The 56,356-nt window shown below is 54.2% G+C and carries 60 protein-coding genes, 1 pseudogene and 1 other annotated feature (1 of these 62 only partly in view); of the genes and pseudogenes, 29 read left to right on the top strand and 32 right to left on the bottom strand.

The window, feature by feature from the left end:
* The first annotated feature begins 108 nt into the window (after positions 1–108).
* The 6 genes and pseudogenes from oppA (at position 109) to INF86_RS15050 (ending at position 6,573) form a co-directional block, all read left to right on the top strand.
* Complete coding sequence (gene oppA / locus INF86_RS15075; protein WP_023300277.1) at positions 109–1,740, top strand: oligopeptide ABC transporter substrate-binding protein OppA; 1,632 nt, start codon at positions 109–111, stop codon at positions 1,738–1,740.
* 82 nt (positions 1,741–1,822) lie between these two features.
* A complete protein-coding gene (gene oppB, locus INF86_RS15070; protein WP_003856738.1) occupies positions 1,823–2,743 on the top strand; it encodes an oligopeptide ABC transporter permease OppB in 921 nt (306 codons plus the stop codon).
* A gap of 12 nt (positions 2,744–2,755) precedes the next feature.
* Positions 2,756–3,664, top strand: a complete 909-nt coding sequence (gene oppC / locus INF86_RS15065) for an oligopeptide ABC transporter permease OppC (RefSeq protein ID WP_015570372.1) — start codon at positions 2,756–2,758, stop codon at positions 3,662–3,664.
* 11 nt (positions 3,665–3,675) lie between these two features.
* Positions 3,676–4,689 (top strand): ABC transporter ATP-binding protein, encoded by a 1,014-nt coding sequence (locus INF86_RS15060; RefSeq protein WP_017384234.1) that lies wholly within the window; start codon positions 3,676–3,678, stop codon positions 4,687–4,689.
* Positions 4,686–5,690, top strand: a complete 1,005-nt coding sequence (gene oppF, locus INF86_RS15055; protein ID WP_022648351.1) for a murein tripeptide/oligopeptide ABC transporter ATP-binding protein OppF — start codon at positions 4,686–4,688, stop codon at positions 5,688–5,690. Before INF86_RS15060 ends, oppF begins: the two co-directional genes overlap by 4 nt.
* A 14-nt stretch (positions 5,691–5,704) precedes the next feature.
* Positions 5,705–6,573: pseudogene (locus INF86_RS15050) on the top strand (ion transporter).
* A gap of 31 nt (positions 6,574–6,604) precedes the next feature.
* Here INF86_RS15050 and INF86_RS15045 read toward each other — a convergent pair.
* Together INF86_RS15045 and cls are read right to left on the bottom strand one after the other, a co-directional pair.
* Positions 6,605–6,934: an HI1450 family dsDNA-mimic protein gene (locus INF86_RS15045; RefSeq protein ID WP_006810881.1), complete on the bottom strand. Its 330-nt coding sequence runs from the start codon at positions 6,932–6,934 to the stop codon at positions 6,605–6,607.
* A 33-nt stretch (positions 6,935–6,967) separates the two neighbouring features.
* Positions 6,968–8,428: a cardiolipin synthase gene (gene cls, locus INF86_RS15040; protein ID WP_022648349.1), complete on the bottom strand. Its 1,461-nt coding sequence runs from the start codon at positions 8,426–8,428 to the stop codon at positions 6,968–6,970.
* A gap of 143 nt (positions 8,429–8,571) precedes the next feature.
* Here cls and INF86_RS15035 point away from each other — a divergent pair, with 143 nt between their 5' ends.
* From INF86_RS15035 to leuE, 4 genes are all read left to right on the top strand, one after another.
* The gene (locus tag INF86_RS15035) at positions 8,572–8,745 is read left to right on the top strand and encodes a YciY family protein (protein ID WP_017384232.1); all 174 of its coding nucleotides are present in this window, start codon (positions 8,572–8,574) and stop codon (positions 8,743–8,745) included.
* A 118-nt stretch (positions 8,746–8,863) separates the two neighbouring features.
* The gene (locus INF86_RS22645; protein ID WP_209662595.1) at positions 8,864–8,992 is read left to right on the top strand and encodes a KPN_01571 family protein; all 129 of its coding nucleotides are present in this window, start codon (positions 8,864–8,866) and stop codon (positions 8,990–8,992) included.
* Positions 8,993–9,003: 11 nt separating this feature from the next.
* Complete coding sequence (locus INF86_RS15030) at positions 9,004–9,414, top strand: Exc2 family lipoprotein (RefSeq protein WP_023300275.1); 411 nt, start codon at positions 9,004–9,006, stop codon at positions 9,412–9,414.
* A 67-nt stretch (positions 9,415–9,481) separates the two neighbouring features.
* Positions 9,482–10,117 carry a leucine efflux protein LeuE gene (gene leuE / locus INF86_RS15025; protein WP_006810877.1) on the top strand — a complete coding sequence of 212 codons (636 nt, stop codon included), beginning with the start codon at positions 9,482–9,484 and terminating at the stop codon, positions 10,115–10,117.
* Between the two features lie 33 nt (positions 10,118–10,150).
* On the opposite strand, the gene INF86_RS15020 is transcribed toward leuE, so the two are convergent.
* On the bottom strand, positions 10,151–10,447 hold the full coding sequence (locus tag INF86_RS15020) for a YciI family protein (protein WP_003856755.1): 297 nt from the start codon (positions 10,445–10,447) through the stop codon (positions 10,151–10,153).
* 221 nt (positions 10,448–10,668) lie between these two features.
* Here INF86_RS15020 and tonB point away from each other — a divergent pair, with 221 nt between their 5' ends.
* Positions 10,669–11,391 (top strand): TonB system transport protein TonB, encoded by a 723-nt coding sequence (gene tonB, locus INF86_RS15015; RefSeq protein WP_032622462.1) that lies wholly within the window; start codon positions 10,669–10,671, stop codon positions 11,389–11,391.
* Positions 11,392–11,429: 38 nt separating this feature from the next.
* Here tonB and yciA read toward each other — a convergent pair whose 3' ends face one another.
* The 5 genes from yciA to INF86_RS14990 form a co-directional block, all read right to left on the bottom strand.
* Positions 11,430–11,825 (bottom strand): acyl-CoA thioester hydrolase YciA, encoded by a 396-nt coding sequence (yciA, locus tag INF86_RS15010; RefSeq protein ID WP_022648341.1) that lies wholly within the window; start codon positions 11,823–11,825, stop codon positions 11,430–11,432.
* Positions 11,826–11,923: 98 nt separating this feature from the next.
* On the bottom strand, positions 11,924–14,110 hold the full coding sequence (locus INF86_RS15005; RefSeq protein WP_155024837.1) for a TonB-dependent siderophore receptor: 2,187 nt from the start codon (positions 14,108–14,110) through the stop codon (positions 11,924–11,926).
* 180 nt (positions 14,111–14,290) lie between these two features.
* The gene (locus INF86_RS15000) at positions 14,291–14,830 is read right to left on the bottom strand and encodes a septation protein A (protein WP_193543673.1); all 540 of its coding nucleotides are present in this window, start codon (positions 14,828–14,830) and stop codon (positions 14,291–14,293) included.
* A gap of 13 nt (positions 14,831–14,843) precedes the next feature.
* Positions 14,844–15,587: a YciC family protein gene (locus tag INF86_RS14995; protein ID WP_023300270.1), complete on the bottom strand. Its 744-nt coding sequence runs from the start codon at positions 15,585–15,587 to the stop codon at positions 14,844–14,846.
* A 25-nt stretch (positions 15,588–15,612) separates the two neighbouring features.
* Positions 15,613–16,017, bottom strand: coding sequence for a YkgJ family cysteine cluster protein (locus INF86_RS14990; RefSeq protein ID WP_045621607.1), 405 nt, complete (start codon positions 16,015–16,017; stop codon positions 15,613–15,615).
* Between the two features lie 282 nt (positions 16,018–16,299).
* On the opposite strand from INF86_RS14990, the gene ompW reads away from it, so the two are divergent.
* Entirely contained in the window at positions 16,300–16,932 is a 633-nt protein-coding gene (gene ompW, locus INF86_RS14985; RefSeq protein WP_063147220.1) for an outer membrane protein OmpW, read from the top strand.
* Between the two features lie 286 nt (positions 16,933–17,218).
* Here ompW and yedF read toward each other — a convergent pair whose 3' ends face one another.
* From yedF to trpL, 8 genes are all read right to left on the bottom strand, one after another.
* A complete protein-coding gene (gene yedF, locus INF86_RS14980) occupies positions 17,219–17,452 on the bottom strand; it encodes a sulfurtransferase-like selenium metabolism protein YedF (protein ID WP_003856774.1) in 234 nt (77 codons plus the stop codon).
* Complete coding sequence (yedE, locus tag INF86_RS14975) at positions 17,449–18,660, bottom strand: selenium metabolism membrane protein YedE/FdhT (RefSeq protein ID WP_063147221.1); 1,212 nt, start codon at positions 18,658–18,660, stop codon at positions 17,449–17,451. The genes yedF and yedE overlap by 4 nt, the downstream gene beginning before the upstream one ends.
* Positions 18,661–18,834: 174 nt before the next feature.
* Positions 18,835–19,644 carry a tryptophan synthase subunit alpha gene (gene trpA / locus INF86_RS14970; RefSeq protein WP_022648335.1) on the bottom strand — a complete coding sequence of 270 codons (810 nt, stop codon included), beginning with the start codon at positions 19,642–19,644 and terminating at the stop codon, positions 18,835–18,837.
* Positions 19,644–20,837: a tryptophan synthase subunit beta gene (trpB, locus tag INF86_RS14965; RefSeq protein ID WP_022648334.1), complete on the bottom strand. Its 1,194-nt coding sequence runs from the start codon at positions 20,835–20,837 to the stop codon at positions 19,644–19,646. Before trpB ends, trpA begins: the two co-directional genes overlap by 1 nt.
* Positions 20,838–20,847: 10 nt before the next feature.
* A complete protein-coding gene (gene trpCF, locus INF86_RS14960) occupies positions 20,848–22,206 on the bottom strand; it encodes a bifunctional indole-3-glycerol-phosphate synthase TrpC/phosphoribosylanthranilate isomerase TrpF (protein ID WP_193543672.1) in 1,359 nt (452 codons plus the stop codon).
* Positions 22,207–22,209: 3 nt separating this feature from the next.
* Positions 22,210–23,805, bottom strand: coding sequence for a bifunctional anthranilate synthase glutamate amidotransferase component TrpG/anthranilate phosphoribosyltransferase TrpD (trpD, locus tag INF86_RS14955; RefSeq protein WP_022648332.1), 1,596 nt, complete (start codon positions 23,803–23,805; stop codon positions 22,210–22,212).
* On the bottom strand, positions 23,805–25,367 hold the full coding sequence (locus INF86_RS14950) for an anthranilate synthase component 1 (protein ID WP_063853504.1): 1,563 nt from the start codon (positions 25,365–25,367) through the stop codon (positions 23,805–23,807). Before INF86_RS14950 ends, trpD begins: the two co-directional genes overlap by 1 nt.
* A 23-nt stretch (positions 25,368–25,390) precedes the next feature.
* Positions 25,391–25,485, bottom strand: a sequence feature (Trp leader region).
* A complete protein-coding gene (gene trpL / locus INF86_RS14945; protein WP_071524153.1) occupies positions 25,462–25,506 on the bottom strand; it encodes a trp operon leader peptide in 45 nt (14 codons plus the stop codon). Its footprint overlaps the feature before it by 24 nt.
* A 139-nt stretch (positions 25,507–25,645) precedes the next feature.
* Here trpL and rnm point away from each other — a divergent pair, with 139 nt between their 5' ends.
* The 3 genes from rnm to rluB all read left to right on the top strand — a co-directional run bounded on the left by rnm (position 25,646) and on the right by rluB (position 28,117).
* Positions 25,646–26,527: an RNase AM gene (gene rnm / locus INF86_RS14940; protein ID WP_032622438.1), complete on the top strand. Its 882-nt coding sequence runs from the start codon at positions 25,646–25,648 to the stop codon at positions 26,525–26,527.
* Entirely contained in the window at positions 26,524–27,144 is a 621-nt protein-coding gene (locus INF86_RS14935) for an L-threonylcarbamoyladenylate synthase (protein WP_003856793.1), read from the top strand. Before rnm ends, INF86_RS14935 begins: the two co-directional genes overlap by 4 nt.
* A 97-nt stretch (positions 27,145–27,241) precedes the next feature.
* Complete coding sequence (gene rluB, locus INF86_RS14930) at positions 27,242–28,117, top strand: 23S rRNA pseudouridine(2605) synthase RluB (RefSeq protein WP_003856794.1); 876 nt, start codon at positions 27,242–27,244, stop codon at positions 28,115–28,117.
* Positions 28,118–28,152: 35 nt separating this feature from the next.
* Here the strand turns inward: rluB and cobO are convergent, their stop codons facing one another.
* Both cobO and INF86_RS14920 read right to left on the bottom strand, forming a co-directional pair.
* Complete coding sequence (gene cobO, locus INF86_RS14925) at positions 28,153–28,743, bottom strand: cob(I)yrinic acid a,c-diamide adenosyltransferase (protein WP_046619712.1); 591 nt, start codon at positions 28,741–28,743, stop codon at positions 28,153–28,155.
* Positions 28,740–29,501 (bottom strand): YciK family oxidoreductase, encoded by a 762-nt coding sequence (locus INF86_RS14920; RefSeq protein WP_193543671.1) that lies wholly within the window; start codon positions 29,499–29,501, stop codon positions 28,740–28,742. Before INF86_RS14920 ends, cobO begins: the two co-directional genes overlap by 4 nt.
* A gap of 252 nt (positions 29,502–29,753) precedes the next feature.
* Here INF86_RS14920 and sohB point away from each other — a divergent pair, with 252 nt between their 5' ends.
* Entirely contained in the window at positions 29,754–30,800 is a 1,047-nt protein-coding gene (sohB, locus tag INF86_RS14915; RefSeq protein WP_193543670.1) for a protease SohB, read from the top strand.
* Positions 30,801–30,835: 35 nt separating this feature from the next.
* Here sohB and INF86_RS14910 read toward each other — a convergent pair whose 3' ends face one another.
* Positions 30,836–31,087, bottom strand: a complete 252-nt coding sequence (locus tag INF86_RS14910) for a YciN family protein (RefSeq protein ID WP_003856804.1) — start codon at positions 31,085–31,087, stop codon at positions 30,836–30,838.
* A gap of 398 nt (positions 31,088–31,485) precedes the next feature.
* Here INF86_RS14910 and topA point away from each other — a divergent pair, with 398 nt between their 5' ends.
* The 6 genes from topA (at position 31,486) to acnA (ending at position 38,972) form a co-directional block, all read left to right on the top strand.
* The gene (topA, locus tag INF86_RS14905) at positions 31,486–34,083 is read left to right on the top strand and encodes a type I DNA topoisomerase (RefSeq protein ID WP_193543669.1); all 2,598 of its coding nucleotides are present in this window, start codon (positions 31,486–31,488) and stop codon (positions 34,081–34,083) included.
* A gap of 186 nt (positions 34,084–34,269) precedes the next feature.
* Positions 34,270–35,244, top strand: coding sequence for an HTH-type transcriptional regulator CysB (gene cysB / locus INF86_RS14900; RefSeq protein WP_006810844.1), 975 nt, complete (start codon positions 34,270–34,272; stop codon positions 35,242–35,244).
* Positions 35,245–35,580: 336 nt separating this feature from the next.
* Positions 35,581–35,721 (top strand): YmiA family putative membrane protein, encoded by a 141-nt coding sequence (locus tag INF86_RS14895; protein ID WP_227414790.1) that lies wholly within the window; start codon positions 35,581–35,583, stop codon positions 35,719–35,721.
* 8 nt (positions 35,722–35,729) lie between these two features.
* The gene (locus INF86_RS14890) at positions 35,730–35,894 is read left to right on the top strand and encodes a hypothetical protein (protein ID WP_162200559.1); all 165 of its coding nucleotides are present in this window, start codon (positions 35,730–35,732) and stop codon (positions 35,892–35,894) included.
* 138 nt (positions 35,895–36,032) lie between these two features.
* Positions 36,033–36,131, top strand: a complete 99-nt coding sequence (ymiC, locus tag INF86_RS22485) for a small membrane protein YmiC (RefSeq protein WP_032103392.1) — start codon at positions 36,033–36,035, stop codon at positions 36,129–36,131.
* Positions 36,132–36,296: 165 nt separating this feature from the next.
* On the top strand, positions 36,297–38,972 hold the full coding sequence (gene acnA / locus INF86_RS14885; RefSeq protein WP_023306390.1) for an aconitate hydratase AcnA: 2,676 nt from the start codon (positions 36,297–36,299) through the stop codon (positions 38,970–38,972).
* 37 nt (positions 38,973–39,009) lie between these two features.
* On the opposite strand, the gene ribA is transcribed toward acnA, so the two are convergent.
* The gene (ribA, locus tag INF86_RS14880) at positions 39,010–39,600 is read right to left on the bottom strand and encodes a GTP cyclohydrolase II (RefSeq protein ID WP_013096372.1); all 591 of its coding nucleotides are present in this window, start codon (positions 39,598–39,600) and stop codon (positions 39,010–39,012) included.
* Positions 39,601–39,797: 197 nt separating this feature from the next.
* Between ribA and pgpB the strand changes: the two genes are divergently transcribed.
* The 5 genes from pgpB (at position 39,798) to yciH (ending at position 43,446) form a co-directional block, all read left to right on the top strand.
* Complete coding sequence (pgpB, locus tag INF86_RS14875) at positions 39,798–40,565, top strand: phosphatidylglycerophosphatase B (protein WP_032624128.1); 768 nt, start codon at positions 39,798–39,800, stop codon at positions 40,563–40,565.
* Between the two features lie 148 nt (positions 40,566–40,713).
* The gene (locus INF86_RS14870) at positions 40,714–41,022 is read left to right on the top strand and encodes a LapA family protein (RefSeq protein WP_006810839.1); all 309 of its coding nucleotides are present in this window, start codon (positions 40,714–40,716) and stop codon (positions 41,020–41,022) included.
* Positions 41,023–41,028: 6 nt separating this feature from the next.
* Positions 41,029–42,198, top strand: a complete 1,170-nt coding sequence (gene lapB, locus INF86_RS14865) for a lipopolysaccharide assembly protein LapB (RefSeq protein WP_003856819.1) — start codon at positions 41,029–41,031, stop codon at positions 42,196–42,198.
* 184 nt (positions 42,199–42,382) lie between these two features.
* Positions 42,383–43,120 (top strand): orotidine-5'-phosphate decarboxylase, encoded by a 738-nt coding sequence (gene pyrF / locus INF86_RS14860; RefSeq protein ID WP_193543667.1) that lies wholly within the window; start codon positions 42,383–42,385, stop codon positions 43,118–43,120.
* Positions 43,120–43,446, top strand: coding sequence for a stress response translation initiation inhibitor YciH (gene yciH / locus INF86_RS14855; protein WP_193543666.1), 327 nt, complete (start codon positions 43,120–43,122; stop codon positions 43,444–43,446). The genes pyrF and yciH overlap by 1 nt, the downstream gene beginning before the upstream one ends.
* Before the next feature lie 105 nt (positions 43,447–43,551).
* Here the strand turns inward: yciH and osmB are convergent, their stop codons facing one another.
* From osmB to INF86_RS14840, 3 genes are all read right to left on the bottom strand, one after another.
* A complete protein-coding gene (gene osmB, locus INF86_RS14850) occupies positions 43,552–43,770 on the bottom strand; it encodes an osmotically-inducible lipoprotein OsmB (RefSeq protein ID WP_003856823.1) in 219 nt (72 codons plus the stop codon).
* Between the two features lie 262 nt (positions 43,771–44,032).
* Positions 44,033–44,785, bottom strand: a complete 753-nt coding sequence (locus INF86_RS14845; RefSeq protein WP_022648316.1) for a DNA-binding transcriptional regulator YciT — start codon at positions 44,783–44,785, stop codon at positions 44,033–44,035.
* Positions 44,786–44,822: 37 nt separating this feature from the next.
* Positions 44,823–45,005, bottom strand: coding sequence for a hypothetical protein (locus INF86_RS14840; RefSeq protein WP_022648315.1), 183 nt, complete (start codon positions 45,003–45,005; stop codon positions 44,823–44,825).
* Between the two features lie 191 nt (positions 45,006–45,196).
* Between INF86_RS14840 and INF86_RS14835 the strand changes: the two genes are divergently transcribed.
* On the top strand, positions 45,197–46,066 hold the full coding sequence (locus tag INF86_RS14835; RefSeq protein ID WP_193543665.1) for a crotonase/enoyl-CoA hydratase family protein: 870 nt from the start codon (positions 45,197–45,199) through the stop codon (positions 46,064–46,066).
* Here the strand turns inward: INF86_RS14835 and pdeR are convergent.
* The 5 genes from pdeR to INF86_RS14810 form a co-directional block, all read right to left on the bottom strand.
* Positions 46,063–48,051: a cyclic di-GMP phosphodiesterase gene (pdeR, locus tag INF86_RS14830; RefSeq protein ID WP_193543685.1), complete on the bottom strand. Its 1,989-nt coding sequence runs from the start codon at positions 48,049–48,051 to the stop codon at positions 46,063–46,065. The genes INF86_RS14835 and pdeR overlap by 4 nt on opposite strands.
* 206 nt (positions 48,052–48,257) lie before the next feature.
* The gene (locus INF86_RS14825; RefSeq protein WP_023300251.1) at positions 48,258–50,192 is read right to left on the bottom strand and encodes an exoribonuclease II; all 1,935 of its coding nucleotides are present in this window, start codon (positions 50,190–50,192) and stop codon (positions 48,258–48,260) included.
* 88 nt (positions 50,193–50,280) lie between these two features.
* On the bottom strand, positions 50,281–51,267 hold the full coding sequence (locus INF86_RS14820; RefSeq protein ID WP_023300250.1) for an oxidoreductase: 987 nt from the start codon (positions 51,265–51,267) through the stop codon (positions 50,281–50,283).
* A gap of 153 nt (positions 51,268–51,420) precedes the next feature.
* On the bottom strand, positions 51,421–52,209 hold the full coding sequence (gene fabI / locus INF86_RS14815) for an enoyl-ACP reductase FabI (RefSeq protein WP_003856831.1): 789 nt from the start codon (positions 52,207–52,209) through the stop codon (positions 51,421–51,423).
* A gap of 281 nt (positions 52,210–52,490) precedes the next feature.
* Positions 52,491–52,892, bottom strand: coding sequence for a RidA family protein (locus INF86_RS14810; RefSeq protein ID WP_045308900.1), 402 nt, complete (start codon positions 52,890–52,892; stop codon positions 52,491–52,493).
* A gap of 132 nt (positions 52,893–53,024) precedes the next feature.
* On the opposite strand from INF86_RS14810, the gene INF86_RS14805 reads away from it, so the two are divergent.
* Entirely contained in the window at positions 53,025–53,615 is a 591-nt protein-coding gene (locus INF86_RS14805; RefSeq protein WP_022648309.1) for a TetR/AcrR family transcriptional regulator, read from the top strand.
* Here INF86_RS14805 and sapF read toward each other — a convergent pair.
* The 4 genes in view from sapF to sapB are tightly spaced (at most 1 nt apart) and all read right to left on the bottom strand, a layout consistent with a single transcriptional unit that may run on beyond the window.
* Positions 53,612–54,418 carry a putrescine export ABC transporter ATP-binding protein SapF gene (gene sapF / locus INF86_RS14800; RefSeq protein ID WP_003856838.1) on the bottom strand — a complete coding sequence of 269 codons (807 nt, stop codon included), beginning with the start codon at positions 54,416–54,418 and terminating at the stop codon, positions 53,612–53,614. The genes INF86_RS14805 and sapF overlap by 4 nt on opposite strands.
* A 1-nt stretch (position 54,419) precedes the next feature.
* On the bottom strand, positions 54,420–55,412 hold the full coding sequence (gene sapD / locus INF86_RS14795; RefSeq protein WP_003856840.1) for a putrescine export ABC transporter ATP-binding protein SapD: 993 nt from the start codon (positions 55,410–55,412) through the stop codon (positions 54,420–54,422).
* Positions 55,412–56,302 (bottom strand): putrescine export ABC transporter permease SapC, encoded by an 891-nt coding sequence (gene sapC, locus INF86_RS14790; RefSeq protein ID WP_193543664.1) that lies wholly within the window; start codon positions 56,300–56,302, stop codon positions 55,412–55,414. The genes sapD and sapC overlap by 1 nt, the downstream gene beginning before the upstream one ends.
* Positions 56,289–56,356: the end of a putrescine export ABC transporter permease SapB gene (sapB, locus tag INF86_RS14785; RefSeq protein WP_022648308.1), read on the bottom strand. Its footprint extends 898 nt past the window's final position; only the last 68 of its 966 coding nucleotides appear in the window; its start codon lies beyond the right edge, outside the window; its stop codon occupies positions 56,289–56,291. The genes sapC and sapB overlap by 14 nt, the downstream gene beginning before the upstream one ends.

Raw genomic sequence — 56,356 nt, 5'->3', positions numbered from 1 at the left:
AAAAAGAACCTGACAGCAGCAAAAAAAACTCCTGCGCTGTACAGGCCCCAACAGGGGATTACACAACTGGCGAAGGCCAGTCATAATAATGAGTGGAGTATCAACACAATGTCCATCATCACAAAAAAAAGTCTGGTAGCGGCGGGGATTTTAACTGCGCTAATCGCGGGCAACGCTGCAATGGCTGCGGACGTTCCTGCTGGTGTTCAGCTGGCTGAGAAGCAAACGCTGGTACGTAATAACGGTGCGGAAGTGCAGTCTCTTGATCCGCACAAAATTGAAGGTGTTCCAGAGTCTAACGTTAACCGCGATCTGTTTGAAGGTCTGCTGGTGACTGACGTAGACGGCCACCCGGCTCCGGGCGTGGCGGAAAAATGGGACAACAAAGATTTTAAAGTCTGGACCTTCCATCTGCGTAAAGATGCCAAATGGTCTGACGGTACGCCGGTTACCGCCGAAGATTTCGTCTATAGCTGGCAGCGTCTGGCGGATCCGAATACCGCCTCCCCGTACGCGAGTTACCTCCAGTATGGCCATATCGCCAATATTGATGACATCATCACGGGTAAAAAGCCAGTAACCGACCTGGGCGTAAAAGCCATCGATGCCAACACTTTTGAAGTGACGTTGAGCGAACCTGTTCCGTACTTCTATAAGTTGCTGGTTCACCCGTCCGTTTCTCCGGTACCAAAATCCGCGGTAGAAAAATTTGGTGAAAAATGGACGCAGCCTGCGAATATCGTGACCAACGGTGCATATAAGCTGAAGGACTGGGTCGTTAACGAGCGTATGGTGCTGGAGCGCAACCCGCAGTATTGGGATAATGCTAAGACGGTTATCAATCAGGTCACCTACCTGCCAATCTCTTCTGAGGTAACGGACGTAAACCGCTACCGCAGCGGCGAAATCGACATGACCTATAACAACATGCCGATTGAACTGTTCCAGAAGCTGAAAAAAGAGATCCCGAAAGAAGTTCACGTCGATCCGTATCTGTGCACCTACTATTATGAAATTAACAACCAGAAAGCACCGTTCACCGACGTACGTGTTCGTACCGCACTGAAGCTGGCTCTGGATCGCGACATTATCGTGAATAAAGTGAAGAATCAGGGCGACCTGCCGGCTTACAGCTACACCCCGCCTTACACCGACGGTATGAAGCTTGTTGAACCTGAATGGTTCAAATGGTCCCAGGAAAAACGTAACGAAGAAGCGAAAAAGCTGCTGGCTGAAGCGGGCTATACCGCCGACAAGCCGCTGACGTTTAGTCTGCTGTACAACACCTCCGATCTGCATAAAAAACTGGCTATTGCCGTCGCGTCAATCTGGAAGAAAAATCTCGGCGTGAACGTGAAGCTGGAAAATCAGGAATGGAAAACCTTCCTCGATACGCGCCATCAGGGAACCTTTGACGTGGCACGTGCAGGATGGTGTGCGGACTATAACGAACCGACCTCATTCCTGAACACCATGCTCAGCGACAGTTCGAACAATACCGCACACTATAAGAGCCCGGCGTTTGATAAGCTGATTGGCGATACCCTGAAAGTGGCAGATGACGCCCAGCGCGCCGATCTGTACGCGAAATCAGAACAACAGCTCGATAAAGACTCTGCGATCGTTCCGGTTTACTACTACGTTAACGCCCGCCTGGTGAAACCATGGGTAGGGGGTTATACCGGTAAAGACCCGTTGGATAATATTTCCGTTAAGAATCTTTATATTATCAAGCATTAATGGCAATACGTGGGGCGAGCGAGCTTGCCCCACTGTGTCTATTTTGTAACATTCATCAGGCACACGCCAGAAGGTACGGGCAATGTTGAAATTTATCCTGCGTCGCTGTCTTGAAGCGATTCCAACGTTATTTATTCTAATTACAATTTCCTTCTTCATGATGCGTCTTGCGCCGGGCAGTCCTTTTACCGGTGAACGCACGCTTCCGCCAGAAGTTATGGCCAACATCGAAGCGAAATACCATTTAAACGATCCTATCACCACGCAGTACTTCAACTATCTGAAGCAACTTGCACACGGTGATTTTGGTCCGTCATTCAAATATAAAGACTATTCCGTTAACGACCTGGTGGCGTCCAGCTTCCCGGTATCGGCTAAATTAGGGGCTGCTGCATTTATCCTGGCCGTTGTTCTCGGTGTCACTGCGGGCGTTATCGCCGCACTAAAACAAAATACCCGATGGGATTACGCCGTAATGGGGGTCGCAATGACCGGGGTGGTTATCCCCAGCTTCGTTGTCGCGCCGTTGCTGGTCATGATATTCGCGATAACCCTTAAATGGCTGCCCGGGGGCGGCTGGAATGGCGGGGCGCTGAAGTTCATGATATTGCCGATGGTGGCATTATCTCTGGCCTACATTGCCAGTATCGCCCGTATTACGCGTGGTTCAATGATTGAAGTCCTGCATTCGAACTTTATCCGTACCGCCCGAGCGAAAGGGTTGCCGATGCGTCGGATTATTTTCCGTCACGCTCTCAAGCCTGCACTGTTACCGGTGCTCTCCTATATGGGTCCTGCATTCGTCGGCATTATTACGGGTTCAATGGTGATTGAAACCATTTATGGCCTGCCGGGCATCGGGCAGTTGTTTGTTAACGGGGCGCTTAACCGAGACTATTCGCTGGTGCTGAGCCTGACGATCCTCGTGGGCGCGCTGACCATTCTGTTTAATGCCGTTGTCGATGTGCTGTATGCCGTTATCGATCCGAAAATCCGTTACTAACTGGAGCACGCCATGATGTTGAGTAAGAAAAACAGCGAGGCGCTGGAAAACTTCAGTGAAAAGCTGGAGGTCGAAGGTCGTAGCCTTTGGCAAGACGCCCGCCGTCGTTTTATGCATAACCGTGCCGCCGTTGCCAGCCTGGTCGTGCTGGTGCTTATCGCGCTGTTCGTAACCCTGGCACCAATGCTCTCTCAGTTCACCTATTTCGATACGGACTGGGGCATGATGTCCAGCGCGCCGGATATGGAATCCGGGCACTATTTCGGTACCGACTCCTCCGGGCGTGATTTGCTGGTGCGTGTGGCGATTGGCGGCCGTATCTCCCTGATGGTTGGCATCGCAGCGGCGCTGGTGGCGGTAATTGTCGGCACGCTTTACGGTTCGCTTTCCGGTTACCTCGGCGGGAAAGTGGACTCCGTGATGATGCGTATGCTTGAAATCCTGAACTCCTTCCCGTTCATGTTCTTCGTCATTCTGCTGGTGACCTTCTTTGGTCAAAATATCCTGCTGATCTTCGTGGCGATCGGGATGGTGTCCTGGCTGGATATGGCGCGTATTGTGCGCGGCCAGACGCTGAGCCTTAAACGTAAGGAGTTTATCGAAGCCGCACAGGTTGGTGGCGTTTCTACCGCCAATATTGTGGTGCGTCATATCGTTCCTAACGTGCTGGGCGTGGTGGTGGTATACGCCTCCCTGCTGGTGCCAAGTATGATCTTGTTTGAATCTTTCCTGAGCTTCCTGGGATTAGGTACGCAAGAGCCGTTGAGTAGCTGGGGCGCTCTGTTAAGTGACGGCGCAAACTCCATGGAAGTGTCACCGTGGTTACTGCTGTATCCGGCGGGCTTCCTGGTCGTCACCCTGTTCTGTTTCAACTTTATCGGCGATGGCCTGCGTGATGCCCTCGACCCGAAAGACCGCTAAGGAGCGCCGTCATGACCATTATTGAAACGGCAACCGCGCCACAGGCGCAACAGCGGACCAGCGCACTGCTGGACGTTAAAGACCTCCGCGTGACGTTTAAAACCCCCGACGGTGATGTGACTGCCGTTAACGATCTCAACTTCGACCTGCGTGCCGGTGAAACGCTGGGCATTGTGGGCGAATCCGGTTCCGGTAAATCCCAGACCGCATTCGCGCTGATGGGCCTGCTGGCATCAAACGGCGTGATAGGGGGTTCGGCGACGTTTAACGGGAAAGAGATCCTGAATTTGCCGGAACATGAGCTGAACAAACTGCGCGCCGAGCAGATTTCAATGATTTTCCAGGATCCGATGACCTCCCTGAACCCCTATATGCGGGTGGGTGAACAGCTGATGGAAGTGCTGATGCTCCACAAGGGGCTGGGCAAAGCCGAAGCGTTTGAAGAGTCCGTCAAAATGCTGGATGCGGTGAAAATGCCTGAAGCACGCAAGCGCATGCGCATGTATCCGCACGAGTTCTCCGGCGGTATGCGTCAGCGCGTCATGATCGCGATGGCATTGCTTTGCCGGCCAAAACTGCTGATCGCTGATGAACCAACCACCGCTCTCGACGTGACCGTCCAGGCGCAGATCATGACGTTGCTGAACGAGCTGAAGCGTGAGTTCAACACCGCCATCATCATGATCACCCACGATTTAGGCGTCGTTGCCGGGATCTGCGACAAAGTGTTAGTCATGTATGCAGGCCGCACGATGGAATACGGTAATGCCCGCGATGTGTTCTACCAGCCAGCCCACCCGTACTCTATCGGGCTGCTGAATGCCGTACCGCGCCTCGATGCGGAAGGGGAGTCGCTGCTGACTATCCCGGGCAACCCGCCAAACCTGCTGCGTTTGCCAAAAGGCTGCCCGTTCCAGCCACGCTGTCCGCATGCGATGGAAATCTGTAACAGCGCACCGCCGCTGGAAGCGTTTGCCCCAGGCCGTCTACGCGCCTGCTTTAAGCCGCTGGAGGAGCTGGTATGAACGCAATCGACGAAAAAAGAAATGTGCTGCTCGAAATCGCTGACCTGAAGGTCCATTTCGATATCAAAGACGGTAAACAGTGGTTCTGGCAGCCAGCCAAAACCCTGAAAGCGGTGGATGGCGTCACGCTACGCCTGTACGAAGGGGAGACCCTGGGCGTGGTGGGCGAATCCGGCTGCGGCAAGTCGACATTTGCGCGTGCGATCATCGGCCTGGTGAAAGCCACCGACGGGAAAGTGGCCTGGCTTGGCAAAGATCTGCTGGGGATGAAGCCGGATGAATGGCGCAATGTGCGCAGTGATATCCAGATGATTTTCCAGGATCCTCTGGCGTCCCTGAACCCGCGTATGACCATTGGCGAAATCATTGCCGAGCCGCTGCGCACCTATCATCCGAAGATGCCGCGCCAGGAAGTTCGCGATCGGGTGAAAGCGATGATGCTGAAGGTGGGTCTGTTGCCTAACCTCATCAACCGCTACCCTCACGAGTTTTCCGGCGGTCAGTGCCAGCGTATCGGTATCGCACGCGCGTTGATCCTTGAACCGAAACTGATTATCTGTGATGAGCCGGTTTCGGCGCTGGACGTTTCCATCCAGGCCCAGGTGGTTAACCTGCTACAGAAACTGCAACGGGAAATGGGGCTGTCGCTGATCTTCATCGCCCACGATCTGGCGGTGGTAAAACACATTTCAGACCGTGTGCTGGTCATGTATCTGGGCCACGCCGTGGAACTGGGCACGTATGATGAGGTGTACCATAATCCGCTGCACCCTTATACCAAAGCGCTGATGTCTGCGGTTCCCGTTCCGGATCCCGATCTGGAAAAAAATAAAACCATTCAGCTTCTGGAAGGTGAACTGCCTTCGCCAATCAACCCGCCTTCAGGCTGCGTATTCCGTACGCGATGCCCAATAGCCGGGCCGGAATGTGCAAAAACACGGCCGGTTCTGGAGGGCAGTTTCCGACATGCGGTTTCCTGCCTGAAAGTAGACCCGTTATAATCGCAAGGGCTGACATGATGTCAGCCCTTATTTTTTAGAGGTTAATGTGTCGCGATTATTCACGTCGGCCCGTCAGCGGCTTTATCACCTTTTATTTGATCCAGAAACGGTTTCCGGTCGCCGTTTCGAGGGTCTGTGTGGCTTATTTGCGCTGATTAGCGTCATTATTATCTTTATCGAATCCGGTGCCGGAACGCAGTACCACATGACGTATGAGGAGTGGCACGTTTTTGTCTGGCTGGAATTGATCGTCACGCTGGTGTTTACCGCAGAGTATGTGCTGAGGGTCATTAGCTGGCCAAATCCGGCGAAATACGTTTTCAGCTTCTGGGGATTTATTGATTTAGCCACTATCCTGCCGCTGTATGTCATGTGGCTGTGGCCTGAGATCAGCCTGAATTATGTGTTTGCCTGGCGCGCAATGCGGGCGATTCGTGTGTTACGAATTCTGAAGCTGCTGCGCTTTATGCCGTCGCTGAGGGTTTTTTGGGTCGCCATTGTCAGCGCCCGCCACCAGCTTATTCTCTTCTATTCGTTTATTGCTATCGTGATGATCGTTTTTGGCTCCCTGATGTATTTAATCGAAGGGCCAAAATACGGGTTTACCACGCTTAATGCGTCGGTTTACTGGGCTATCGTCACGGTGACCACCGTGGGCTATGGCGATATTACACCGCATACGCCGCTCGGACGTATTGTGGCATCGGTTCTTATCCTGATCGGTTATTCGGTGATAGCGATACCGACGGGGCTAATTACCACCCATATGAGCAGCGCCTTCCAGAACAGCAAGCAGCAACGCAAATGTCCGAATTGTCAGCAGGGAAATCATGAACCCGGGGCGCGGTTTTGTCACCGCTGTGGAAATGCCTTGCCGGATTAAATAAAAAAGGCTGCGCGGGCAGCCTTTTTTATTATTCACGCCAGAGAATATGGCACAGCTTGTGGTCTTTCTCGCGGCACAGCAGGACGCGGGCAAAGATGTCGTTAATTTCTCCGCCGTCTTCATCTGCCAGGCCAATTACCACCTCAGCGAAGAAGTCCGGGTTGAGATCAAAATCGACGTGTTCGGCCCAGTCTTCAGACGGATCGAACAGCTCAGCACCGCCACGCTCTTCAAATTGCAGGTTGAAAAGAATGACGTCAGCAGGGTCGAGATTATCGACCGCCAGCTCGAGAAAAATATCGTAGGCCTGTTCGAGCGTTTCGTCTTCGGTCAGGCGATTGTTCAGATCCATTTCCATGATGACTACCTGTTAAACATCGTTGGGCACGTTTTACAGCAACGGACTAAAGAAGTAAAACAGTCGTTCGGCAATTCGCTGCCACAGCGGACGTTTCGCCCACAGTCTGGCGTCCAGCAGGCGTGAGCGGGAGATATAATCATCCTGAACCGCCGCCAGATCGCCGCCGAAACCGGCGTCATCAATGACCAGCGTAATTTCAAAATTTAGCCACAGACTGCGCATATCGAGGTTGACGGTACCCACCAGGCTCAGCTCTCCGTCTACCAGCACGCTCTTGGTGTGTAACAGACCGCCTTCGAACTGATAGATTTTAACGCCCGCGGCCAGCAGCTCACTAAAGAACGCGCGACTTGCCCACCCGACCAGCAGCGAATCGTTCTTGCGCGGCATAATAATGCTCACATCCACTCCGCGCTGTGCCGCTGTACAGATGGCGTGCAGAAGGTCGTCGCTGGGGACGAAATAGGGCGTGGTCATGATCAGATATTCCCGCGCGGAGTACGCGGCGGTAAGCAGTGCCTGATGGATCAGATCTTCCGGGAAGCCAGGACCGGAGGCGATAGTGTGGATAGTGTGCCCGCTGGCTTCCTCAAACGGCATGATATTGCCATCCGGCGGCGGGGGAAGAATGCGTTTACCGGTTTCAATTTCCCAGTCGCACGAATAGACGATGCCCATAGAGGTTGCCACTGGACCTTCCATGCGAGCCATCAAATCGATCCATTGCCCCACGCCGGAATCCTGTTTAAAGAAGCGGGGGTCGACCATGTTCATGCTGCCGGTGTAGGCGATATAGTTATCGATCAGAACCATTTTCCGGTGCTGACGAAGATCCATGCGGCGCAGAAAGACGCGCATAAGATTCACTTTCAGCGCCTCGACCACCTCGATACCGGCGTTGCGCATCATGCCTGCCCATGGGCTACGGAAAAAGGCCACGCTGCCGGCGGAGTCCAGCATCAGGCGGCAGTGGATACCGCGACGTGCAGCGGCCATCAGCGATTCGGCGACCTGGTCCGCCATGCCGCCCGGCTGCCAGATATAAAACACCATCTCGATATTATGCCGGGCGAGCTGGATATCACGGATCAGCGCCTGCATCACGTCATCGGAAGAGGTCATCAGTTGCAGCTGATTGCCTTTTACCCCAGCAATGCCCTGGCGGCGTTCGCACAGCTTGAACAAAGATGCGGCCACGCTGCTGTTCTCTTCGGCGAAGATATGCTTGCAGGCTTTAAGGTCGGCAAGCCATTTTGCCGTGGAGGGCCACATGGCACGGGCGCGTTCGGCCCGGCGTTTACCCAGATGAAGTTCACCGAAAGAGAGATAGGCGATGATGCCCACCAGCGGCAGAATGTAGATAATCAGAAGCCAGGCCATGGCGGAAGGCACCGCTCTGCGTTTCATCAGAATGCGCAACGTCACCCCGGCAATTAACAGCCAGTATCCTAAAATGACCAGCCAACTCACCACGGTGTAGAAGGTTGTCATAAATAAAAAATCCTTTTGAAAGCGTATTGTTATGAGTTTACGCATCAGGATTCATCTGGCAAATAAAAACGGCAGATAAAAGCGCTGGTTTGCCGCCTGCTTAGGCATATAATGGCATCTCTGTTAGAGAAAGAGTTGTAGACATGAAGCGCAGTAGAACTGAAGTAGGGCGCTGGCGCATGTTGCGACAGGTGAGTCGTCGTAAGGCTCGTTGGCTGGAAGCACAATCCCGCCGCAATATGCGTATCCACGCCATCAGAAAATGTGGCCTGAACAGACACCGTAACGCGCTGCTGTTCGCGGTCCAGGATATCTGAAAAGCATGAGGGGCACCGTAAAGGTGCCCATTAAACATCCAGACTATCAATCTTTGCAGTCTCCTCCCGTCTGCTTTCCACGATATACTACGCCCCCATAACGTCATGATATTAAAAGATGAATCCTTATCTCTGGATTTTTATTGCACTTTTGGCGCTGGATGCGCTCAGGGAAGGTTTAGGACTTTCGTCATTTTCCTCATTGGCAGATTATGTTTTTGCGTGGGGAATACATTGGCTTTATTAAAGGAAAAAAGGATGAACGTAAAAGTGATGGCAGCACTCTTCGGGATTGCAATATTAAGCGGTTGTGCCAGTAGCAAAACCTCACCCGAACGGCACGCGTTTTATTTCGTGTCGCATCAGTCCAGCTTTACTGGCGGCAATTACACCTCCAGCGTGCAGAAAAATTATCACCTGAACGTAGCGCAGTTCCGCGAGCTTTATGCCCGGGGCAAAGCTGACCGTGCGGAAGGGCGGACTCAGGCTGAAGCCAGTGAATACGCGCAAAGCATTCGCGATCAGCTGAAAGAAAATGCGAAGTCGCAGGAATTGTACGCAGGCAACGCGAAGGATAAATGGTCTTCGGACATGGACAGTAAAGACGCCATATTATTTGGTAACGAACTGGCCGCGACTTATCTTGATGGCTATAACGGCGTACAATAGCGCAACTGATTCAGGGGATACCGTTATTACCGGTATCCCCGCTGTTTTTGAGCAAAAGGAGTGAGACGTGTTTGCGGAGTTTGGTGTACTGAATTTCTGGACCTATGTTGTCGGCGCATTTTTTATCGTGCTGGTTCCAGGACCGAACACCTTGTTTGTGCTGAAAACAGGGATTGGCCACGGCGTTAAGAAAGGCTATCTGGCAGCCACCGGTGTGTTTATTGGTGATGCCGTGCTGATGTTTCTGGCCTGGGCGGGCGTTGCCGCGTTGATCCAGACCACTCCGGTATTATTTAATATTGTCCGCTATCTTGGGGCGTTTTATCTGCTGTGGCTCGGCGGAAAAATGCTCTGGTCCGTTATGACACGTCAAAAAAATGCGCACGAAAGTAGCGCCGAACCGGCAAGCGCGATCCTTAAGCGTTCGCTGGTGCTGAGCCTGACGAACCCGAAAGCGATTCTCTTTTACGTATCGTTCTTCGTGCAGTTCATTGATGTCAATGCGAAGAATACCGGCACGTCGTTCCTGATCCTCGCCACAACGCTTGAGCTAATCAGCTTCATGTACATGAGCTTCCTCATTTTCTCAGGCGCGTTTGTCACGCGTTACCTGAAAACCAAAAAGAAACTGGCGAAGCTGGGGAATGGGTTGATAGGCCTGCTGTTTGTTGGATTTGCGGCGAGGCTGGCGTCGCTGCACTGAATGAAGAAAAGGCTCCCGAGGGAGCCTTTCATTTCAGAACACTTTTTTATACGGGCGAACCGTGACTTTCTCGTACACGCCTGCTGCGACGTACGGGTCTGCTTCTGCCCAGGCCTGCGCGGCTTCCAGAGATTCAAACTCGGCAATCACCGTGGAGCCGGTAAAACCCGCTGCTCCCGGATCGTTGCTGTCAACGGCAGGCATCGGGCCTGCGGTCAGCAACCGACCTTCATCCTGTAGCAGCTGTAAACGCGCCAGATGGGCAGGGCGAACGGAAAGACGTTTTTCCAGAGAATCAGGTACATCTTCAGCGTAAATCACATAAAGCACGGCAAAGCTCCTTAACCGGTAAAAGTGACATTTACGTTATGTGAAAGCACAAATGACTGCAATGTAAAGATAATAACAATGTTAAAACCCTGATCTGGATGCCCCTTTTTTGCCCTCTTATACGCTTAAATTGCGCCAGGACAAAGTGTCTTATTGAATATGATTGCTATTTGCATTTAAAATCGAGGTTCGGTTTTTTAACGTTGATGATTATGACTTCGATGACCCTTGATTTACCTCGCCGCTTTCCATGGCCGACGCTGCTTTCCGTCGTTATTCACGGTGCTGTCGTGGCGGGTCTGCTCTATACCTCGGTTCATCAGGTTATTGAAATGCCAGCGCCAGCGCAGCCAATTTCTGTGACCATGGTATCGCCCGCGGATCTTGAACCGCCGCAGGTTGCGCCGCCGCCGCCACAGCCCGTTGTTGAACCCGAGCCGGAACCCGAGCCGATTCCTGAACCGCCAAAAGAAGCGCCGGTGGTGATCCATAAGCCAGAGCCGAAACCTAAGCCGAAGCCAAAACCCAAGCCGGTCAAAAAGGTGGAAGAGCGTCCGAAACGCGAAGTGCGTCCGGTTGAGCCACGCACCACGCAGCCGGTTGAAAATGCCGCCCCGTCACGTCCGCTGATGAGTAACACCACGACCGCGACAAAACCGACGGTAACGGCGCCAGCGGGCCCGCGCGCGCTGAGCCGTAACCAGCCGCAGTATCCGGCACGTGCTCAGGCGTTACGTATTGAAGGGCGTGTACGGGTGAAATTCGACGTTACGGCTGATGGACGTGTGGATAACGTGGAAATCCTGTCCGCACAGCCGGCGAATATGTTTGAACGCGAAGTTAAATCGGCCATGCGCAGGTGGCGTTATGAAGCCGGTAAACCCGGCAATGGGTTGATTGTAAATATTGTCTTCCGCCTGAACGGCGGGGCACAGATGGAATAAAAGAAGCCTCCGCAAGGAGGCTTTTTTTTACCTGAGGATCAGCTCCGTGGGAGCTGGCGGGGCTTACCGTCGCTATCCACTGCCACGTAGATGAACAGGGCCTCCGTCGCCTTATAGCGCTGACCAATCGGTTCAGAAGAGACTTTTTTCACCCATACTTCAATGTTAATGGAGATAGACGTATTGCCGCGTTTTACGCAGCGTGCGTAACAGCACACCACGTCCCCCACCGCGACAGGGCGCAGGAAGGTCATGCCATCGACCCGGACGGTTACCACGCGCCCGTGTGCAATCTCTTTTGCCAGGATTGCACCGCCCATATCCATCTGCGACATTAACCAGCCGCCAAAAATATCGCCATTGGCATTCGTATCCGCAGGCATTGCCAGTGTGCGTAAAACCAGTTCGCCCTGTGGGGCGTCATTTGTTGTCATTGTTTTTAAACTCGTAACTGAAGACTTCAGGCGGGATGCTACTATGATTTCTGGCTGGAGAGAATAGGGTTAGCGCCCGCAGCGCGGGCGCCTGAAGGTCAGAAGGACATGGTTACGCCAGCGTAATAGGCGCGGCCCGGTTCGTTATAGGTAGATGCACCGTCATTTTCACGGTAAATCTGCTTGTCAAAGAGGTTGCTGATGCCGGCATTCAGGCGCAGGTTTTTGGTCAGCTGATAGTTACTGCCGATACCCACGATGGAATACGCGCCGATCTCTCTGTTGGACATCGCATTTTCCTCTTTGCGGATTTCAGCGTTTTCTCTGGGCTTCTGGCGGCCGTACATCGTCCAGCTTACGTTGGCTGAAAGCTTGCTGTTAACCTCCCAGTCCAGCATGGTGTTGACGGTATATTTGGGGATAATCGACAGCGGATTACCGGTGTCTTTACTTTCAGACTGAATCATATACGTCGCATTAGTACGCCAGGTTAGCGTGTCGCGAATAACAGGGACGGTGAGGTTGCCTTCCAGCCCTTCAACAACGGCCTTACCGCCGTTCTCCCATTGCAGGATATTTGCGTCGCTGCTTGTCTGCCCCAGCACGTCCGTTCCTGAAACGATCTTGTTTTTGTAATCATTGCGGAACCAGGTAATTCCAGCCTCGTAGCCTTCCAGGGCAAAGGCCAGGCCGATCTCTTTGTTCACGCTGATTTCCGGATCTAGATCCGGGTTACCTAACAGATAACAGCTTCCTTCGGAAACGTTATTCGGGCAGCCATTGCCGCGGGTGGAAAGCAGATAGCCTTCGCTGGATTGATACAAGTTTGGCGCTTTAAATACCCGAGCGATACCCGCTTTAACCTTGAACATGTCACCCAAATCCTGAGAGAGGTTCAGGCTCGGACTCCAGTTGCTGCCAAATTGATTGTGATAATCAAAGCGGAGCCCTGGGATCAGGTTGGTGCCCTGACGCGCTTCAATATTGTCCTCAAGATAGATGCCGGTGAGGTCAGCGCTGTTTTTGCTGTTGCGCTCAGAAGCCGTGCCGGGAACGCCGTTAATCACTTCTCCCGACACATTTGTCGACTGCATTGAGGCCGGATCGTTCAGTTCATCACGGTTCCATTCTGCACCCACGGTTAGCGTCTGTTCGACCAGCCAGAAGAAAGGAATGTTCAGTTCACCCGTTGAACGGTATGACTCCAGCCGGCTGGTATCGTATTTATCGCTATTGATCATCCCTTCAACTTTGCCCGTAGAGCCTTCTTCCAGTCGGGTGTTGTTGGTCTTTTCATAATAAACCCCGAACTTTGACTGACCCCAGTCCCAGATGCCGTTGTGCGTAATGCCATAAGACTGGCGGTACATTCGGTTGGTTTCGTGTCCATACAGGGACGACACCAGACCGTCAGGGCTGACGTTGCTGTTGCTGTATTGAGTATCACCCGCGTAGATATTGCCCTGGCGGCTGTAGCTGTAGTCGAAATCGATAATCTGCTGTGGCGTGAGTTTCCAGGAGAGCAGGGCATTAATGTCCTTGTTACGTACGCCCTCTCGCCCGGCGGCGTAAGAGCCGTTTTGCGCGGTGTTGATGTCCTGAGCATCTGCGTCGGTTTTGTTGATGTTCCCGTACAGGCGCATCGTTAACGCATCTCCCGCGAGGGGGCCGCTCAGATCAAAATTAGCGCGTTTCGTCGCCCCCTCTTTATCATTTTCAGGCTGGTTAGTGTACAGGGAGAGGGAGCCGTGCCAGTCGTTGGACGGGCGTTTGGTAATGATGTTGACGACGCCGCCGGCAGCCCCCGAACCATAGCGGGCGGCAGCTGGTCCCCGGAGCACTTCAATACGCTCAACCATCTCTGGCGGAACCCAGTTGGTGTCCCCGCGGGTGTCGCGCTCCCCGCGCCAGCTGTAGCGTACCGAGTTACGTGACGTCACCGGCACACCGTCAATCAGAATCAGCGTGTTCTCTGGCCCCATACCGCGGATGTCGATCTGACGGTTGTTACCACGACTGCCTGTCGCGCTGTTTCCGGTGAGGTTAACCCCGGGCATTTTGCGAATAATTTCCGAAAGATCGTTAACCGGTGGATCCTTTTCTATGTCCTTTGCCGTGATGATGGAAACCCCCGGCTGTTGCTTTAGGGCCTCTTCAGCGGTTGCCTGAACGACCATTGTTTCACCATCGGCGAGAGGATCTTCCGCTGCGTGCGCGCTCTGGTATAGCGTTGAAAAAATGGCGAGTGTAAGTGTAGCCGGGGCAAATCTTATTATGTTATTCATCAACTCATTTCCATTTGTTAAAAATGCGATGAAGAATATTAATGATAGTGATTCTCATTACAATAAAGCGACAGCAATCTCCATAAAATCTTCATGATTCAGACATTTTCGCAGGAAGATTGTGGAGAAAAGAGAAGGCGGGAAAAGAGGCCAGACCGCGTGACGATCTGGCCAGAAGGATCAGTGCTTGTCATCCTGCGGCATGTGGCGATAAATATAAACGCCGCTGAGCAGGGTGAAGATAAGGGTCAGCGCCGTCAGGCCAAACACCTTGAAGTTGACCCAGATATTCTGCGGCAGCCAGAATGCGATATAGATATTCGCCAGACCACACAGAATAAAAAATAGCGCCCAGGCGATATTCAGACGCCCCCACACAGCCTGCGGCAGCGTCAGTTCTTTCCCCAGCATGCGCTGGATCAGCGGCTTCTTCATCACCCACTGGCTGATGAGCAGCGCGCTCGCAAACAGGCCGTAAATCACTGTGACCTTCCATTTGATAAATTCATCATTGTGGAAGAACAACGTCAGACCACCAAACACCGCCACCATCAGGAAAGTGATGAGCGCCATCTTTTCAACTTTGCGATAGCGAACCCAGCTGTAAATCAGCACCACAGCCGTTGCCACAATCAACGCCAGCGTGCCGGCATAGATGTCGTACAACTTATAAAAAGCGAAAAATACGATCAGCGGTAAAAAATCAAGAAACTGCTTCATTCTGCGATCCCGGTTACTGACGAATTAACATGTACAGGCGGAACAAATAGACCAGCAGTACAGCTGAAATCAGATTGCTCAGCGTATTGGCGACAACCGCGCCGACGTTTGGCGTTAATACCGCAAAATTCGGCGCAAACAGCAACAGTAGAGTCTTGGCCAGCAACCAGCTGATAACGGCCGGGGCGACCAGACGCATATTCGCCCACGCGAGCCTTATACTGCTGCGCATGGCGGTGAAAATACCCATTTTGTCCTGCACAACCATTACTGGCGCAAATGAAAGCACGATAGCCAGCAGCACGCCCGGAACGACAACCAACATTATCCCCATCTGGACCAGCAGCGTAGTCAGGAAGATGAGGATAAACAGTTTCGGCAGCACCGGAGCACTGGCCCCGATGGCACGTAACGCGCTGACGCGTTGGCCGGCAGACACCAGCTGGATCATCAGCAACACGCCACCCGCCAGAATGGCGTTGCCGATTAGCCCCGAGAAGGTAGATGCCGCAGATGCACGCAGCAAGATTTGCTGTTGCTCTGGCGTCATATTCTGCACAAGGTCAAATAACCCTGCGCTGCCTGCAAGATGATCCCCCTGGCTCAGCGAGGCAATCTGTTCATCACTGGGTGAGAACGCATGACCCAGCACCACCGTAATAAAGGCGCACAACAACGCGATCAGTAAAAAAGTAACGAACTGATTGCGGAAAAAATTTCCCGTGTCACGGTAGACAGACTTCGCCGTGATAGACATGCACTCTCCTTGAGTATTGCAGGTGTTAATTAGCCGGCAATTGTACACCGGATAACACGCTGGTGGCAGCATCAAGGCTTGTATGGAAAAGCATATCTTTGTAAAGCGGCGGTAATCCATAGCGGGCGCGGGCGCGATTGCATGCCTCATTGACCTGCCCATCCACTCCCGACATCGCGAAAGTGCGACACGGGCTGGGGCGATCCGCGTAAATGGAACAGCGGGTGGATACCCCAGGTTCACCTTGCAGTGCCACACAGCGGCTCTGTTTTTGGTTGGTGCCGCGCATGCAACGCAGGAAAGGGGTCAAGGGTTCAGTGAGATCAACCGGAACGGTGCCGCCGCCATCGCTGGCTTCAGCCCAGTAGAAAGAGACTCGAAAATACGCACAACAGGCTCCGCACGTCATGCACGGGTTATGATCACTCATGGCACACCTGCAAAAGTAGAACGCATCAAATCAGATTGTGAGAGCGATAAATTATCCAGCCGCTACAGGAAGCGCAAGAGAGGAAAAACAGAAAATTTTTTAACTATGAAATGCCAAAAATTGACGCGGTAACAACTTATTGCTTTATGAGGCGTCACCAAAAATTAACCTAGATCAATGAATGTTAACTTACTGGTTTTAATGTGATCTGTGTTAGATCACTTATTACTCATTTGTGAGTATATTCTCCTCCGCAATTAAAACCACAACGATGGAGCGGATATGAAAAAATTAGCGGTGGCAGCCCTTATCTTAAGCAGTCTCTCTGGCGGCGCGTACGCACATGAAGCAGGTGAATTCTTTATTCGTGCCGGTTCGGCAACGGTGCGTCCAACGGAAGGTTCCGACAATGTACTGGGTATGGGCGGGTTTAGCGTCAGCAATAACACCCAGTTAGGCCTGACATTCACGTATATGGCTACGGATAACATTGGCGTTGAGCTTCTGGCCGCCACGCCATTCCGTCACCGCGTCGGTTTAGGGCCGACCGGGGACATTGCTACGGTGCACCATTTACCACCAACCCTGATGGCGCAGTGGTACTTCGGCGATTCCAGCAGCAAGTTACGCCCTTATATTGGTGCAGGCGTTAACTACACCACCTTCTTTGAAGAGAAATTTAACGATACCGGTAAAGAGGCTGGGCTATCCGATCTCAGCCTGAAAGACTCGTGGGGCATGGCGGGGCAGGTTGGTCTGGATTATCTGATTAACCGTGACTGGCTGATCAACGCCTCGGTCTGGTATATGGACATTGATACAGACGTGCGCTTTAAAGCTGGCGGTGAGCAGCAGAGTATCAGTACCCGTCTGGATCCATGGGTATTTATGTTCTCAGCAGGTTATCGTTTCTGACAGAAGATATATCCCCGGTCAGCCGGGGATTGCTGTATGGTGGTTGTTCCACATACCTGGCTGGAGGGGATATCCCCAACATTAAATTTGAGTGTCCGGTTTGTGCAGGTAAACAGTTTCAGTTCACGACGTTCAGCCCAGCACATAGCCTACCTCACGGTGCTATCTGTTCCGTTTGCGGAACACGTCTCACCACTCATTCATGCCTGCCGAAACTCAGACGACGACGGTGGCCAAAGCCAGTAAACTAGATAAGGCCTCTGAGAGGCCTTTTTCGATCGTGAAATCACTTCTGAATTAAATAACGAATCGTTGGTCCGTCCTGCTGGATATCCAGCACGGTATAGCCGTGATTTTTGGCATCAAGCGGAATGTTATTGATCGACTGGGGGCAATCGCTCACCACTTCCAGAATTTCACCTTTCTTAAGCTGCGGTAACGCCTCAAGCGTGGCAACGGCCGGGTAAGGGCAGGGTTCACCCACCATATCGAGACGATAATCAGGCACGATCTCTTTCATGCGGCATTCTCCTGAGTTTCAGTTTTGACGGTGGCACGCCGGAAGAAGCGCTTTTCTTGCGCAATAACCAGTAAGAAGGAGATAAGCAGCAGGGCGTAGGTCACCATGAGCCCCCCGAGTGGACCAAAGGTATTCAGCAAATTGACCTTGTCCCAGTTGGTTGCCAGTACTGGAGAGACGTCATCCCAGTAGTACGCCAGGAGGGTTGAGCCAATCACGTTACCCAGACCAACCCACCAGTAATGCACCTGGCCTTCCACGGCGCGATACATCCAGCCAGTTTCACACCCGCCCGCCAGCACGATGCCAAAACCAAACAGCAGCCCGCCAATGACCGCATTAGGACCGGCCCACATGATTTTCGGCTCAACGCCGAGCTGAACATAGCTAAAGATCCCGATCGCGCTCACGGCCATCCCGGCAATAATGGCTTTCGCCATCATGGTACGTCCGGTGATCCACATATCGCGAAACGCGGAGGTAAAGCAGATCTGCGCGCGTTCAATCAGCAGACCAAAGCCGACGCCGAACAGCATGGCCAGACCGAGTTTGGGCTGATTCATCGCCGTGCAAATCGCCCAGGCAACCATAGCAAAAAAGACCAGCATACCGAGGCGGAAGCGACGACGCGCCTGATCGGTTTTTTGCGTTAACGGAGATGCAGCGCTAACTTTCGTCATTTTCACCGGAATGCGGAACAGTGGCAGCAGGGTGAACTTTGCACCGAAATATGAGCCTATGGCGGTGGCGACGGCAAAGAACCAGGCATGCAGCGAGAACTGCGGAATACCGGTAAAGAACGCGGCCAGATTACAGCCCATCGCCAGGCGGGCGCCAAACCCGGCAATGATACCGCCGACCACGGCCTGCATAATGCGGATGCGGCTTTTCGGCATGCGCAACTTAACGTTGTTGGCCCACAGCGCGGCCGCAAAACATCCGCCAAACATGCCAATGATCATCATTCCGTCGATGCGGGTCAGCGGTGAGCCCTCAAGATGGATCAGTTTGAAGTAACCCCACTCTTCGGCATGAACGCCTGCCAGCTGTAATAGCTGCCCACCCCAGCGGGTAAACTCGCCCGTAACAGCCCAGAAGGTGCCGGTAATACCGAAATAATAGGTAGAGAGAATGCCTGCCGCGATAACGGCCGGAACAGGTGACCAGAACTTAACCAGGTAAGTCTGTTTGAAGGAATGCCAGGACATGAATAACCTCTGAACTCAGAAGGGTAACGCTAAAAAGAGCCCAGATCATACGCTTACGCGAAAGTTTGAAAAGTCATTCACACCGAAAATATCGACAGGATCAATTTTGACCTGCTTCTTTCAGGAAGAGATAAGGGAAAACCGCCTGACGCCGGGGCCAGACGGTGTTAACGGTTACGCCTTGTGTGTGGCCGCTTTCATGGATGTGACGAATGCGTGTAACTCAGCCAGCATCTGCTCTGGCTTATCCACATTCTTCTCGATGATTTTCACGATAGCCGAACCGGAAATGGCCCCGGCGGCTTTCGCGTCAATCGCCGCAGTAACCTGATCCGGAGAGGAAATCCCAAAGCCCTGAAGCGGCGGTGCAGCATGGTATTCTGCCAGCTTCTCCACCAGATGATGCAGCGGAAGCGCGGCTTTGTTTTCCGCACCGGTGACGCCCGCACGGGAGAGCAGGTAGGTGTAACCCCGTCCGTAAGAGGCAATCTGGCGCAACAGATCGTCATCGGCATTCGGTGGACAGATGAAAATCGGCGCGACGTTGTGGCGCATCGCCGCCTGACGGAACGGCGCAGACTCTTCAACGGGCACGTCAGCCACCAGCACGGAGTCAACGCCCACGCGGGCGCACTCTGCGTAAAACGCATCAATACCGCGGCTGAACACCAGGTTGGCGTACATCAGCAGGCCGATCGGAATGGTCGGGTGCTTCTGGCGAATCGCCGCCAGCATTTCGAAGCACTGGCCCGGCGTCACGCCCGCAGCAAACGCGCGAAGCGTCGCGTTCTGGATGGTCGGGCCATCCGCCAGCGGATCGGAGAACGGAATCCCCAACTCCAGCGCGTCGGCACCAGCGTCAATCAGGGTATCGATAATCTTCAGCGACAGCTCCGGACCGGGGTCGCCCAGCGTCACGAAGGGAACGAAAGCGCCTTCCTGGCGGGCTTTCAGTTGTGCAAATGCGTTGTCGTAGCGTTCCATCAGATTTCCCCTCGTGCTTTCAGAATATCGTGAACGGTGAAAATATCTTTGTCACCGCGACCGGAAAGGTTTACCACCAGCAGTTGCTCTTTTTCCGGGTTTTCCTTCATCATTTTCAGCGCGTGTGCCAGCGCGTGGGAAGACTCAAGCGCCGGGATGATCCCTTCATTGCGACACAGCGTTTTGAAGGCCTCCAGCGCCTCGTCATCAGTGATGGAGACATAATCCGCGCGGCCGGTGCTGTTGAGGAACGCGTGCTGCGGCCCTACGGACGGGAAATCCAGCCCGGCTGAAATTGAGTAAGACTCCTCAATCTGCCCTTCATCGGTCTGCATCATCGGGGCCTTCATGCCGAAATAGATCCCCACGCGGCCATGCTTCAGCGGCGCACCGTGCTCACCCGTTTCAATGCCGTGGCCGGCAGGCTCAACGCCAATCAGCCCAACGCTGGTTTCGTCGATAAAATCGGCAAACATGCCGATGGCGTTAGATCCGCCGCCAACGCAGGCGATTACCGCATCCGGCAGGCGACCCTCTTTTTCGAGGATCTGCGCTTTAGTCTCTTCACCGATCATGCGCTGGAATTCACGCACGATGGTCGGGAACGGGTGCGGGCCTGCCGCGGTACCGAGCATGTAGTGGGCGGTTTCGTAGCTGCCAGACCAGTCGCGCAGCGCTTCATTACAGGCATCTTTCAGCGTGGCAGAACCGCTGTGTACAGGGATCACTTCCGCCCCCATCAGACGCATACGGAACACGTTAGGCGACTGGCGTTCAACGTCTTTCGCCCCCATATAGATGCGGCACTTCAGGCCGAGCAGGGCGCTGGCGAGGGCAGAGGCCACGCCGTGCTGGCCTGCGCCGGTTTCGGCGATAATTTCGGTTTTACCCATACGTTTGGCGAGCAGAGCCTGGCCAAGCACCTGATTAGTTTTATGCGCGCCGCCGTGCAGCAGATCTTCACGTTTAAGGTAGAGCGTGGTTCTGGTGCCTTCGGTCAGGTTGCGGCATTTGGTCAGTGCCGTCGGACGACCGGCGTAGTTTTTCAGCAGGTCAGTAAACTCCGCCTGAAACGCCGGATCTTTCTGCGCGCTCACGAACGCTTCTTCCAGCTGGCGCAGCGCGGGCATCAGGATTTGTGGGACGTACATCCCACCAAACTCACCAAAATACGGGTTAAGTAATGTCGTCATCTTCTCTTCCTTAATATGCACGCAGAGTTTTAAATACCGATGCCAGCTTGCTGGCGTCTTTTATGCCCGGTTGGGACTCTACGCCTGAATTGAAATCGAGGCCGGCGCAGCCGGTTTTGGCTGCTTCCACACAGTTATCGGGGCTTAATCCCCCCGCCAGCAGGACATTGTCCAGCACTTCGCCACGCAGCAGTGACCAGTCGAAACGCTGCCCCGTGCCGCCCTGGCCGTTGTCGAGCACGTATTTATCAACATGCGTAAGGTTACGCGCGGGCAGGATGGCGCCAACACTTTGCGCTTTCCAGATCTGAACCTGAGGTGCCAGAACATGTCGCAGAGCATCGATGTATGTCTGATCTTCATCGCCATGTAGCTGAACCGCGCTCAGGGATAACGCGTCCGCTTTCGCCGCAACGTCGTTAATATCCGCATTGCGGAACACGCCCACGTAGCTCAGTGGCGCAGCCGCAATCACCTTGCGCGCCTGTTCTTCATTAACGGCGCGAGGAGAGGACTCAACAAAGATCAGACCACCATAGATTGCGCCCGCCTCATACGCCGCCTGCGCATCCTGTTCACGGGTCAGGCCGCAAACTTTGTTCTCACCCAGCAGCACGCGGCGCACGGCCGCATTAAGATCGTTGTGTTCCATCATCGCGGAACCGATCAGGAAACCGTTGGCAAAGTGGCTGAGTTCGCGCACCTGAGCGTAGCTGTTGATTCCGGATTCGCTGATCACCGTGACGCCCGCACCCAGACGCGGCGCAAGCTGGCGCGTACGGTTGAGGTCAATCGACAGGTCGCGCAGGTCGCGGTTGTTAATGCCGACCACTTTGGCTTCCAGCGCGATGGCGCGCTCCAGCTCCTCTTCGTTGCTCACTTCGGTAAGCACGCCCATATTCAGGCTGTGCGCGACGGCGGAGAGCTGGCGATACTGTTCGTCATCCAGCACGGAGAGCATCAGCAGGCAGGCATCGGCCTGGTAAAAGCGCGCCAGCCAGATCTGATACGGGTCGATAATAAAGTCTTTGCACAGAATCGGCTGCGGCGCGATGCCGCTGACTACGGGCAGAAAATCGAAGCTACCCTGGAAATATTTCTCATCCGTCAGCACAGAAATGGCAGACGCATGATGCTTGTAGATACCGGCAATACGCGCCGGGTCGAAATCGTCACGGATCACGCCTTTGGACGGAGACGCTTTTTTACACTCCAGAATAAACGCGGTACGCGCGCCCTGGAGGGCATCATAGAAACGACGGCTGCTCGGAACGACGTCATTCTGAAAACTGGCGAGCGGCTGCTGTTGCTTACGGGCTTCCACCCAGATGGCCTTATCGGCGACGATTTTCGCTAAAACGGTCTGCATTATTTACCCTCTTGCCGCAAGTGCGGTAACGCGATCGTAAGCTGCACCGGAGCGCAGTACGTCCAGAACTTTTTGGGCGTTGGCTTTCAGATCTTCCTCGCCATGTAAACGCATCAGCATGGCTACGTTGGCCGCCACGGCGGCCTCATGGGCGGCCTCACCTTTACCTTGTAATAAGCGCGTGAGAATGTCACGGTTTTCTTCCGGCGTGCCGCCCGCCAGGGCGTCCTGATGGTACGGGGTCAACCCGAAGTCTGCGGCCTCAAGCTGATAGTTCAGCACTTCGCCGTTATTCAGTTCGGCCACCAGCGTGGGCGCATGCAGGGAAACTTCATCCATCCCGCCGCTGTGTACCACGGCGGCGCGTTGGTAACCGAGGACGCGCAGCGTCTCCGCAATCGGCAGGACCAGCTCCGGGCTGTAAACGCCAATCAGCGCCAGCGGCGGGTGCGCCGGGTTAATGAGTGGACCGAGCACATTAAACAGCGTCCGGGTTTTAAGCTGCTGGCGAACCGGCATCGCGTGGCGGAAACCGGTGTGATATTTCGGCGCAAAAAGGAAACAGACGCCCAGGTCATCCAGCGCTTCACGGGAACGCTCAGCGTTCATGTCCAGGTTGATACCGAAAGCCGCCAGCAGGTCGGACGATCCGGAACGGCTGGACACGCTGCGGTTGCCGTGCTTCGCCACTTTCAGTCCGCATGCCGCCGCCACAAAGGCGCTGGCGGTCGAAATATTGATGCTGTTGCTGCCGTCGCCGCCGGTCCCAACGATATCGGCAAACGGATAGTCCGGGCGCGGGAACGGGGCGGCATTTTCCAGCAGCGCGGTTGCCGCACCGGCGATCTCCTGCGGGCTTTCGCCGCGCACTTTCATGCTCACCAGCGCAGCGGCCAGCTGCTCAGGCTTCAGCTCGCCGCGCACGACGGCGGAGAAAAGCTGGTGGCTCTCCTGCTGGCTCAGGGTCTGGGCCTGATACAGTTTTTCCAGAATCGGTTGCAGGGTGTTGGTCTGCTCCAGCTTTTGCAGCGCCCAGTTGAGCGTTTGCTCCAGCAGGCGCGCGCCGTTAGACGTCAGGATAGATTCCGGGTGGAACTGCATCCCGCAGACGCGATCCGCATCGTGACGCACCGCCATCACCATCCCTTCAAACGAGGCGTTAATCGTCAGCCCGGCCGGAATATTGCTGCCGACCAGCGAGTGGTAACGCGCTACCGGAAGCGGGTTCGGCAGACCGGCAAACATCGCCTGACCGTCATGTTCAATGCTTGACGCTTTACCATGCAGGATCTCCCCCGCCTGACCCACGTAACCACCGTAGGCTTCGACAATCGCCTGGTGGCCGAGGCAGATGCCGATAATCGGCAGCTTGCCGCGCATACGGGTCAACAGCTCAGGCATACAGCCCGCTTCGCTCGGTGCGCCTGGCCCCGGGGAGAGCATCAGCACCGGGTTTTGCATGGTCGCCAGACGGTCAATCAGCGTCTGGGCCGGAACGTGGTTGCGATAGATAACGACGTTGTGTCCATTCGCACGCAGCTGATCTGCCAGGTTGTAGGTAAAGGAGTCGATATTATCGAGCAGCAGAATGTCAGCCATCAGAAAATCTCCTGTGCATGGTGTGCGGTAGCTATGGCGCGCAGTACCGCGCGCGCTTTACTGCGGGTTTCGTCGGCTTCCGACTGCGGAACAGAATCCAGCACAATCCCGGCCCCGGCCTGGACGGTAGCAATGCCGTCCTCAACGTAGGCGGAGCGAATCACGATGCAGGTATCGAGGTCACCGTGAGCGGTGAAATAGCCCACCGCGCCACCGTAGCTGCCGCGACGGCGGCCTTCAGCTTCGGCAATCAGCTGCATGGCGCGGACTTTCGGCGCGCCGCTCAACGTGCCCATGTTCATGCAGGCGCGGTAGGCGTGCAGGACGTCGAGGTCGTGGCGCAGCTCACCCACCACGCGGGATACCAGATGCATGACGAAGGAGTAGCGGTCGACTTTGGTCAGGTCTGCCACATAGCGGCTGCCCGGCGTACAAATACGCGCCAGGTCGTTACGTGCCAGGTCAACCAGCATCAGGTGTTCGGAGAGCTCTTTGTGGTCGGTACGCATTTCCAGTTCGATGCGGCTGTCGAGATCGCGGTCCAGGGAGCCATCGGCACGACGGCCGCGTGGACGGGTTCCCGCTATCGGGTAGATCTCAATCTGGCGGCTGGTGGCGTCGTACTTTAGGGAGCTTTCCGGTGACGCGCCGAACAGAGTGAAATCATTGTCCTGCATAAAGAACATGTACGGGCTTGGGTTGCTCTTTTTCAGCACATCGTAAGCCGCCAGCGGCGACGGGCAGGGCAGTGAAAAGCGACGGGACGGCACCACCTGGAAAATCTCCCCGGCACGAATCGCTTTTTGCATCTGACGGACCACCGCGCCGTACTGATCGTCGGTCTGACTCACCTCGCAGGTCATCTTTTCAACACGCTGCACCGGGAGCGCGGGCGGTGCTTCTGACATCTGCTGTTGCAGTTGGCCGATGCGCTGCGCGAGGCGATTTTTCTCAGACACAGATGGCGTGAACAGGCTGGCCTGAATGCGGGTGTATTTTTTCTGATGGTCGATCACCAGCAGGGTTTCGGCCAGGTAGAAACAGTAGTCCGGGCAGCGGTTACCCTGCTCGGTTTCCGGTAAATCTTCAAAGCCAGCAACCAGGTCGTAAGCAAACAGCCCGCCAAAGAACATTGCTTCGCGCTCATCTTCCGGCACTTTGACCAGATTTTGCAGCAGGCGGAAGGCGTCGAAAACGGAGAGTGAGCAGAGGCGGGCATCTTCATCCAGCAACTGGCTTACCGGCGGGAAATGCAGAATTCGCAGGTCCGGATGACGCTCATTTTCAATGCCTGAAGGCAGAGCCGCATCCAGCAGCGGCAGCAGCGACGCACCATTCTCGGATAACGCCTTAATAGTGACAGTGTCACCCGCTGCGGTAATGCGCAGCGCGCTGTCAACCAGCAGCAGGCTTTTGAGATCGTCCTTGCTGTCGATATCAGCAGATTCCAGCAGCAGCGTCGCAGGACGTGCACCGCACACCTGATGAAAGAGCGCGGTAGGGTTATGGCGATAGGCCGCCTCGCAGGTCAGCAGTTCGAGGTGGGGTTTGGCTGTTTGCATGTTGTTATTCTCATATTCTGTTCAAAAAAAAGCCCGCTTGGGAGCGGGCCGGGTATCTGTTTGCTTTTCGCAGACGCGTGACACTGCCCGAAGATCAGGAAGTACGCCACCAACCGTGCAGAGCGAAATGTGCTGTCATTTTCAGATACCTTTCTCGTGTGAACTTGCGTACTAGTTAACTAGTTCGATGGCGTGTTGTCAACCCCTGATTTCAGTATTTCGCGGTAAGTCGGTATCATAGGTGCTTCGGATGTCTCCAGACTGTTATGGGAAGTGCTTTGAGCGATACCACCTACGCCGTAATTTATGATTTACACAGCCATACGCAGGCTTCAGATGGCCTGCTGACGCCCGAAGCCCTGGTCCATCGCGCCGTTGAAATGCGTGTCGGCACGCTGGCAATAACCGATCACGACACAACAGACGCCATCCCCGCCGCGCGCGCCGAGATTGCCCGAAGCGGGCTGGCGCTAAATCTGGTGCCCGGGGTCGAGATCTCCACGCTCTGGGAAAACCACGAAATTCATATCGTTGGCCTGAATATTGATACAGAACATCCGGCAATGTGCGCATTTTTGCAAGAACAAAAAGCACGACGCAATCAACGCGCGGAGTTGATAGGCGAACGTCTTGAGAAGGCGCATATCCCCGGTGCGCTGGAAGGTGCGCGCAAGCTGGCGAACGGTGGGGCGGTCACGCGCGGCCATTTCGCCCGTTTTCTGGTTGACGCCGGTAAAGCGACGACCATGGCGAATGTGTTTAAAAAGTATCTGGCGCGCGGGAAAACCGGATACGTTCCTCCCCAGTGGTGTACAATAAAACAAGCTATTGATGTGATTCATCATTCTGGTGGTAAGGCCGTATTGGCCCATCCGGGGCGGTATAATCTTTCTGCTAAATGGCTGAAAAGGCTGCTGGCCCACTTTGCCGAATCCGGCGGTGAGGCGATGGAAGTTGCCCAGTGTCAGCAGGCACCCAATGAGCGTTCGCAGCTCGCGACCTACGCCCGTCAGTTTGGCCTGCTTGGGTCACAGGGTTCAGATTTCCATCAGCCCTGCGCGTGGATTGAACTGGGGCGCAAGCTCTGGTTACCCGCTGGCGTTGAGCCCGTCTGGCAGCTCTGGGAACAGCCACAGCAAATTGAAGAGAGGGAAGTATGAGTCAGTTTTTCTATATCCATCCGGATAACCCACAGCCACGTCTGATTAATCAGGCTGTGGAAATCGTCCGTAAAGGTGGCGTTATTGTCTACCCAACCGATTCTGGTTACGCGCTGGGCTGTAAAATCGAGGATAAAGGGGCAATGGAGCGCATCTGTCGCATCCGCCAGCTGCCGGACGGCCACAACTTCACCCTAATGTGTCGCGATCTCTCTGAGCTGTCGACCTATGCGTATGTCGACAACGTGGCCTTTCGCCTGATCAAAAACAACACGCCGGGAAACTACACCTTCATTCTGAAAGGGACAAAAGAGGTGCCGCGTCGTCTGTTGCAGGAAAAACGTAAAACCATCGGCATGCGCGTGCCGTCGAACCCGATTGCCCAGGCGCTGCTGGAAACCCTCGGCGAGCCGATGCTGTCTACCTCGCTGATGCTGCCGGGCAGTGAGTTTACCGAGTCCGACCCGGAAGAGATCAAAGATCGTCTGGAGAAAGTGGTGGAGCTGATTATTCATGGCGGCTATCTAGGTCAGCAACCGACCACCGTGGTGGATCTCACCGAAGACGCGCCAGAAGTGATTCGTGAAGGCGTGGGCGATGTTAAGCCTTTCTTGTAAGGGTGTAAGCAGATATACTACGCGGCCATCAAAGCAGGGCGTTGCCCTGTTTTTGACCTGATTCGACGCCTGTGAAGGCGACACCTGAGGAAGCTCAATGAGCGAGAAGTTACAGAAAGTGCTGGCGCGTGCCGGCCACGGTTCGCGCCGTGAAATCGAAGCCATTATTGAAGCAGGTCGCGTGAGTGTGGACGGTAAAATCGCCACACTCGGTGACCGCGTTGAAATCGTACCGGGGCTGAAGATCCGCATTGACGGCCATCTTATCTCCGTAAAAGAGTCCGCTGAACAGATCTGCCGCGTGCTGGCTTACTACAAGCCGGAGGGCGAACTGTGTACCCGCAACGATCCGGAAGGCCGCCCGACGGTGTTCGACCGTCTGCCAAAACTGCGTGGCGCCCGCTGGATTGCCGTAGGGCGTCTGGACGTGAATACCTGTGGCCTGCTGCTGTTCACCACCGATGGTGAACTGGCAAACCGCCTGATGCACCCGAGTCGTGAAGTGGAGCGTGAATACGCCGTTCGTGTTTTCGGCCAGGTTGATGAGAACAAACTGCGCGATCTGTCGCGTGGCGTTCAGCTGGAGGACGGCCCAGCGGCGTTCAAAACCATCAAGTTTACCGGTGGTGAAGGCATTAACCAGTGGTACAACGTTACCCTGACAGAGGGACGTAACCGCGAGGTGCGTCGTCTGTGGGAAGCGGTCGGTGTCCAGGTAAGCCGTTTGATTCGTGTCCGCTATGGCGACATCCTGTTGCCGAAAGGCCTGCCACGTGGCGGCTATACCGAGCTGGATCTGACGCAAACCAACTACCTGCGCGATCTGGTTGGCCTGACGCCAGAAACCACATCGAAAGTGGCGGTAGAGAAAGATCGTCGTCGTATGAAGGCGAATCAGATCCGCCGTGCGGTTAAACGTCACAGCCAGGTTAGCAGCAATCGCCGCTCTGGCAGCCGTAATAACAACGGCTAATCTAAAAGCCCGGTGAATATTCCGGGCTTTTTTCATCAGTAATCAATCCCTATTTGCGCTTTGATACCCGCATCGAACGCATGCTTAACCGGACGCAGCTCGCTGACGGTATCGGCCAGCTCCAGAATGTCCCGATGACACCCGCGCCCCGTGACGATCGCCGTCTGGTGTGCAGGGCGGTTCCTGAGGGCCTCCAGCACGGCTTCCAGCGGCAGGTAGTCATAGGCCACCATATACGTGATCTCATCCAGCAACACCATGTTCAGCGACGGGTCAGAGAGCATTCTTTTGGCATGCTCCCAGACGGCGAGGCAGGCTGCGGTATCTGTTTCCCGGTTCTGGGTATCCCAGGTAAAACCGGTCGCCATCACCTGAAACTCAACGCCATGCGGTTCGAGCAGATTACGCTCGCCGTTGGGCCATTCACCCTTGATAAACTGGATCACGCCCACTTTCTGACCGTGCCCGACTGCGCGGGTGGCGGTACCGAATGCGGCGGTGGTTTTGCCTTTGCCGTTGCCGGTGAACACGATGAGGATCCCGCGTTCGTCCTGGGCGGCTGCCACACGTGCATCAACCTGTTCTTTCAGACGCTGCTGGCGCTGCTGATGACGGTCTTCACTCATTGCGATATCCCCGGTTTGCGGCCTGGCTGAGCATCGAATGTCATTCCGGTTTTACGACGGCTGTCGTCACCCATCAGCCACAGATAAAGAGGCATAATATCGGCCGGGGTTTTAAGCTTTTGCGGATCTTCTGTCGGGAACGCGCTGGCACGCATTTTAGTGCGCGTACCGCCAGGGTTAATACAGTTAACCCGCAGATGGCGGTTTTGATACTCTTCGGCCAGCACCTGCATCATTCCTTCGGTGGCAAATTTTGAGGCGGCGTAAGCCCCCCAGTTCGCACGACCCTGACGCCCCACGCTGGAGGAGGTAAACACCAGCGAACCGGAATCTGAGTTAAGTAATAAAGGAAGCAAGGCCTGGGTCAGGAAAAACGTCCCGTTGACGTTAACCTGCATCACCTGCTGCCAAATCTCCGGATCCTGTTCATCCATCGGGCGCACTTCGCCCAGTAACCCCGCGTTGTGCAGTACGCCGTCCAGACGCGAATAATGCGTACTAATGCGCTGGGCAAGGGCCTGACATGACGCTGACGTACAGGTCAGCAGATCGAGCGTATACCAGGGCGTGGGGGTACCGCCGGCGTTTTCGATTTCACGGGCAACGGCTTTGAGCTTTTCTTCATTACGTCCCAGCAGAATAAGGCTCGCACCGTGTTCAGAATAAGTCAGCGCCGCTTCGCGACCAATCCCGTCGCTGGCACCGGTAACCAGAATGATGCGGTTCTGTAGAAGGTTTTTTTGTGGCTGATAATGCACGGTGGCTCCTCAGGCGCATTGGGCGTGACTTGCACCTTTATTTATGACTTTTCGGCTTTATGCCCGAAACCGCGTCAGAATTCAATCAGTCTACAGGACAGAACGCTGGGAAATTAACAATTTGCAAAGATTTAAACCAGAAACGTGGGATTCCTGAAGCCGCCTCGCAGAGCTAATGTCCAGAGCGAGACGCCTGCGCAGGGCTGTTGTACACTGGCGTGAAAGATTCGTGGTTAAATCAAGGTGGAACGCGTGGAATTACTTTCTCAGTATGGGTTGTTTTTGGCCAAAATCGCGACGGTGGTTATTGCTGTCGCGGTGATTGCCGTCCTGATTGTCAACCTGACGCAGCGTAAGCGTCAGCGTGGTGAGTTACGCATTACCCGCCTGAGCGAGCAGTATAAAGAGATGCGGGAAGAGATGTCTCTGGCGCTGCTTGACGATCATCAACAGAAGCTGTGGCTAAAAGCCCAGAAGAAAAAACATAAGCAGGACGCCAAAGCCGCGAAGGCGAAAGCTAAGCTCTCCACGCCACAGGCTGACGCAAAACCGCGCGTCTATGTGCTCGATTTTAAAGGTAGCATGGATGCGCATGAAGTCTCCTCTCTGCGTGAGGAAGTGACAGCGGTGCTGGCCGTGGCGACAGCCCAGGATCAGGTGGTGGTACGCCTTGAAAGCCCGGGCGGCGTAGTGCATGGGTATGGACTGGCGGCTTCGCAGTTACAACGTCTGCGGGATAAACAGATCCCGCTCACCGTGGCGGTAGATAAGGTCGCGGCGAGTGGCGGCTATATGATGGCGTGCGTGGCGGATAAAATCGTCGCAGCACCGTTCTCCATTATCGGCTCGATTGGGGTGGTTGCGCAGATCCCTAACTTCAATCGTTTCCTGAAAAATAAAGAGATCGACATCGAATTGCATACGGCGGGTCAGTACAAACGTACGCTGACGCTGCTCGGCGAAAATACCGAAGAGGGACGGCAGAAGTTCCGGGAAGATCTGAACGAAACCCACCATCTGTTCAAGGATTTCGTGCACCGCATGCGCCCAACGCTGGACATTGAGCAGGTGGCTACGGGCGAACACTGGTACGGCACGCAGGCGCAGGAGAAAGGGCTGGTGGATGAAGTGGGTACCAGCGACGACCTCCTGCTCAACCTGATGGAAGGCCGTGAGCTGGTGGGGGTGCGCTTCACCCGACGTAAGCGCCTGCTTGACCGTTTTACCAATAGTGCGGCAGAAAGCGCGGATCGCCTGCTGCTACGCTGGTTGCAGCGCGGACAAAAGCCGCTGCTGTAAAGAAAAACGCGAGGCAGATGCCTCGCGTTTTCGTTTTAATCGACCAGGTGGTACTTCTCTGAGAGGGTATGCGCCAGGTATTTAAACATGTTAAACACGGCGGTGCTTTTCGGGGTTGGTAACCCTTGTTCATCAAGGAAGTATTCACCGCTGAACACCAGCACGCCATTACGTTGTTCCACGCCAGTCGCTTCAATCCCCGCCAGGGTGTCTTCATGGTCGCGAATGAGTTTGTTTGCTTCGATAAGCAGTGAAGCTCGGTCAATGGGTTGGGTCGTATTCTGCATATTCCACTCCTTAAACAGTGACAATAGTCTACGCCTGGGTCGCTTCGGGGGCAAATTTTCCCTGCTATCCACGGGTATAAGGAACAGGGGCTGGCTGGCGGGATTTGCTTTTGCATGCTAATAAAGTTGCGTAACGAATTTTATCAGGTACAGTGTGCGCTTTCGTCATTCTGGCAACAGAATTGCTTGACATTCGACCGGGAATTCGTCACGAATGAACTTTGATGTGAGAAAAATACCCGAAAACTCAATGACCTGGATGTCGCCATACTGACGTTCGGTAAGACAAAGGGGTTGATATCCCCTGACGACGTCGCAATATCAATGGCTCGTCGTCAGCGGAAGGGAAATCAACGTGCGGCGTATTCCTGGAAGAATTAAATTAGGTAAAGGTGAATATGGGTAAAGCTCTCGTCATCGTTGAGTCCCCGGCAAAAGCCAAAACGATCAATAAATATCTGGGCAATGACTACGTGGTTAAGTCCAGCGTTGGTCACATTCGCGATTTGCCGACAAGTGGCTCAGCCAGCAAAAAGAGCGCAGACTCTACCTCCACCAAAGGGGCTAAAAAGCCTAAAAAGGATGAACGTAGCGCGCTTGTCAACCGCATGGGTGTTAACCCATGGCACAACTGGGATGCACAATACGAAGTGCTGCCAGGCAAAGAAAAAGTCGTTAACGAGCTGAAACAGCTTGCTGAAAAAGCAGACCACATTTATCTCGCAACCGACCTTGACCGCGAAGGGGAGGCCATCGCATGGCACCTGCGGGAAGTGATTGGGGGTGATGACAAACGCTACAGCCGTGTAGTGTTTAACGAAATTACAAAGAATGCGATTCGTCAGGCGTTTGAAAAGCCGGGTGAACTGAATATCGACCGTGTTAACGCTCAGCAGGCGCGTCGCTTTATGGACCGCGTTGTAGGTTACATGGTTTCGCCGTTGCTGTGGAAAAAGGTCGCTCGCGGCCTGTCTGCGGGACGTGTGCAGTCTGTGGCTGTTCGTCTTGTTGTCGAACGTGAACGCGAGATCAAAGCGTTTGTCCCGGAAGAGTTCTGGGAAGTGGATGCGAATGTCACCACACCGGGCGGCGATGCGCTGCCGTTGCAGGTGAGCCACCACAACGACAAACCGTTCCGTCCTGAAAATCGCGATCAGACCATGGCCGCCGTAGCGCTGCTGGAAAAAGCGCGTTATCAGGTGCTGGATCGTGAAGACAAACCGACCAGCAGCAAGCCTGGCGCACCGTTTATCACGTCAACGCTTCAGCAGGCGGCAAGTACGCGTCTGGGTTACGGCGTGAAGAAAACCATGATGATGGCCCAGCGTTTGTATGAAGCGGGTTACATCACCTACATGCGTACTGACTCCACCAACCTGAGCCAGGACGCTGTCAGCATGGTGCGTGGCTATATCGAGGACAACTTCGGTAAGAAATACCTGCCGGACAGTCCTAATCAGTACGCCAGCAAAGAGAATTCTCAGGAAGCGCACGAAGCGATCCGTCCTTCTGACGTTTCCGTTCTGGCGGAATCTCTTAAAGATATGGAAGCGGACGCCCAGAAGCTGTATCAGCTGATCTGGCGCCAGTTCGTGGCCTGCCAGATGACGCCAGCGAAATACGACTCCACTACGCTGACCGTTGGCGCGGGTGATTTCCGCCTGAAAGCGCGTGGCCGCATTCTGCGTTTCGACGGCTGGACAAAAGTGATGCCTGCGCTGCGTAAAGGTGATGAAGACAGAACGCTGCCTTCCGTTAACAAAGGCGACGAGCTGTCGCTGGTTGATCTGGTACCGGCACAGCACTTCACCAAGCCGCCTGCGCGTTTCAGCGAAGCGTCGCTGGTAAAAGAGCTGGAAAAACGCGGCATCGGTCGCCCGTCTACCTATGCGTCGATCATTTCGACCATTCAGGATCGTGGATACGTTCGCGTTGAGAACCGTCGATTCTATGCTGAAAAAATGGGTGAGATTGTTACCGACCGTCTGGAAGCTAACTTCCGTGAGTTGATGAACTATGACTTCACCGCGCAGATGGAGGACAGTCTCGATGAGGTTGCCAGCCATAAGGCCGAGTGGAAGAAAGTTCTCGACAGCTTCTTCAGCGATTTTACCAACCAGCTTGAGAAAGCTGAGAAAGATCCTGAAGAAGGCGGCATGCTGCCTAACCAGATGGTACTGACCAGCATCGACTGCCCAACCTGTGGCCGTAAAATGGGGATCCGTACCGCAACCACGGGCGTGTTCCTCGGCTGTTCTGGTTATGCGCTTTCGCCGAAAGAGCGTTGCAAAACCACTATCAACCTCGTGCCGGAGAACGAAGTTCTCAACGTGCTCGAAGGTGACGATGCGGAGACCAACGCACTGCGCGCCAAGCGCCGCTGTCAGAAATGCGGCACGGCGATGGACAGCTACCTGATCGATCCAAAACGTAAACTGCACGTTTGCGGTAATAACCCAACCTGCGACGGTTATGAGATCGAAGAAGGTGAGTTCCGCATTAAGGGCTATGACGGTCCGATCGTTGAGTGTGAGAAATGTGGTTCCGAAATGCACCTGAAAATGGGACGCTTCGGTAAGTACATGGCATGTACCAACGACGACTGTAAAAACACGCGTAAGATCCTGCGTAACGGTGAAGTTGCGCCGCCGAAGGAAGATCCGGTTCCGCTTCCTGAGCTGCCGTGCGAGAAGTCAGAGGCGTATTTCGTGCTGCGTGACGGCGCTGCCGGGGTATTCCTGGCGGCCAACACCTTCCCGAAATCGCGCGAAACCCGTGCGCCGCTGGTAGAAGAGCTGTACCGCTTCCGTGACCGTCTGCCGGAGAAACTGCGTTACCTGGCCGATGCGCCACAGCAGGATCCGGAAGGCAACAAAACCGTGGTGCGCTTCAGCCGTAAAACGAAGCAGCAGTACGTGGCGGCAGAGAAAGAGGGTAAAGCGACCGGTTGGTCAGCCTTCTTTGTCGACGGGAAATGGGTTGAAGGTAAAAAATAATCTTCACTTACCGTAATTTACCTGTGAAAGGGCCGGACTTCCGGCCCTTTTTTATTACGTTGTTATTATTTTTTGTTCCGTACTATACAGCCTGGCTATAAATGATATAGTGGTTATAGTTAACCCGTTTCTTATTATCAAATCGTATTAAGCGATTGACGCATGCGCTAAATCGGATGGTCTGGCATGAAATTACAGCAGCTTCGCTATATCGTTGAGGTCGTCAATCATAACCTCAATGTCTCTTCCACCGCAGAAGGTCTTTATACCTCGCAGCCTGGCATCAGTAAGCAGGTGCGTATGCTGGAGGATGAATTAGGTATTCAGATATTTGCCCGCAGCGGTAAGCACCTGACTCAGGTCACGCCGGCAGGGCAGGAAATCATTCGCATCGCACGAGAAGTGCTTTCCAAAGTCGACGCCATTAAATCCGTCGCCGGGGAACATACCTGGCCGGATAAAGGCTCCCTTTATATTGCCACCACGCACACACAGGCGCGTTATGCGCTTCCCGGGGTGATCAAAGGTTTCATCGAACGCTATCCCCGCGTTTCCCTGCATATGCATCAGGGCTCACCGACGCAAATCGCAGAGGCCGTGTCTAAAGGCAATGCCGATTTTGCCATCGCGACGGAAGCTCTTCATCTGTACGATGATCTGGTCATGCTCCCGTGCTACCACTGGAACCGCTCTATTGTCGTGACCCCCGATCATCCGCTGGCGGGGAAGGGCGAAGTGACAATCGAAGAGCTGGCACAATACCCGCTGGTGACCTATACGTTCGGATTTACGGGCCGTTCTGAGCTAGACACCGCCTTTAACCGCGCCGGATTAACGCCACGGATCGTCTTCACTGCAACGGATGCGGACGTCATTAAAACGTACGTGCGTCTGGGTCTGGGCGTAGGCGTTATTGCCAGCATGGCGGTGGATCCTGTATCAGACCCGGATCTGGTGCGTCTGGACGCGCATGATATCTTCAGCCACAGCACCACCAAGATAGGTTTTCGTCGCAGCACGTTCCTTCGCAGCTATATGTATGATTTTATTCAGCGCTTCGCACCGCATTTAACACGTGACGTGGTCGACACGGCCGTGGCGTTACGCTCCAATGAAGACATCGAAGAGATGTTTAAAGACATCAAACTTCCTGCCAAATAATTACACCCGGTATCTTTCTCTTCTGGAAAGATACTGGTTTCCCCCTTTAAATCTAAATTAGAATTAACCTCATCTGCGCCTACTGTCATATATCGTCATAACCCATTTGATGAATAGGGTTTTACTGTCGCAAATTTGCGACAAAAGTAGAAACTAATTTACAGGTGTGCAAATTATTCTTTTCAATTATTTATTTCTGGTCAAAAGATTGAATTTTCCCAGGCTCAGATTCGTAAATTCACTGGCTTTTCGGCTAAAGTTTCTTTAGGATTTATCTCATCAGATGATTACTTGTGCCAATTGTTTGGTCTCTAAATGATAAGCGATATCGATTGTATGAGGTTAGCAATGCCGTCAGGAAGTGAAGAACCGCAAAGGGATCCCGCGCTTAAGCGTAAAGCCTGGCTGGCGGTCTTTCTCGGCTCTGCCCTGTTCTGGGTGGGTGTTGCTCTTCTCGTCTGGAAATATTGGGGTTGAATATGGTCATGACGGTGCGTACTGACGCGAGAAAAGAGATGTGTCAGCTTCGTGACAATGCTCACAAAGCGCGTAAGGCGCCAGGAACCAGCGTGCCAGCCTCCTGGCAACTGACGCCACAGCAGCAGGCCTTTATTGATGTGTTCGCAGAAGACGAACCCAAAAAACAATAATTTTGATTTTTTGCGTAATGATGCAAATAGTCTGAATAAAGACTGTGCACTTTTGTACTCCTTAATAAATACACATCAGCAATATAGAACGAGGGCAGACCTCGCATCCTTAAATAATTAAAGTCTGGTGTCCCTATGATGAATAACATGACAACCGTAAAATACTGGTCATGGCTCGGCGTATTCTCAGCGTCGATCCTCTTCTGGTGTCAGCTCCTCTGGCTGGCCTTACACTAAATCGTAAAACCTCGCCACGGCGGGGTTTTTTGTTTAATCCCTCGCGTTGGACCATTCCTAAATTTATCAATTTGGGTTGTTATCAAAACGTTACGACATCTTTGTGTTATCTTTAATTACAGCCCTGATGATTGTCAGGACATCCCTGTTTTTAAGGAGGAGCTTATGTCGTTAACCCTACGCGAAGCCAGTAAGGACACATTACAGGCGGAAAATAAAACCTGGCGCTACTACAGCTTACCGCTGGCTGCCAGAACGCTTGGGGACATTTCGCGGTTACCCAAGTCGTTGAAAGTACTACTGGAAAACCTCTTGCGCTGGCAAGATGGCGACTCGGTTACCGAGGAGGATATCCAGGCTCTGGCAGGGTGGCTGAAAAATGCTCACGCAGACAAAGAAATTGCCTACCGCCCGGCCAGGGTATTGATGCAGGATTTCACCGGCGTGCCGGCGGTTGTGGACTTGGCCGCCATGCGTGAAGCTGTTAAGCGTCTCGGGGGCGATACGGCTAAGGTGAACCCGCTCTCACCGGTAGACCTCGTCATCGACCACTCCGTCACCGTCGATCACTTTGGTGACGACGATGCTTTCGGTGAAAACGTCCGTCTGGAGATGGAACGTAACCATGAACGCTATGTCTTCCTCAAATGGGGTCAGCAGGCGTTCAGCCGCTTCAGCGTTGTTCCACCAGGCACCGGCATTTGTCACCAGGTCAACCTGGAATATCTCGGCAAAGCCGTCTGGAGTGAATTGCAGGATAAAGAGTGGGTGGCTTACCCGGATACGCTGGTGGGCACCGATTCACACACGACCATGATTAACGGCCTTGGCGTTCTGGGCTGGGGCGTCGGTGGTATTGAAGCGGAAGCGGCCATGCTCGGCCAGCCGGTATCGATGCTCATTCCCGATGTGGTGGGCTTTAAGCTGACCGGTAAATTGTCCGAAGGCATTACCGCCACGGATCTGGTTCTGACGGTCACCCAGATGCTGCGTAAGCATGGCGTGGTGGGTAAATTCGTTGAATTTTATGGTGATGGTCTGGATTCACTGCCGCTGGCGGACCGGGCCACCATCGCCAACATGGCGCCGGAATATGGTGCGACCTGCGGCTTTTTCCCGATTGATAGCGTTACGCTGGAGTATATGCGCCTCAGTGGTCGCAGCGAGGAGCAGGTGGCGCTCGTAGAGGCCTACACCAAAGCGCAGGGCATGTGGCGTAACCCGGGTGACGAGCCGGTATTTACCAGCACGCTGGAACTGGATATGGGCACCGTTGAGGCAAGCCTCGCAGGGCCGAAACGACCGCAGGACCGCGTTGCCCTGAGCAACGTTCCGAAAGCCTTTGCCGCCAGCAATGAGCTGGAGGTTAACGCCGCGCAAAAAGATCACCGTCCGGTGGACTATGTTCTGAACGGGCATCAGTATCAGCTCCCTGACGGCGCCGTGGTGATCGCCGCTATCACTTCCTGTACCAACACGTCCAACCCGAGTGTGTTAATGGCTGCCGGGCTGCTGGCAAAAAAAGCGGTAGAACTGGGACTCAAGCCACAGCCGTGGGTTAAGGCGTCCCTGGCGCCTGGTTCGAAAGTGGTTTCCGATTACCTGGCGCAGGCCAGACTCACGCCGTACCTCGACGAGTTGGGCTTTAACCTGGTGGGCTACGGCTGTACGACCTGCATCGGTAACTCTGGTCCACTGCCTGAGCCTATTGAAGTGGCGATCAAGCAGGGTGATTTGACCGTTGGCGCGGTACTTTCCGGTAACCGAAACTTTGAGGGGCGTATTCATCCACTGGTGAAAACCAACTGGCTGGCCTCGCCGCCGCTGGTTGTAGCCTATGCTCTGGCCGGAAACATGAACATTAACCTGGCGACCGATCCGATTGGTCACGATCGCAAAAATGAACCTGTCTATCTGAAAGACATCTGGCCATCATCGCGTGAAATTGCGCGCGCGGTAGAGAAAGTTTCCACCGAGATGTTCCGCAAAGAGTATGCGGAAGTGTTCGAAGGTACAGCGGAATGGAAAGCGATCGACGTGGTGGGTTCCGATACCTATGACTGGCAGGATGATTCCACCTATATTCGTCTGTCGCCCTTCTTCGATGAGATGCTGGCGGAGCCTGCACCGCTGAAAGATATTCACGGCGCGCGCATTCTGGCGATGCTGGGCGATTCCGTCACCACTGACCATATCTCACCAGCGGGGAGCATCAAAGCGGACAGTCCGGCAGGTCGGTATCTGCAAAGCCGTGGCGTGGAACGTCGCGATTTTAACTCCTACGGTTCGCGCCGCGGTAACCACGAAGTGATGATGCGCGGGACATTTGCCAACATCCGCATTCGTAATGAAATGGTCCCGGGCGTGGAAGGGGGCATGACGCGCCACCTGCCAGATACAGAGGTCATTTCAATTTATGACGCAGCCATGAAGTATCAGCAGGAGGGTACGCCGCTGGCCGTTATTGCCGGTAAAGAGTACGGCTCTGGTTCCAGTCGCGACTGGGCGGCTAAAGGTCCACGTCTGCTCGGGGTTCGCGTGGTGATTGCCGAATCCTTTGAACGTATCCACCGCTCAAACCTGATCGGGATGGGGATCCTGCCGCTGGAGTTCCCGCAGGGCATAACGCGTAAAACGCTGGGTCTGACCGGGGAAGAGCAGATTGATATCAGCGGTCTGCAAAATCTGCAACCGGGTAAAACCGTTCCGGTGAAGTTAACGCGGGCAGATGGTACAACAGAAGTGCTGGATTGTCGGTGTCGTATTGATACGGCAACAGAGCTAACCTATTACCAGAATGACGGCATTTTACATTATGTGATTCGTAAAATGCTGGACTGATAAATCTCGCCCGGCAGAAGTGCCGGGCGTTTTGCGTTTACTCGCTCAGCAGGTGCCCCATCTTTGCAGCTTTGGTATCGAGGTAGTGCGCGTTTTTCGGATTGCGGCCAACAATCAGCGGCACGCGTTCAACGATATTGATGCCCGCTTCAGTGAGGATCTCCACTTTTTTCGGGTTATTGGTCAACAGACGCACTTCGTCCACGCCCAGCAGCTTGAACATATCTGCGCAGAGGGTGAAATCGCGCTCGTCAGCAGCAAAGCCGAGCTGATGGTTGGCTTCGACGGTATCATAGCCCTGATCCTGCAACGCGTAGGCACGGATTTTATTCAGCAGACCGATATTGCGTCCTTCCTGGCGGTGATACAGCAGCACGCCACGTCCTTCCTCTGCGATATGAGAAAGAGCGGCTTCGAGCTGGAAACCGCAGTCACAGCGCAGGCTGAAGAGCGCGTCACCGGTCAGACACTCAGAATGAACGCGGGACAGTACCGGCGTCTGCCCCGAAATGTCACCGTATACCAGGGCGACGTGATCTTGTCCGGTTGCCAGTTCTTCAAAACCCACCATCAGGAAATCGCCCCATGGGGTTGGCAGTTTGGCTTCTGCCACACGTTTAAGCTGCATGTGATTCTCCATACCAGGCTGACACGTTTCGTGCCTTTGCCCCATTTTGCTTTCTGTATTGGACTATTTTGCCACAAGCCCGGCTACTTCACCTAATCACCACCACGCTATACGGACGTTAAACGCACGATCCGACATATCCACCAGAAGGTGGAAATTCAGTTATGATTGTGGAGCTTAGTGAAAAAGGAGAGGACATGCTTTCAATTGCCAGACGCACGGCCGCAGGCGCCGCCGTATTGCTTGTTATACCCCTGATCGTTTGGTTCTCCGGCTGGATGTGGAAGCCCGGACAAAACGAGACGTGGCTGAAAGCCTTATACTGGATAACTGAGACGGTCACCCAGCCCTGGGGGATTATTACGCACGTGCTGCTCTGTGCCTGGTTCCTGTGGTGCCTGCGCTTTCGTCTTCGCGCGGCGCTGGTATTATTTGCCATTCTCGGAGGTGCCATTCTTGTCGGGCAGGGGGTGAAGTCGTGGGTGAAAGATCGCGTGCAGGAACCCCGTCCCTTTGTTATCTGGCTGGAAAAAACGCACCATATTCCGGTAGATGAGTTCTACACTTTAAAGCGTAAGGATCGCGGGGCGTTGGTGAAAGAACAGCTTGCGGAACAGCAGGATATCCCGACATTTTTACGCAAACACTGGCAAAAAGAGACCGGCTTTGCGTTTCCTTCCGGACATACGATGTTTGCTGCCAGCTGGGCGCTACTCGGCGTGGGGCTGCTTTGGCCACGTCGACGTACCCTCACGATTGCGATTTTGCTGGTCTGGGCGACAGGCGTAATGGGCAGCCGGATGCTGCTGGGGATGCACTGGCCGCGTGATTTGGTGGTGGCTACGATGATTTCGTGGGTACTGGTGACGCTGGCGACCTGGCTTGCACAACGTTTCTGTGGACCTCTGACGCCACCGCAGGAAGAGAAGGAAGAAATAGCCGAAAGGGAGTCAGGCGGAACCTGAAGCTTGATATTCCGCATTTTGACCATAAATCCATGAAGGGCGCATTACTTTTTCCGTTTCGCGCCCGCCACTAAAATGGTAGCTTATAAGGCTGATTGCAGTGAGTTGAACACGCTTTATACGCTCGAACCACATAACGGGAAGTCATGTGAAATATTTACTCATTTTCTTACTGGTGTTGGCGATTTTTGTCATTTCAGTCACATTGGGCGCGCAAAACGATCAACAGGTAAGTTTCAACTATCTGCTGGCGCAGGGCGAGTACCGGGTGTCGAGCCTGCTGGCTGTGTTATTCGCAGCGGGTTTTGTCATCGGCTGGCTTGTATGTGGCCTGTTCTGGCTTAAGGTTCGTGTTTCCCTTGTTCGCGCTGAACGTAAAATTAAACGACTTGAACATCAACTTACGCCTGCGACTGACATTCCGGCGAGCTCTGGTGTGCCGGTAGTCAAGGAATAATCGAATATGCTGGAGTTGTTGTTTCTGCTTTTGCCTGTCGCCGCAGCCTATGGCTGGTATATGGGCCGCAGAAGCGCGCAACAAACAAAACAGGATGAAGCAAACCGACTCTCCCGTGACTACGTTGCGGGGGTGAACTTCCTGCTGAGCAATCAGCAGGATAAAGCGGTCGATCTGTTCCTCGACATGCTCAAAGAGGATACCGGCACCGTAGAGGCGCATCTCACCCTGGGAAACCTGTTCCGCTCGCGCGGAGAGGTTGACCGTGCCATCCGTATCCACCAGACCCTGATGGAAAGCGCATCGTTGACCTATGAGCAACGGTTGCTGGCCGTGCAGCAGTTGGGCAGAGATTACATGGCGGCGGGCCTGTACGATCGCGCAGAAGATATGTTCTCTCAGCTGGTGGATGAGACCGATTTCCGTATCGGTGCGCTTCAGCAACTTCTGCAAATCTACCAGGCAACCAGCGACTGGCAAAAAGCGATTGATACCGCCGAACGGCTGGTCAAACTCGGCAAAGATAAACAGCGCGTCGAAATTGCCCATTTTTACTGCGAGCTTGCCCTTCAGCAAATGGGTAGCGATGACATGGATAAGGCCATGGCATTGCTAAAAAAAGGCGCCGCGGCCGATCGCAACAGCGCCCGCATCTCGATAATGATGGGGCGGGTCTTTATGGCTAATGGTGATTACGCCAAAGCCGTGGAAAGCCTGCTTCGCGTTATCGATCAGGACAAAGAGCTGGTCAGCGAAACACTGGAAATGCTGCAAACCTGCTATCAGCAGTTAGGTAAGCAGGACGAGTGGGTTGCATTCCTGCGCCGCTGTGTTGAAGAAAACACCGGTGCCACAGCCGAGCTGATGCTGTCGGATGTCGTCGAAGAGCACGAAGGGAGTGATACCGCCCAGGTATACATTACCCGTCAGTTGCAGCGCCATCCGACGATGCGCGTCTTCCACAAGCTGATGGATTATCATCTTAACGATGCAGAAGAAGGGCGCGCTAAAGAGAGCCTGATGGTGCTGCGAGACATGGTCGGTGAACAGGTGCGGAGCAAGCCGCGCTATCGCTGCCAGAAATGCGGCTTCACCGCCTATTCGCTCTACTGGCATTGCCCTTCCTGCCGGGCCTGGTCTACCATCAAGCCAATTCGTGGTCTGGACGGGCAGTGATTTTTTAAAACACTCCATTTTAGTTACAACATACTAAAGAGTGCATTATTTCTTTCAGCACCGTGCGGTCTGTGGTTCAGCAGGAAAAGCATTCGATTCTGTTCATTTACCCCGAGGGCAGGTAGAATGCACGCCGTTTATCTGTTCCGCGCCGCTGCGCGCCCATAGACGAAAAGGGCTGGTCATGACGTCTGTTACTTCCTCCACTTCCCGCGTAGTTACCGATTCTCCTGTAGTTGTTGCTCTGGATTACAATAACCGTGACGCCGCACTGGCCTTTGTTGATGGTATTGAACCCCGGGATTGCCGTCTTAAAGTAGGCAAAGAGATGTTTACGCTGTTCGGTCCGCAAATCGTCCGCGATCTGCACCAGCGTGGTTTCGACGTTTTCCTCGACCTGAAATTCCACGATATTCCGAATACCACTGCCCACGCCGTTGCTGCGGCGGCTGAACTGGGTGTGTGGATGGTTAACGTTCATGCCTCCGGTGGGGCACGTATGATGACGGCTGCGCGCGAAGCGCTGGTTCCGTTTGGCAATGACGCTCCGCTTCTTATCGCCGTCACCGTGCTGACCAGTATGGATGAATCTGACCTTCGTGACCTGGGTGTGACGTTGTCACCTGCCGAACATGCGGAGCGTCTGGCGCGCCTCACGAAACAGTGTGGGCTTGATGGCGTGGTCTGTTCAGCTCAGGAGGCGGTTCGCTTCAAATCTGAGTTAGGCCGCGAATTTAAACTGGTGACGCCAGGTATCCGTCCGGCAGGCAGCGAGTCAGGGGATCAGCGACGCATCATGACGCCAGAGCAGGCGCTGAGCGCGGGGGTAGACTATATGGTAATTGGTCGCCCGGTGACGCAATCCGCTCATCCGGCAGAGACTCTGAAAGCGATTAATGCATCACTGAAAAAGGGGGCATAATGCGTGATGCCAACACTCGTCTGGTCTATTCAACAGATACCGGGCGCATTGAAGAGCCAAAAGAGAAAGCTGAACGTCCGAAAGGCGATGGACTCGTGCGTATTCAGCGCCAGACCAGTGGCAGAAAAGGGAAAGGCGTTTGCCTTGTCACCGGCATTGATCTGGATGATGCAGAGCTGGTAAAGCTCGCCGCTGAGCTTAAAAAGAAGTGCGGATGCGGTGGGGCAGTAAAAGACGGCATAATTGAGATTCAGGGCGATAAGCGGGATTTAATTAAAACGCTGCTGGAAGCCAAAGGTATGAAAGTCAAACTGGCGGGCGGTTAAAATAAATGAGCCACGGACATTGCCGTGGCTCTTTTTTTTTACGTGCGTAAGTCAGACCTGAAAATACAAAATATATTATTATACCGGTGAGAGCCGTTATGGTGATTATTTGCCCACCTGGTGACCGATAATACCACCTACGGCAGCACCACCTAATGTACCCAGCGTACTACCATCCGTTAATACTGCACCACCAAGCGCACCAGCACCGGCACCAATCGCGGTGTTACGGTCACGTTTAGACCAGTTAGAGCAAGCGCTCAGAGACATTGCTACAGTGATTGCCAGAACAGCGGCGGCTAATTTTTTGCTGGTAAAGGTCATAATACTTTCTCCTGAATTATCGATTCACGGAAAGGAATGCACTTTAAGTATAGACAATATCCATACTTAAATTCTGTTCCCGTGAAAGCTGGTCGCGCAGGCGTTACATCATCACGCAGGTGATAGTCACTTCCTGTTATATCGCTAATATTAATTTTACGTGTTTAGAACAGTTTCAACAGGTAAAAACTCTTAAAGGAAGGGTCGGAATACTCTCAGAGAAAGGTTTAAGTGCGCCCATTATTCGGGCGCAGCAGGATAATCAGGCCGTTTTTTTCACAATATCGACAGTCAGGCCGTCTTGTTCTAATTGCTGGCGATATTCATCGCGTAAACGCTCATCCGTGATCACACGGCTGAAGCGCGAAGCCGGACCCATCGTATAAGGGTGTACGGCGCCAAACTTAGAGCTATCGGTCAGCACAATCGCTTCACACTCTTTGGCGAGTACGGCGTTCACCACGTCTGAACGCATCATGTCGCGACCGGTAAAGCCGGTGTCGGGCTGCCAGCCGTCAATGCCAATGAATGCCTTACTGAAGTGAACCTGCTGAACATATTGACGCGTTAATGGCCCCACCATGCTTTCGCTTTTCTTTTGGTAAATGCCGCCCAGCAGAATGACCTCGCAGCGAGTTTCCTTCAACAGATGGGCGATATAGCTGCTTACGGTAATGATGGTAACGTCTTTTTGATCGGCAAGCGTGCGCGCCAGAAGGGCGTTACTGCTGCCATTTTCAATAAAGACGGTCTCACCGTTATTCACTAAGGATGCAGCAAACTCCGCCAGTTCCCGCTTGAGCGCAAAATTGTTCATCATGCGGGTTTCAACGTCGTCGCTGTCCAGTGGAACGGCATATCCGTGCGCACGCCGCAGGTAGCTCTGTTTTTCCAGAAGATTCAGATCCTGACGAATGGTGACTTCAGAAACGCCGGTAGCTTTAGCGAGATCGACTACGCTTACGCGTCCCTGATCGATCACCATCTGCAAAATGATTTGTTGTCGGGAATTCATAGCATCCATTTAAAAGGCAAGGGCGAAAACGACGTGGTTACACTTCCCACGGGGCTTTTGGTTGAGTGGATTCTGATGCGTTATCAGTGCCGTTCTCAGCCAGCAGTTCAGACTTGAGGATCTCAAGATTACGGATAGCAGAGTGATAATCGCCCGCGACAAGAATATCCAGCACAGTATCAATACGCTGTGCCACGGCTGTTGCATCAATGTTAGACATAAGCTCACCCTGAAGCGAAAAGTTAATATTATCAATGATGCAGAAAATTGATTCAAAAGAGAAGGTAAAAAATGCAATAACCAAAGTTCATAAATGAAAGTGACAAATTTAACCCCCGTATGCTGCGGGTTGTAGGGGTGGATTAGTCTAAAACTGCGCGCAACGCGCTTTTTTATAAGAGGAATTCGACTATGACAGTTATCAACCAGACAACCTGCACATTGTTTACTGATGCTGAACGATTCACTCAACTGGCGGCTTATTATGAGGCCGAACGGCGCACGGTGTGGATGATGTTACGTGCCACGCCACGGCCTTGCTTCAATCATGCGCTGATCGAGGAGATCATGAATCTCTCCTGGCTGGTTCGCCAGTCCGGATATGTCGTTGATTTTTGGGTCACCGGATCGCTGGTCCCTGACATCTACAATACCGGCGGTGATTTACAATTCTTCGTTGAGTGCATCAAAAACAACCGACGCGAAGCGTTACGCGCCTATGCCCGGGCCTGTGTGGACTGCGTTCATGCCGCCTCACGAGGGTTTGATACCGGTGCTGTCACGCTGGCGATGGTTGAAGGAAGCGCGTTAGGGGGCGGGTTTGAAGCCGCGCTGGCGCATCATTTCATTTTGGCCCAGCGCGATGCCCGATTAGGCTTTCCGGAAATCGCGTTCAATCTGTTCCCGGGCATGGGCGGTTATTCACTGGTGGTGCGTCGTGCCGGCATGAAAATGGCAGAGGCGCTGATCTATAAAGGTGAGTCGCATACGGCGGAATGGTATGAACAGCACGGTCTTGTGGATCTCTTATTCGAGCCGTTACAGAGCTATGTTTCGGTACGGACGTTTATCGACACGCTACAGCCGAAGCTGAACGGCGTAAGGGCCATGCTGCGCGCGCGTACGCGTGTTCTGCCACTTCCGCGAAGCGAGTTGATGGACATTACCGAGGATTGGGTGGATGCCGCCTTCTGTCTTGAACCGAAGGATATCGCCTACATGGAGCGGCTGATTATGCTGCAAAATCGCCATCAGGCGACGGGCTTACGCAAAGCCAGCTAACGGACATTCCTGGCCTGATAGCGCTTTAGCCATCGCTCGAATGCGGCTGCGGGCATGGGCTTAGCAAAAAGAAAACCCTGCCGTTCGTTGACGCCATTCTTCGTCAGAAAGGCGTCTTCTTTTGCACTCTCCACCCCTTCAGCAATAACCTGCAGATTCAACGCCTGTGCCACGGCGACTATCGCGCGCACCAGCGACTGTGAAATTGACTGCTTATGGATATCCCGGACGAAGGACTGGTCAAGCTTGATGGCGTCGATAGGGAAGCGCGCCAGCTGCGACAGGGAAGAGTACCCCGTACCAAAGTCATCAAGGTGAATTTGCGCCCCCAGGCGGCTAAATTGCTGGATCACTGACAGGGCCAGCTCTTCATTTTCGATGAGACAGCTTTCGGTCAATTCCACGTCAATCGGGCAGTATTCAAAATTCAGGTCTTTCAGCGCCTGCTTCAGGTCACTGAAGATGGTCTGGTCCGCCAGCTGACGGGCGGAAACGTTGACCGCGACGCGCAGGTTGATCCCTTTGTCGCGCCATTTTGCCACCTGGCGCACCACATCGAGCATAACCCAGCGGCCAAGGGGCACTATCAGCCCTGACTCTTCCGCATAGGAGATAAATTCCATCGGCGGGATCAGGCCACGCTCTGGTGACTGCCAGCGCACCAGCGCCTCCAGACTTCTGACTTCGCCGCGCCAGGTCATTTTTGGCTGGTAGTGAATTAACAGCTGATCGTTATCCAGCGCTTTACGCAGGTTGGTATCCAGCCACAGATATTCAAATACGCGCTGGTTCATCTCTGGCGAGAAGACGCAGAATTTACCCCGGCCATTTTCCTTGGCGGTGTACATGGCGGTGTCGGCATTGCGAATGACGCTTTCCCGATCGTTACCGTGCTGGGGCGCAAGCGCGATACCAAGCGAGCAGCCAGTGTAAACCTCTATCAGCCCGATGCTGAAAGGCTGCCGCAGTCGGGTCAGAATGCGCGACGCCATAGCTTCCAGTGCGCCCTGCGAGGTATCGGTGGCCATCACGATAAACTCATCCCCACCCAGGCGCGCCAGGGTTTGTCCGTCGTCCAGGCAACTCAGGATCGCCAGCGCAACGGCCTGTAGCAGCTGGTCGCCAAACATATGCCCATAGGCATCGTTCACTTTTTTAAAGTTATCCAGATCGAGATAAACCACGCCCACCTGCGTTTCACCCCGGGAGGTGATGGCGTCGGAGATCAGCTCATGGATGGCATTTCGGTTAGGCAAACCGGTAATCGTATCCGTATTGGCGAGAACGCGCAGGCGCTCCTGGGCCCGACGCTCTTCCGTGATGTCGGTACCCGAACAGATGAGGAAAATTTCATTTTTCCCGCTGCCGCTGTGAACGAATTTATTTCTGAAGAGAAACAGGCGTTGCCCCTTGCGGGTCTTGATCCAGCGTTCGACTTCGTAGGAGCTGCCGTTACGAAAAAAACCGGTGATGTTGCGTTTTGAGGCCGCGGCTTCGCTGCGGCTCATGAACAGTTTAAACACGTTTTGCCCGATGACTTCCTGTTCCTTCAGGCCCGTATATTCTTCACTTAAACGGTTGAAGCGCTGAATATTCCCGTTCTGGTCGAGGATGACAATTACGGAGTTAGCTTCGGACACCACCTGTTCGGCGAAGGAGAGTCCCTGCGCCAGATCGCGCGCCACGGAAGGCGTGTCGTTCCATGCTGATGCCGTTCCCGCCCACTCATTTTTGTTAATTTTACGACCGACAAGATGGACGGGAACGTCCAAACCATACAAGGGAAGGGTCATGGCAATGCTGGCGGTGATAACGGTGAGCTGGCGAATCAGAGCGGCCTGCTCATCGTCCAGCGCAACCACCTGAACGATGTCAGCGCTTTCACTGGCAGCAAGATGCAGAGCATTGCTGTCTGCTGTTAGTCGCCACCAGGGGCTATGCGTACCCATGTAACGAAACAGCAAATTCTGCTCCAGATCGTCCATCCCGTTTTCTCCCGCGGCTGCTGAGTAGCGCACAAATTATTCATTTGCAGTCGACTATGACGGCTCTTTTTACTGTAGATAATTCTGGCGAAATGTGGCGGTGGGAAACAGAAAAGTGTGAGAAAAAACGATGATTTTGCGAGAGATAATACTGGGGAGAACTCCCGGCCATCCCTGAACGGAACGGCCGGGAGTCTACGCGGTTATCAGGCGACAGGGCGCGCGATAATGCTGCGGGTTTCCATGCGGACTTCAGCGATGTTTACATCAATCACGTCAGTGACTTTGTAAACCGTTTCGCCTTTAATTTGCACGGTCCCGTTTTCCTGGCTACAAACCAGTTCGTCGCGAACGGCATGCAGGAACGGGGCAGGAATAAAGGCAACGGCGCCATTATCCACCAGACGCACGCGCATACCGCCGCGGCTGATGTCAATGATTTCAGCCGGGAAACGGGTGTCAGTCCCTGCCTTATCATTCAGGAAACGCGCGTACAACCAGTCGCCTACATCACGCTCCGCCATACGGTTCAGACGGCGACGCTCTGCCATCTGCAACGTAGTCTCATCCTGTGGGCGGGCAACAGATTCCCCTTTGATGATCGCTTTCAGCAGACGATGGTTAACCATGTCGCCGTACTTACGGATCGGGGAGGTCCAGGTGGCGTAAGCCTCAAGACCGAGACCGAAGTGCGGGCCTGGCTCCGTGCTGATTTCCGCAAAGGACTGGAAGCGGCGAATGCGGCTGTCAAGGAAACCTGACGGCTGTGCGTCCAGCTCGCGGCGCAGCTTGCAGAAGCCTGGCAGGGTCAGCACCTCTTCCGGATCGACGTGGACGTCATGGGTTTTGAGCAGGGCGGCCAGCGCTTCGGTGTTAGCCGGGTCAAAGCCGGTGTGCACGTTGTAAATGCCAAAGCCTAACTTGTCGCGCAGCACGCGTGCGGCGCAAATGTTGGCGGAGATCATCGCTTCTTCAACGATACGGTTGGCAATACGGCGTGGCTCGGCGACGATGTTGAGCACTTCGCCTTTTTCCCCCAGCACAAAGCGGTAGTCCGGGCGGTCCTTAAATACCAGCGCGTGGGTCTGGCGCCACTCACTGCGGCTCTGGCAGACGCGATGCAGCAGACGAATTTGCGCAGCGATATTATCGGATTCAGGCTTCCAGCTGCCGGTATTTTCCAGCCAGTCGGACACGTTGTCATAAGCCAGTTTGGCTTTGGATTCGATGGTGGCGGCGAAGAATTCGATATCTTCTTCAATGGTACCGTCAGCCGCGATGGTCATGCGGCAGGCCAGTACCGGACGCACTTCATGGGGACGCAGCGAGCAGAGATCGTCGGAAAGCTCGCGCGGCAGCATCGGGATGTTGAAGCCCGGCAGGTAGTTGGTGAACGAACGCACTTTGGCCATTTCGTCCAGCTTGCTGCCTTCGACAATCCATGCGGTAGGGTCGGCGATGGCGACGGTCAGATGCATTTTGCCATCCGCTGCCTCTTCGGCATACAGCGCATCGTCCATATCCTCGGTGCTGGCGCTGTCGATGGTGACAAAGTCCAGCGCTGTCAGATCGCGACGCTCAAGACCTTCGTCCTGCATTTTGGTCGCGACGCCATCCGGCGCTTCTTTTTCGAGGTTGTGGCGCGCCAGCGTCACCCACCATGGGACGAAATGGTCGTCGCCAAAGGTGATGAACTGGGTCAGCTCGGCGTAGAAACCGCGATCGCCTTTTAAAGGATGACGGCGCATTTCGGCAACCGCCCAGTCACCCTCGACAAAGTCATGCTCAACGCCACGCGCAGCGCGGCAAGGGATGGCATCTTTCAGGAGAGGATGATCCGGTACGATAGAAAGACGATCGTCTTTTTTATGCACTTTCCCGACAAAGCGGGTCAGGAAAGGTTCGATCAGTGCTTCCGGCTCGGCAGACTCTCGTTCCTTTTCGGTATGAATAACGGCCGAAATGCGGTCGCCATGCATCACTTTCTTCATCTGAGGAGGCGGAATGAAGTAGCTCTTCTGTCCGTCAACTTCAAGAAAGCCAAAGCCCTTTTCCGTGGCTTTTACGACCCCTTCTGCACGGGGCGTCTGGGAATGTAGTTGCTGTTTAAGCTGCGCTAGCAGCGGGTTGTCCTGAAACATAATGTTCTATTTTCGTAGCCATTGAGCGGCTGACAGTTTTACGCGATTCTCACTGCTACAGCAAGCGCTCTTTAGGTAAAGCGTGTGGTTATTCCTCTTTGCCAAGCGCCACGCGAAGACGGTCCAGCCAGCCATTAAAAGCGCCGTGGGTTAACAGGTTAATTGCCTTGCCCGGTGGGATACCGGCCTCCGTGAGAGGCGTTAACTGGGCGGCGCTAAAACGATCGGGAGACGTAAGCAGCAGCGTATGGGCGGCTGAGAGCGATGCAGATGGCTGGGCTTCGCTTTGTGGGTGGTTAACCAGTATCTCGCCCGTCAGATTCAGCAGCATCGGCTCATGGCAGAGAACCGGCGTGAGCGCTGAAAGCGCAGGTTCGGCCTGCCAGCGTGAGAGCGCCTCAAGTTGAACCGCACTGGCATATTTTAGTTCGACTACGGGCTGGGTGGCTGTCCATCGGGTAAAGCTCAGCGGTAGTGTATGGGGCTGAATGTGGTGTCCCGGAAGCCAGCGTACCGGATGGCCAAGCAGCGCCTGAAACACTGCAACCGCCCGCGCCTGAAAACCAGTAAAGCCGATGATCTGGTTGATAAGCACAATGTCATACGTTGTTAGTCCCACCTCATCAAGCTGGGTTTGCGCTTTATCGTCAATGACGTCCGGAGAGCTCGCCAGCTGGCGGGCATACTGAGTGATTTCTGCAAGGCGTCGATTGCTTTCCCGGGAAGAGTCGGGGCCCGGAAGGGGGGCGAGGAGCGCCGCGTAGTGGTTACAGAGCCGCTGGACGCCACACGCCTGGGAAACCGTCAACGCCGTGCTCAGTCTGTCGTAGGCGCTAAGCGTGTGCAGACGGTTTACGGGAGTATCGAGCGGGAATAAGAGGCGGCACAAGGTTCGGGCTGGTGTAAGCCACCCACAACAGCTTGCGGCAATGTCGTCAGGCAGGGCTAAATCGAGCAAAAAACGATCGTCGACGTTAGCGGCTTCAGGCACCAGCGGCAGAACGTCCGTCTGCGAATGATTCGACTGGGTTTCGTGATACCAGTGGCCTTTGCCGGAAAAACGGCGTTGTTCCATGGGCGTTCCTTGATCTCAAAATGGCGATCAATATCCTGGCGTAAGGCGGATGAGGGGAAAAATATTGTTAGGTGATAACAAATAGCAGAACGGAATAACGAAGTGCGGGGAGGGGAGAAAACTCTCTTCCCAGGCGGGAAGAGAGTAACAGACTTATTTGATTTCCAGCTCGTTCATGGCAGCGATGTTGAAGCCGCCGTCCACGTGAACCACTTCGCCGGAGATACCTGCGGAAAGGTCAGAGCACAGGAATGCCGCAGAGTTACCCACATCTTCGATGGTAACGGTACGACGAATCGGGGTAACCGCTTCGCAATGTGCCAGCATTTTACGGAAATCTTTGATACCGGAAGCGGCCAGAGTACGGATTGGACCCGCAGAAATTGCGTTAACACGCACGCCTTCAGGACCCATTGCGTTCGCCATATAGCGCACGTTGGCTTCCAGAGACGCTTTCGCCAGACCCATAACGTTGTAGTTAGGGATAGCGCGTTCTGCGCCCAGGTAGGACAGGGTCAGCAGGGCTGCGCCCGGGTTCAGCATCGCGCGGCAGGATTTTGCCATCGCAACGAAGCTGTAGGAGCTGATGTCATGAGCGATTTTGAAGCCATCACGGGTAACCGCGTTCACGTAGTCGCCGTCCAGCTGATCGCCCGGAGCGAAGCCGATGGAGTGAACGAAACCGTCGAATTTCGGCCATGCTTTTGCCAGTTCAGCAAACATGCCATCAATGCTTTCGTCTTGTGCAACGTCACATTCCAGAACAATGCTGGAACCCAGCTGCGCGGCAAATTCTTCAACACGGCCTTTCAGCTTGTCGTTCTGGTAGGTGAACGCCAGCTCAGCGCCTTCGCGATGCATAGCTTGTGCGATGCCGTATGCGATGGACAGTTTGCTGGCAACGCCAGTTACCAGAATGCGCTTACCGGAAAGAAAACCCATAGCTTTAATCCTTATATTCATTGCTTATTTTGCCTTGTAATTCATAGCGTTACAGGCAGTATTTCAAAATCATTCGAAATTAGCTCGAAATTATAGCCCACTCACAGCCCCTTGTGTCACGATATTTCTCGCTCACGTGCCGTGACTGGGCGCACGAAAGACGTTGAACTGACTCTTTATCAGGCTATTTCGTGTGTATTCCAGCAGTATATCACCAGGTGCTGGGTTCGCCTCATCCAACCAGAGGTTGGCCAGAAGCTTCACGCTAAGACGGCCGGATATTAATTCGCTGGCGAGGGGATTCGGGCAATAACCTTAATTTCAAAATCAAATCCGGCCAGCCAGTTAACGCCGATAGCCGTCCAGTTTGGGTAAGGTGGCTGTGGAAACACCAGTTTCTTCACCTCCATGATGACGGGGAACTGGTTTTCTGGATCGGTATGAAACGTCGTGACATCAATCAGATCGTCAAAAGTGCATCCTGCGGCGGCCAAAGTCGCCTGTAAATTATCGAATGCCAACTGCACCTGAGCGGCGAAATCAGGCTCAGGCGTGCCATCGCTGCGGCTGCCGACCTGACCGGAAACAAATAACAGATCGCCAGAGCGAATAGCAGCCGAATAGCCATGCTCCTCATAAAGGGCATGTCGATTGGCAGGGAAGACAGGATTACGTGGATGCATGGCATTTCCTTTTCTGTCAGAGACGTTGTTGTGGTTACTTAAGAGAAGTAACATACGCAATGTATGTGAAAAAATGTAATTCACATACGCCTCGTATGTCAAATTAAAAATATCGCTTTTATAGGAAGTTCTATGGCTACAAAACGTCGTGCTGAAACAGCTCAGGAAAATCGCGAAAAATTGATTCATGCGGCGCGAAAGGCGTTTGCTGAGAAAGGCTTTGCTGCAGCGTCGATGGATGAACTGACGGCAAGCGTGGGGTTAACGCGCGGTGCGCTGTATCATAATTTCAGAGATAAGAAAGGGTTACTGGCGGCGGTGGTCGCGCAGATAGACAGCGAAATGGCGGGCAACGCGAAAGCCGTTGCCGCGGCCACAGACGATGATTGGGAGCGACTGCTGGCGGAAGGTATCGCCTACATCAACATGGCGCTCGTTCCGGAAGTTCAGCGTATCGTGCTTCTTGACGGTCCGGCCGTTCTGGGCGATCCGGCGCAATGGCCCAGCCAGAACAGTTGTCTTGAGTCGACCCGCCAGACCATCGAAAAATTAATCGAACGCAACGTGCTTAAAAAAATGGATGCGAAAGTCGCAGCCCATCTGTTGAACGGCGTTGCGCTGAATGCTGCCTTGATGATTGCCGCGAGTGATGAGCCGCAGAAGACGCTGCCGCATGCCATTGAGGTGTTTACTCTGCTGGCAAGCGGGTTACGCAACGGCTAACGATCTTTCCGCCACGCATCGGCCGTCAATGCTTCACCAAAGTGTCCGGCAATCAGGCGTTTTGTCAGGTCGTGGAGCGGGGAGGCCAGCACGTCAGCGGTACTGCCGCGCTCAACGACTTCTCCCTGGTGCATCACCAGCACCTGGTCGCTTATGTGCTTCATCATGCCCAGATGCTGAGTCACGTAAATATACGAGATCCCCTGCTTTTCCTGTAACTCCAGCATCAGGTTAATGAGCTGCGAACGCATCGACATATCCAGCGACGCCAGCGCTTCGTCGGCGATGATGACCTTCGGGCGCAGGATCAGCGCGCGGGCCAGACCGAGACGCTGTTTTTGGCCCGGGGCCAGCATGTGCGGGTAATAGCTGACATGGTCGGGCAGGAGGCCTACCAGACGCAGGGTTTCGACAATCCGTTTGCGACGCGCTTCCGGCTCCAGGTCGGTATTCAACCGCAGCGGGAAATCCAGGATCTGGGAAATACGCTGGCGCGGGTTCAGGGACGTTGACGGATCCTGAAAAATCATCCGAATGCGCTGGCTGCGAAAAGAGTAGTCCCCAAATTCCAGAGGATGATCGTCAATCAGTATTTCACCGCCGCTCGGCTCGACCATACCCGCGAGCATTTTTGCCAGGGTCGATTTGCCCGAGCCGTTTTCACCGATAATCGCCAGCGTCTGCTTTTCGCGCAGCGTAAAACTCAGCGGTTTAACCGCCTCGACGGTCTGACGGTGAAACAGGCCGGTGCGATAGCGAAAGGTCTTACTCAGGTTACGCACTTCCAGTAAGGTTTCGACCATTTCACTCTCTCTCCATGTTCAGCGGGAAATGACAGGCAAACAGATGATTTTTCGGCCCTGTCAGGCGCGGTGTTTCAATGCATTTACGCTGAGCATACGGGCAACGTGGACCCAGACGGCAGCCAATGGGCAGCGATTCCAGCAGCGGAATCGCGCCAGGCAGAGTATTCAGACGGCTCTTGTGTGGCATTGCGCTGCCGAAATCAGGGATCGCCCTGATCAGCGCCTGCGTGTAGGGATGATGCGGCGTCGTCACCAGGTCTTCACTTGGCGCGGTTTCTACCGTTTGTCCGCAATACATCACGTCAATTTTATCCGCCCACTTGCTCAACATTTGCAGGTCATGGCTGATCAGCAAAATGGTGGTGTTGTTATTCTGGTTCAGACGCGTGAGCAGGCGGAAAATCTGCGCCTGAGTCGTTGGCTCCATCGCGTTCGTCGGTTCGTCCGCAATCAGCAGACGCGGCTGATTGGCCAGGGCGATAGCAATCATCACTTTCTGGCATTCACCGTCGGTCAGTTCGTAGGGGAAACTGCGCATCGCGTCTTTATGGTCTTTGATCCCCACACGGTGCAATAGCTCAATGGCACGGCGTTTACGCCAGCCGAAACGCTGCCACCAGCGGCCTTTATAGGTCCAGCCGGGGATATTCTGCATCAGCTGTTTCCCGACGCGCTCGGACGGATCGAGACAGGATTGCGGCTCCTGAAAAATCATCGAGACGTTATGGCCCACCAGTTTACGGCGTTCGCGCGGGGAGAGACGCAACAGATCGATGTCGTCGAAACGCATACGGTCGGCGGTCACCCGCCAGTTGTCCTTTGCCACGCCGCAAATGGCTTTGGCGATTAGACTCTTACCGGAACCCGATTCGCCAACCAGCCCGCGTATTTCGCCCTCTGCGAGCGTAATACTGATGCGATCCACCGCTTTAACCCAGCCTTCGCCCGTTTTAATTTCGATCGTGAGGTTGCGGATATCAAGTAACGGCATTATTGCACCCCCGCATTGATTGCGCGGCGGATCCCGTCGCCAAGCAGGTTAACGAGCAGAACGCTCACCATGATGGCCGCGCCCGGCAGCATGACCGTCCACGGCGCAACGTAAATCAGCTCCAGCGCATCGCCGAGCATTGCGCCCCATTCCGGGGAGGGGAGCTGCGCGCCCAGGTCCAGGAAGCCCAGCGCTGCGATATCAAGAATCGCCATCGACAGGGCGCGGGTGATCTCCGTCACCAGCCCGGCGGCAATGTTAGGCAGCACGGCAAACCACAAAATATTAAACGTGGTGGCACCGTCCAGGCGGGCGGCAACGACATACTCTTTCTCCAGCTCGTCGTGAACCAGGCTGTAAACCGAGCGCACCATGCGGGGCAGAATGGCCAGCCAGACGGCGAACATCGCATGGGTGAGGTGCGGCCCCGCGAAGGCCACGACGATAATCGCCAGCAACAGCGAAGGAATCGAGAGCAAGGTATCAAGAATATGATTAAGCACGGCAGACCGCAGCCCATGGGTAGAGCCGGCAAAAATGCCCAGCGCAAGGCCGCATATCGCGGCGGCCAGGGTGACCACGAACGCGCCGCCTACCGTAGGTGCGGCGCCGCTCAGTAAACGACTTAGCACGTCGCGTCCGAGATCATCAGTCCCCAGGAAGAACGAAACCTCCCCGTAACGCGACCACGATGGCGGTAAAAGCTGATAACCAAGGAACTGCTGATCGATGCCATACGGGGTAAACCACGAACCAAAAACACACAGCAACACGAGGCCAATGCAGCCGTAAAAGCCGATCATCGCCGTGGTGTCGCCGTAGAAATTACGCCACACGGTGCGTAGCGCACCAGGCGTGCGCTTTTCGCTGTAGACGTTATCGTAAGGCATACCATTCCTTATGCTTCAACGGGTTGGCCATGGCACCCAAAATATCGGAAACAA

The organism is Enterobacter cloacae complex sp. I1M, assembly GCF_014982425.1.
GTDB lineage: Bacteria > Pseudomonadota > Gammaproteobacteria > Enterobacterales > Enterobacteriaceae > Enterobacter > Enterobacter intestinihominis.
Note: the sequence above shows the minus strand (reverse complement) of the source record. Positions and strands in the feature narration are given on the sequence as shown.

Bases quoted from the DNA above. Each gene is read 5' to 3' on its own strand.
- osmB (WP_003856823.1), bottom strand. From the start codon at position 43,770: ATGACCTTTACCAGCAAAAAATTAGCCGCCGCTGTTCTGGCAATCACT.
- INF86_RS14910 (WP_003856804.1), bottom strand. From the start codon at position 31,087: ATGCAGAATACGACCCAACCCATTGACCGAGCTTCACTGCTTATCGAA.
- pyrF (WP_193543667.1), top strand. From the start codon at position 42,383: ATGACGTCTGTTACTTCCTCCACTTCCCGCGTAGTTACCGATTCTCCT.
- INF86_RS14820 (WP_023300250.1), bottom strand. From the start codon at position 51,267: ATGGAACAACGCCGTTTTTCCGGCAAAGGCCACTGGTATCACGAAACC.
- INF86_RS15000 (WP_193543673.1), bottom strand. From the start codon at position 14,830: ATGAAGCAGTTTCTTGATTTTTTACCGCTGATCGTATTTTTCGCTTTT.
- yedE (WP_063147221.1), bottom strand. From the start codon at position 18,660: ATGTCCTGGCATTCCTTCAAACAGACTTACCTGGTTAAGTTCTGGTCA.
- trpB (WP_022648334.1), bottom strand. From the start codon at position 20,837: ATGACGACATTACTTAACCCGTATTTTGGTGAGTTTGGTGGGATGTAC.
- INF86_RS15035 (WP_017384232.1), top strand. From the start codon at position 8,572: ATGAAGCGCAGTAGAACTGAAGTAGGGCGCTGGCGCATGTTGCGACAG.
- INF86_RS15030 (WP_023300275.1), top strand. From the start codon at position 9,004: ATGAACGTAAAAGTGATGGCAGCACTCTTCGGGATTGCAATATTAAGC.
- topA (WP_193543669.1), top strand. From the start codon at position 31,486: ATGGGTAAAGCTCTCGTCATCGTTGAGTCCCCGGCAAAAGCCAAAACG.
- lapB (WP_003856819.1), top strand. From the start codon at position 41,029: ATGCTGGAGTTGTTGTTTCTGCTTTTGCCTGTCGCCGCAGCCTATGGC.
- pdeR (WP_193543685.1), bottom strand. From the start codon at position 48,051: ATGGACGATCTGGAGCAGAATTTGCTGTTTCGTTACATGGGTACGCAT.
- INF86_RS14990 (WP_045621607.1), bottom strand. From the start codon at position 16,017: ATGAGTGATCATAACCCGTGCATGACGTGCGGAGCCTGTTGTGCGTAT.
- oppF (WP_022648351.1), top strand. From the start codon at position 4,686: ATGAACGCAATCGACGAAAAAAGAAATGTGCTGCTCGAAATCGCTGAC.
- fabI (WP_003856831.1), bottom strand. From the start codon at position 52,209: ATGGGTTTTCTTTCCGGTAAGCGCATTCTGGTAACTGGCGTTGCCAGC.
- ribA (WP_013096372.1), bottom strand. From the start codon at position 39,600: ATGCAGCTTAAACGTGTGGCAGAAGCCAAACTGCCAACCCCATGGGGC.
- sapD (WP_003856840.1), bottom strand. From the start codon at position 55,412: ATGCCGTTACTTGATATCCGCAACCTCACGATCGAAATTAAAACGGGC.
- cls (WP_022648349.1), bottom strand. From the start codon at position 8,428: ATGACAACCTTCTACACCGTGGTGAGTTGGCTGGTCATTTTAGGATAC.
- tonB (WP_032622462.1), top strand. From the start codon at position 10,669: ATGACCCTTGATTTACCTCGCCGCTTTCCATGGCCGACGCTGCTTTCC.
- ompW (WP_063147220.1), top strand. From the start codon at position 16,300: ATGAAAAAATTAGCGGTGGCAGCCCTTATCTTAAGCAGTCTCTCTGGC.
- yedF (WP_003856774.1), bottom strand. From the start codon at position 17,452: ATGAAAGAGATCGTGCCTGATTATCGTCTCGATATGGTGGGTGAACCC.
- INF86_RS14810 (WP_045308900.1), bottom strand. From the start codon at position 52,892: ATGCATCCACGTAATCCTGTCTTCCCTGCCAATCGACATGCCCTTTAT.
- INF86_RS14950 (WP_063853504.1), bottom strand. From the start codon at position 25,367: ATGCAAACAGCCAAACCCCACCTCGAACTGCTGACCTGCGAGGCGGCC.
- yciH (WP_193543666.1), top strand. From the start codon at position 43,120: ATGCGTGATGCCAACACTCGTCTGGTCTATTCAACAGATACCGGGCGC.
- INF86_RS14895 (WP_227414790.1), top strand. From the start codon at position 35,581: ATGAGGTTAGCAATGCCGTCAGGAAGTGAAGAACCGCAAAGGGATCCC.
- INF86_RS14845 (WP_022648316.1), bottom strand. From the start codon at position 44,785: ATGAATTCCCGACAACAAATCATTTTGCAGATGGTGATCGATCAGGGA.
- oppC (WP_015570372.1), top strand. From the start codon at position 2,756: ATGATGTTGAGTAAGAAAAACAGCGAGGCGCTGGAAAACTTCAGTGAA.
- yciA (WP_022648341.1), bottom strand. From the start codon at position 11,825: ATGACAACAAATGACGCCCCACAGGGCGAACTGGTTTTACGCACACTG.
- INF86_RS14995 (WP_023300270.1), bottom strand. From the start codon at position 15,587: ATGTCTATCACGGCGAAGTCTGTCTACCGTGACACGGGAAATTTTTTC.
- trpA (WP_022648335.1), bottom strand. From the start codon at position 19,644: ATGGAACGCTACGACAACGCATTTGCACAACTGAAAGCCCGCCAGGAA.
- oppB (WP_003856738.1), top strand. From the start codon at position 1,823: ATGTTGAAATTTATCCTGCGTCGCTGTCTTGAAGCGATTCCAACGTTA.
- INF86_RS14825 (WP_023300251.1), bottom strand. From the start codon at position 50,192: ATGTTTCAGGACAACCCGCTGCTAGCGCAGCTTAAACAGCAACTACAT.
- cysB (WP_006810844.1), top strand. From the start codon at position 34,270: ATGAAATTACAGCAGCTTCGCTATATCGTTGAGGTCGTCAATCATAAC.
- INF86_RS22645 (WP_209662595.1), top strand. From the start codon at position 8,864: ATGAATCCTTATCTCTGGATTTTTATTGCACTTTTGGCGCTGGATGCG.
- oppA (WP_023300277.1), top strand. From the start codon at position 109: ATGTCCATCATCACAAAAAAAAGTCTGGTAGCGGCGGGGATTTTAACT.
- sapC (WP_193543664.1), bottom strand. From the start codon at position 56,302: ATGCCTTACGATAACGTCTACAGCGAAAAGCGCACGCCTGGTGCGCTA.
- INF86_RS15005 (WP_155024837.1), bottom strand. From the start codon at position 14,110: ATGAATAACATAATAAGATTTGCCCCGGCTACACTTACACTCGCCATT.
- sapF (WP_003856838.1), bottom strand. From the start codon at position 54,418: ATGGTCGAAACCTTACTGGAAGTGCGTAACCTGAGTAAGACCTTTCGC.
- INF86_RS14835 (WP_193543665.1), top strand. From the start codon at position 45,197: ATGACAGTTATCAACCAGACAACCTGCACATTGTTTACTGATGCTGAA.
- rluB (WP_003856794.1), top strand. From the start codon at position 27,242: ATGAGCGAGAAGTTACAGAAAGTGCTGGCGCGTGCCGGCCACGGTTCG.
- INF86_RS15060 (WP_017384234.1), top strand. From the start codon at position 3,676: ATGACCATTATTGAAACGGCAACCGCGCCACAGGCGCAACAGCGGACC.
- INF86_RS14935 (WP_003856793.1), top strand. From the start codon at position 26,524: ATGAGTCAGTTTTTCTATATCCATCCGGATAACCCACAGCCACGTCTG.
- cobO (WP_046619712.1), bottom strand. From the start codon at position 28,743: ATGAGTGAAGACCGTCATCAGCAGCGCCAGCAGCGTCTGAAAGAACAG.
- INF86_RS15045 (WP_006810881.1), bottom strand. From the start codon at position 6,934: ATGGAAATGGATCTGAACAATCGCCTGACCGAAGACGAAACGCTCGAA.
- trpD (WP_022648332.1), bottom strand. From the start codon at position 23,805: ATGGCTGACATTCTGCTGCTCGATAATATCGACTCCTTTACCTACAAC.
- ymiC (WP_032103392.1), top strand. From the start codon at position 36,033: ATGAATAACATGACAACCGTAAAATACTGGTCATGGCTCGGCGTATTC.
- pgpB (WP_032624128.1), top strand. From the start codon at position 39,798: ATGCTTTCAATTGCCAGACGCACGGCCGCAGGCGCCGCCGTATTGCTT.
- acnA (WP_023306390.1), top strand. From the start codon at position 36,297: ATGTCGTTAACCCTACGCGAAGCCAGTAAGGACACATTACAGGCGGAA.
- INF86_RS14890 (WP_162200559.1), top strand. From the start codon at position 35,730: ATGACGGTGCGTACTGACGCGAGAAAAGAGATGTGTCAGCTTCGTGAC.
- INF86_RS14805 (WP_022648309.1), top strand. From the start codon at position 53,025: ATGGCTACAAAACGTCGTGCTGAAACAGCTCAGGAAAATCGCGAAAAA.
- INF86_RS14840 (WP_022648315.1), bottom strand. From the start codon at position 45,005: ATGTCTAACATTGATGCAACAGCCGTGGCACAGCGTATTGATACTGTG.
- trpCF (WP_193543672.1), bottom strand. From the start codon at position 22,206: ATGCAGACCGTTTTAGCGAAAATCGTCGCCGATAAGGCCATCTGGGTG.